The 56,117-nt window shown below is 70.4% G+C and carries 55 protein-coding genes, 1 rRNA gene and 2 riboswitches (1 of these 58 running past the window's edge); of the genes, 37 read left to right on the forward strand and 19 right to left on the reverse strand.

The genetic code is table 11. The features are described 5' to 3' along the window. The 11 genes from rrf to PV682_RS02240 form a co-directional block, all read left to right on the forward strand. Positions 1-92: ribosomal RNA gene (rrf, locus tag PV682_RS02190) — 5S ribosomal RNA — on the forward strand; the annotation flags it as partial. A gap of 110 nt (positions 93-202) precedes the next feature. Continuing rightward, positions 203-811 carry a CDP-alcohol phosphatidyltransferase family protein gene (locus PV682_RS02195; protein WP_010350767.1) on the forward strand — a complete coding sequence of 203 codons (609 nt, stop codon included), beginning with the start codon at positions 203-205 and terminating at the stop codon, positions 809-811. 112 nt (positions 812-923) lie between these two features. Further along, positions 924-3,419 carry a mannose-1-phosphate guanyltransferase gene (locus tag PV682_RS02200; RefSeq protein ID WP_319723368.1) on the forward strand — a complete coding sequence of 832 codons (2,496 nt, stop codon included), beginning with the start codon at positions 924-926 and terminating at the stop codon, positions 3,417-3,419. A 166-nt stretch (positions 3,420-3,585) separates the two neighbouring features. After that, positions 3,586-4,422, forward strand: a complete 837-nt coding sequence (locus PV682_RS02205) for a DUF881 domain-containing protein (RefSeq protein WP_319724172.1) — start codon at positions 3,586-3,588, stop codon at positions 4,420-4,422. Further along, complete coding sequence (locus PV682_RS02210) at positions 4,419-4,751, forward strand: small basic family protein (RefSeq protein ID WP_003977440.1); 333 nt, start codon at positions 4,419-4,421, stop codon at positions 4,749-4,751. Before PV682_RS02205 ends, PV682_RS02210 begins: the two co-directional genes overlap by 4 nt. Before the next feature lie 5 nt (positions 4,752-4,756). Continuing rightward, entirely contained in the window at positions 4,757-5,587 is an 831-nt protein-coding gene (locus tag PV682_RS02215; RefSeq protein ID WP_319723371.1) for a DUF881 domain-containing protein, read from the forward strand. 82 nt (positions 5,588-5,669) lie between these two features. After that, positions 5,670-6,551: an FHA domain-containing protein gene (locus PV682_RS02220; protein ID WP_079056988.1), complete on the forward strand. Its 882-nt coding sequence runs from the start codon at positions 5,670-5,672 to the stop codon at positions 6,549-6,551. A gap of 40 nt (positions 6,552-6,591) precedes the next feature. Next, the gene (ftsR, locus tag PV682_RS02225) at positions 6,592-7,329 is read left to right on the forward strand and encodes a transcriptional regulator FtsR (RefSeq protein ID WP_319723372.1); all 738 of its coding nucleotides are present in this window, start codon (positions 6,592-6,594) and stop codon (positions 7,327-7,329) included. Positions 7,330-7,412: 83 nt separating this feature from the next. Beyond that, positions 7,413-7,886, forward strand: coding sequence for a bifunctional nuclease family protein (locus tag PV682_RS02230; RefSeq protein WP_004934251.1), 474 nt, complete (start codon positions 7,413-7,415; stop codon positions 7,884-7,886). Positions 7,887-8,120: 234 nt separating this feature from the next. After that, positions 8,121-8,768, forward strand: coding sequence for a MerR family transcriptional regulator (locus PV682_RS02235; protein WP_319723373.1), 648 nt, complete (start codon positions 8,121-8,123; stop codon positions 8,766-8,768). 59 nt (positions 8,769-8,827) lie between these two features. Next, positions 8,828-10,183 carry a DNA polymerase IV gene (locus tag PV682_RS02240; protein WP_319723374.1) on the forward strand — a complete coding sequence of 452 codons (1,356 nt, stop codon included), beginning with the start codon at positions 8,828-8,830 and terminating at the stop codon, positions 10,181-10,183. 20 nt (positions 10,184-10,203) lie between these two features. Here PV682_RS02240 and PV682_RS02245 read toward each other — a convergent pair whose 3' ends face one another. Next, complete coding sequence (locus PV682_RS02245; protein ID WP_319723375.1) at positions 10,204-10,578, reverse strand: PRC-barrel domain-containing protein; 375 nt, start codon at positions 10,576-10,578, stop codon at positions 10,204-10,206. A gap of 121 nt (positions 10,579-10,699) precedes the next feature. After that, a riboswitch (glycine riboswitch) is annotated at positions 10,700-10,794 on the forward strand. Further along, positions 10,795-10,908: riboswitch (glycine riboswitch) on the forward strand. It abuts the riboswitch before it with no gap. Between the two features lie 60 nt (positions 10,909-10,968). Between PV682_RS02245 and gcvP the strand changes: the two genes are divergently transcribed. Then, the gene (gene gcvP, locus PV682_RS02250; protein ID WP_319723376.1) at positions 10,969-13,851 is read left to right on the forward strand and encodes an aminomethyl-transferring glycine dehydrogenase; all 2,883 of its coding nucleotides are present in this window, start codon (positions 10,969-10,971) and stop codon (positions 13,849-13,851) included. 8 nt (positions 13,852-13,859) lie between these two features. On the opposite strand, the gene PV682_RS02255 is transcribed toward gcvP, so the two are convergent. The 5 genes from PV682_RS02255 to PV682_RS02275 all read right to left on the reverse strand — a co-directional run bounded on the left by PV682_RS02255 (position 13,860) and on the right by PV682_RS02275 (position 19,472). Beyond that, entirely contained in the window at positions 13,860-14,912 is a 1,053-nt protein-coding gene (locus tag PV682_RS02255) for an ABC transporter ATP-binding protein (RefSeq protein ID WP_319723378.1), read from the reverse strand. A 338-nt stretch (positions 14,913-15,250) separates the two neighbouring features. After that, positions 15,251-16,063: a molybdate ABC transporter permease subunit gene (gene modB, locus PV682_RS02260; RefSeq protein ID WP_319723380.1), complete on the reverse strand. Its 813-nt coding sequence runs from the start codon at positions 16,061-16,063 to the stop codon at positions 15,251-15,253. A 31-nt stretch (positions 16,064-16,094) separates the two neighbouring features. Beyond that, positions 16,095-16,907, reverse strand: coding sequence for a molybdate ABC transporter substrate-binding protein (modA, locus tag PV682_RS02265; protein ID WP_319723382.1), 813 nt, complete (start codon positions 16,905-16,907; stop codon positions 16,095-16,097). Positions 16,908-17,037: 130 nt separating this feature from the next. Then, on the reverse strand, positions 17,038-17,430 hold the full coding sequence (locus PV682_RS02270; RefSeq protein WP_319723385.1) for a TOBE domain-containing protein: 393 nt from the start codon (positions 17,428-17,430) through the stop codon (positions 17,038-17,040). 77 nt (positions 17,431-17,507) lie between these two features. Then, positions 17,508-19,472: an APC family permease gene (locus PV682_RS02275; protein WP_319723386.1), complete on the reverse strand. Its 1,965-nt coding sequence runs from the start codon at positions 19,470-19,472 to the stop codon at positions 17,508-17,510. A gap of 426 nt (positions 19,473-19,898) precedes the next feature. Here PV682_RS02275 and PV682_RS02280 point away from each other — a divergent pair, with 426 nt between their 5' ends. From PV682_RS02280 to PV682_RS02295, 4 genes are read left to right on the forward strand one after another with little or no spacing between them, the layout of a single operon-like run. Continuing rightward, positions 19,899-21,194 (forward strand): extracellular solute-binding protein, encoded by a 1,296-nt coding sequence (locus PV682_RS02280; RefSeq protein WP_319723388.1) that lies wholly within the window; start codon positions 19,899-19,901, stop codon positions 21,192-21,194. Continuing rightward, on the forward strand, positions 21,191-22,177 hold the full coding sequence (locus PV682_RS02285; protein ID WP_319723390.1) for a carbohydrate ABC transporter permease: 987 nt from the start codon (positions 21,191-21,193) through the stop codon (positions 22,175-22,177). The genes PV682_RS02280 and PV682_RS02285 overlap by 4 nt, the downstream gene beginning before the upstream one ends. A gap of 41 nt (positions 22,178-22,218) precedes the next feature. Next, positions 22,219-22,998, forward strand: coding sequence for a carbohydrate ABC transporter permease (locus PV682_RS02290; protein ID WP_055719129.1), 780 nt, complete (start codon positions 22,219-22,221; stop codon positions 22,996-22,998). A 44-nt stretch (positions 22,999-23,042) separates the two neighbouring features. Continuing rightward, complete coding sequence (locus PV682_RS02295; RefSeq protein WP_055719127.1) at positions 23,043-24,095, forward strand: endo-1,4-beta-xylanase; 1,053 nt, start codon at positions 23,043-23,045, stop codon at positions 24,093-24,095. Between the two features lie 7 nt (positions 24,096-24,102). Here the strand turns inward: PV682_RS02295 and PV682_RS02300 are convergent, their stop codons facing one another. From PV682_RS02300 to PV682_RS02310, 3 genes are all read right to left on the reverse strand, one after another. After that, the gene (locus tag PV682_RS02300) at positions 24,103-25,317 is read right to left on the reverse strand and encodes a LacI family DNA-binding transcriptional regulator (protein WP_319723394.1); all 1,215 of its coding nucleotides are present in this window, start codon (positions 25,315-25,317) and stop codon (positions 24,103-24,105) included. A gap of 176 nt (positions 25,318-25,493) precedes the next feature. Then, positions 25,494-25,700 (reverse strand): DUF5999 family protein, encoded by a 207-nt coding sequence (locus PV682_RS02305; RefSeq protein ID WP_055725395.1) that lies wholly within the window; start codon positions 25,698-25,700, stop codon positions 25,494-25,496. Between the two features lie 283 nt (positions 25,701-25,983). Continuing rightward, positions 25,984-26,568 (reverse strand): hypothetical protein, encoded by a 585-nt coding sequence (locus tag PV682_RS02310; protein ID WP_319723396.1) that lies wholly within the window; start codon positions 26,566-26,568, stop codon positions 25,984-25,986. 589 nt (positions 26,569-27,157) lie between these two features. On the opposite strand from PV682_RS02310, the gene PV682_RS02315 reads away from it, so the two are divergent. Both PV682_RS02315 and PV682_RS02320 read left to right on the forward strand, forming a co-directional pair. Next, the gene (locus tag PV682_RS02315; RefSeq protein WP_319723398.1) at positions 27,158-28,675 is read left to right on the forward strand and encodes a glutamate--cysteine ligase; all 1,518 of its coding nucleotides are present in this window, start codon (positions 27,158-27,160) and stop codon (positions 28,673-28,675) included. Between the two features lie 266 nt (positions 28,676-28,941). Further along, on the forward strand, positions 28,942-29,730 hold the full coding sequence (locus tag PV682_RS02320; RefSeq protein ID WP_319724176.1) for a CPBP family intramembrane glutamic endopeptidase: 789 nt from the start codon (positions 28,942-28,944) through the stop codon (positions 29,728-29,730). Between the two features lies 1 nt (position 29,731). Here the strand turns inward: PV682_RS02320 and PV682_RS02325 are convergent, their stop codons facing one another. Beyond that, positions 29,732-30,541 (reverse strand): PhzF family phenazine biosynthesis protein, encoded by an 810-nt coding sequence (locus PV682_RS02325; protein WP_319723400.1) that lies wholly within the window; start codon positions 30,539-30,541, stop codon positions 29,732-29,734. An 80-nt stretch (positions 30,542-30,621) separates the two neighbouring features. Here PV682_RS02325 and PV682_RS02330 point away from each other — a divergent pair, with 80 nt between their 5' ends. Further along, positions 30,622-31,509 (forward strand): NAD-dependent epimerase/dehydratase family protein, encoded by an 888-nt coding sequence (locus tag PV682_RS02330; RefSeq protein ID WP_319723402.1) that lies wholly within the window; start codon positions 30,622-30,624, stop codon positions 31,507-31,509. Between the two features lie 58 nt (positions 31,510-31,567). Here PV682_RS02330 and PV682_RS02335 read toward each other — a convergent pair whose 3' ends face one another. Then, positions 31,568-33,928, reverse strand: coding sequence for an excinuclease ABC subunit UvrA (locus PV682_RS02335; protein WP_319723404.1), 2,361 nt, complete (start codon positions 33,926-33,928; stop codon positions 31,568-31,570). Positions 33,929-34,042: 114 nt separating this feature from the next. Continuing rightward, the gene (locus tag PV682_RS02340) at positions 34,043-34,936 is read right to left on the reverse strand and encodes a class I SAM-dependent methyltransferase (protein ID WP_319723406.1); all 894 of its coding nucleotides are present in this window, start codon (positions 34,934-34,936) and stop codon (positions 34,043-34,045) included. Positions 34,937-35,093: 157 nt separating this feature from the next. On the opposite strand from PV682_RS02340, the gene PV682_RS02345 reads away from it, so the two are divergent. After that, on the forward strand, positions 35,094-35,717 hold the full coding sequence (locus tag PV682_RS02345) for a PadR family transcriptional regulator (RefSeq protein WP_223008838.1): 624 nt from the start codon (positions 35,094-35,096) through the stop codon (positions 35,715-35,717). Positions 35,718-35,827: 110 nt separating this feature from the next. Here the strand turns inward: PV682_RS02345 and PV682_RS02350 are convergent, their stop codons facing one another. Both PV682_RS02350 and PV682_RS02355 read right to left on the reverse strand, forming a co-directional pair. Next, positions 35,828-36,259, reverse strand: a complete 432-nt coding sequence (locus tag PV682_RS02350) for a type II toxin-antitoxin system Rv0910 family toxin (RefSeq protein WP_319723412.1) — start codon at positions 36,257-36,259, stop codon at positions 35,828-35,830. A 95-nt stretch (positions 36,260-36,354) separates the two neighbouring features. Beyond that, a complete protein-coding gene (locus PV682_RS02355; RefSeq protein ID WP_319724178.1) occupies positions 36,355-36,534 on the reverse strand; it encodes a hypothetical protein in 180 nt (59 codons plus the stop codon). Between the two features lie 224 nt (positions 36,535-36,758). Between PV682_RS02355 and PV682_RS02360 the strand changes: the two genes are divergently transcribed. The 3 genes from PV682_RS02360 (at position 36,759) to PV682_RS02370 (ending at position 39,699) form a co-directional block, all read left to right on the forward strand. Next, positions 36,759-37,298, forward strand: a complete 540-nt coding sequence (locus PV682_RS02360) for a Clp protease N-terminal domain-containing protein (protein WP_407705584.1) — start codon at positions 36,759-36,761, stop codon at positions 37,296-37,298. Positions 37,299-37,639: 341 nt separating this feature from the next. After that, entirely contained in the window at positions 37,640-38,611 is a 972-nt protein-coding gene (locus tag PV682_RS02365) for an EamA family transporter (protein ID WP_319723416.1), read from the forward strand. A 182-nt stretch (positions 38,612-38,793) separates the two neighbouring features. Beyond that, positions 38,794-39,699 carry a DMT family transporter gene (locus PV682_RS02370; protein ID WP_319724180.1) on the forward strand — a complete coding sequence of 302 codons (906 nt, stop codon included), beginning with the start codon at positions 38,794-38,796 and terminating at the stop codon, positions 39,697-39,699. A gap of 279 nt (positions 39,700-39,978) precedes the next feature. On the opposite strand, the gene PV682_RS02375 is transcribed toward PV682_RS02370, so the two are convergent. Then, positions 39,979-40,677 carry a pyridoxamine 5'-phosphate oxidase family protein gene (locus PV682_RS02375; protein WP_319723418.1) on the reverse strand — a complete coding sequence of 233 codons (699 nt, stop codon included), beginning with the start codon at positions 40,675-40,677 and terminating at the stop codon, positions 39,979-39,981. 35 nt (positions 40,678-40,712) lie between these two features. Between PV682_RS02375 and PV682_RS02380 the strand changes: the two genes are divergently transcribed. After that, positions 40,713-42,038, forward strand: coding sequence for an aminotransferase class I/II-fold pyridoxal phosphate-dependent enzyme (locus tag PV682_RS02380; RefSeq protein WP_319723420.1), 1,326 nt, complete (start codon positions 40,713-40,715; stop codon positions 42,036-42,038). 485 nt (positions 42,039-42,523) lie between these two features. Here the strand turns inward: PV682_RS02380 and PV682_RS02385 are convergent, their stop codons facing one another. Beyond that, positions 42,524-42,988: a pyridoxamine 5'-phosphate oxidase family protein gene (locus PV682_RS02385; RefSeq protein ID WP_319723422.1), complete on the reverse strand. Its 465-nt coding sequence runs from the start codon at positions 42,986-42,988 to the stop codon at positions 42,524-42,526. Positions 42,989-43,162: 174 nt separating this feature from the next. Between PV682_RS02385 and PV682_RS02390 the strand changes: the two genes are divergently transcribed. Beyond that, positions 43,163-43,783, forward strand: coding sequence for a cysteine hydrolase (locus PV682_RS02390; protein ID WP_319723424.1), 621 nt, complete (start codon positions 43,163-43,165; stop codon positions 43,781-43,783). Here PV682_RS02390 and PV682_RS02395 read toward each other — a convergent pair. Then, entirely contained in the window at positions 43,770-44,270 is a 501-nt protein-coding gene (locus PV682_RS02395; protein ID WP_055722575.1) for a Rieske (2Fe-2S) protein, read from the reverse strand. The genes PV682_RS02390 and PV682_RS02395 overlap by 14 nt on opposite strands. Before the next feature lie 183 nt (positions 44,271-44,453). Here PV682_RS02395 and PV682_RS02400 point away from each other — a divergent pair, with 183 nt between their 5' ends. The 8 genes from PV682_RS02400 (at position 44,454) to PV682_RS02435 (ending at position 50,884) form a co-directional block, all read left to right on the forward strand. Beyond that, positions 44,454-45,212 carry a HipA family kinase gene (locus PV682_RS02400; protein ID WP_319723427.1) on the forward strand — a complete coding sequence of 253 codons (759 nt, stop codon included), beginning with the start codon at positions 44,454-44,456 and terminating at the stop codon, positions 45,210-45,212. 17 nt (positions 45,213-45,229) lie between these two features. Further along, complete coding sequence (locus PV682_RS02405; RefSeq protein WP_079056997.1) at positions 45,230-45,649, forward strand: DUF3037 domain-containing protein; 420 nt, start codon at positions 45,230-45,232, stop codon at positions 45,647-45,649. Positions 45,650-45,811: 162 nt separating this feature from the next. After that, positions 45,812-46,573 (forward strand): 3-oxoacyl-ACP reductase FabG, encoded by a 762-nt coding sequence (gene fabG / locus PV682_RS02410; protein ID WP_319723429.1) that lies wholly within the window; start codon positions 45,812-45,814, stop codon positions 46,571-46,573. A 10-nt stretch (positions 46,574-46,583) separates the two neighbouring features. Next, the gene (locus tag PV682_RS02415; RefSeq protein ID WP_319723431.1) at positions 46,584-47,339 is read left to right on the forward strand and encodes an SDR family oxidoreductase; all 756 of its coding nucleotides are present in this window, start codon (positions 46,584-46,586) and stop codon (positions 47,337-47,339) included. A 192-nt stretch (positions 47,340-47,531) separates the two neighbouring features. Continuing rightward, complete coding sequence (locus PV682_RS02420) at positions 47,532-49,103, forward strand: ABC transporter substrate-binding protein (protein ID WP_407705593.1); 1,572 nt, start codon at positions 47,532-47,534, stop codon at positions 49,101-49,103. A 91-nt stretch (positions 49,104-49,194) separates the two neighbouring features. Next, a complete protein-coding gene (gene ung, locus PV682_RS02425) occupies positions 49,195-49,878 on the forward strand; it encodes a uracil-DNA glycosylase (protein ID WP_109365041.1) in 684 nt (227 codons plus the stop codon). A 168-nt stretch (positions 49,879-50,046) separates the two neighbouring features. Continuing rightward, complete coding sequence (locus tag PV682_RS02430) at positions 50,047-50,532, forward strand: hypothetical protein (protein WP_319723436.1); 486 nt, start codon at positions 50,047-50,049, stop codon at positions 50,530-50,532. A 172-nt stretch (positions 50,533-50,704) separates the two neighbouring features. Next, positions 50,705-50,884 (forward strand): hypothetical protein, encoded by a 180-nt coding sequence (locus tag PV682_RS02435; protein ID WP_319723438.1) that lies wholly within the window; start codon positions 50,705-50,707, stop codon positions 50,882-50,884. Positions 50,885-51,391: 507 nt separating this feature from the next. On the opposite strand, the gene PV682_RS02440 is transcribed toward PV682_RS02435, so the two are convergent. Continuing rightward, positions 51,392-52,129, reverse strand: a complete 738-nt coding sequence (locus PV682_RS02440; RefSeq protein WP_319723440.1) for an SDR family oxidoreductase — start codon at positions 52,127-52,129, stop codon at positions 51,392-51,394. Between the two features lie 117 nt (positions 52,130-52,246). Between PV682_RS02440 and PV682_RS02445 the strand changes: the two genes are divergently transcribed. Then, a complete protein-coding gene (locus PV682_RS02445) occupies positions 52,247-52,783 on the forward strand; it encodes a hypothetical protein (protein WP_319723441.1) in 537 nt (178 codons plus the stop codon). 179 nt (positions 52,784-52,962) lie between these two features. Next, entirely contained in the window at positions 52,963-53,634 is a 672-nt protein-coding gene (locus tag PV682_RS02450) for a hypothetical protein (RefSeq protein ID WP_319723443.1), read from the forward strand. Between the two features lie 9 nt (positions 53,635-53,643). Here PV682_RS02450 and PV682_RS02455 read toward each other — a convergent pair whose 3' ends face one another. Continuing rightward, positions 53,644-54,240 (reverse strand): DUF4291 domain-containing protein, encoded by a 597-nt coding sequence (locus PV682_RS02455; RefSeq protein WP_319723445.1) that lies wholly within the window; start codon positions 54,238-54,240, stop codon positions 53,644-53,646. Between the two features lie 108 nt (positions 54,241-54,348). Here PV682_RS02455 and PV682_RS02460 point away from each other — a divergent pair, with 108 nt between their 5' ends. Beyond that, positions 54,349-54,822, forward strand: coding sequence for a nuclear transport factor 2 family protein (locus PV682_RS02460; protein ID WP_319723447.1), 474 nt, complete (start codon positions 54,349-54,351; stop codon positions 54,820-54,822). Positions 54,823-54,870: 48 nt separating this feature from the next. After that, positions 54,871-56,117, forward strand: partial view of an apolipoprotein N-acyltransferase gene (gene lnt / locus PV682_RS02465; RefSeq protein WP_319723449.1) — the 5' portion only. It continues 358 nt past the right edge of the window; 1,247 of the gene's 1,605 nt are visible here — the first part of the coding sequence; its start codon is at positions 54,871-54,873; the stop codon falls past the right edge of the window.

The following is a 56,117-nucleotide window of genomic DNA, read 5'->3' on the forward strand; positions in this document are numbered from 1 at the left end:
CGCCCGGTTACATTCCGAACCCGGAAGCTAAGCCTTACAGCGCCGATGGTACTGCAGGGGGGACCCTGTGGGAGAGTAGGACGCCGCCGAACAATCTTTAGAGCTCTGGCTCTTGGGCACACAAGCCCAAGAGCCAGAGCTTTTTTGCGTTGAGGTAGGGTCAAGGGGCATCGTTGGCTCATTTTCTACTGGAGGCCCCCGGGTGGAGGTCCAGGAGACCCGTGTCCAGACTGACCGGGTCCTCACCATCCCGAACATCCTCAGCATGGCGCGTCTCGTGGGCGTGCCGATCTTTCTGTGGCTGATTCTCAGGCCCGAGTTCGGGGGGCCGAAGAGCGACGGCTGGGCGTTTCTGGTGCTCGCGTTGAGCGGTATCAGTGACTACCTGGACGGCAAGCTCGCCCGGAAGTGGAACCAGATCAGCAGTCTCGGCCGGCTGCTCGATCCGGCGGCCGACCGGCTGTACATTCTCTCGACGCTCGTCGGCCTCACCTGGCGCGAGATTCTCCCGCTCTGGTTGACGGCTGTACTTCTCGCGCGAGAACTGGTCCTCCTGGTGATGGTGGGCATCCTCAGGCGGCACGGCTATCCGCCGCCGCAGGTGAACTTCCTCGGGAAGGCCGCGACCTTCAACTTGATGTACGCCTTCCCGTTGTTGCTGCTCAGTGACGGAAGCGGCTGGCTCGCGTCACTCGGCGCGATTTTCGGCTGGGCGTTCGCGGGGTGGGGTACAACGCTGTATTGGTGGGCAGGAGTTCTCTACGTGGTACAGGTCCGCCGTCTGATCCGCGCGGACGCCATGGCCGACTGAGCTCGCCGATGAGCGCCAGCAGTGCCTCGATGGCCCGCGGCGGAGAACTGCGGGACAATCTGGACGGGTGAAGTCGGTGGACCGTCGTTTCTTCAAGGAGGACGCTTCCGACATGAAGGCCGTCGTGATGGCCGGAGGCGAGGGCACACGCCTTCGCCCCATGACCTCAAGCATGCCCAAACCGCTCCTGCCGGTGGCCAACAGGCCGATCATGGAGCACGTTCTGCGGCTGCTCAAAAGGCATGGTCTCAACGAGACCGTCGTTACTGTCCAGTTCCTGGCATCGCTGGTCAAGAACTACTTCGGTGACGGCGAGGAGCTCGGAATGGAGCTCAGCTATGCCAACGAGGAGAAGCCACTCGGTACCGCCGGAAGCGTCAAGAACGCCGAAGAGGCGTTGAAGGACGATGCTTTCCTCGTCATCTCCGGCGATGCGCTGACCGACTTCGACCTCACCGACCTCATCGCTTTCCACAAGGAGAAGGGGGCGCTGGTCACGGTCTGTCTGACCAGGGTCCCCAACCCGCTGGAATTCGGTATCACGATCGTCGACGAGGAGGGCAAGGTCGAGCGGTTCCTCGAGAAGCCGACCTGGGGCCAGGTCTTCTCCGACACGGTGAACACCGGGATCTACGTCATGGAGCCCGAGGTCTTCGACTATGTCGAGGCCGATGTGCCGGTGGACTGGTCAGGTGACGTCTTTCCGCAGCTGATGAAGGAAGGCAAGCCGGTCTACGGCTATATCGCCGAGGGCTACTGGGAGGACGTAGGGACGCACGAGAGCTATGTGAAGGCCCAGGCCGACGTCCTCGAAGGCAAGGTCGACGTCGAGATCGACGGGTTCGAGATCTCGCCGGGCGTCTGGGTCGCCGAGGGCGCCGACGTGCATTCCGACGCCGTGCTGCGGGGGCCGCTGTACATCGGGGACTACGCGAAGGTCGAGGCCGGGGCGGAGATCCGGGAGCATACGGTCGTCGGGTCGAACGTCGTCGTCAAGAGCGGGGCGTTTCTGCACAAGGCGGTCGTGCACGACAACGTGTACGTCGGGCAGCAGAGCAATCTGCGGGGCTGTGTCGTCGGGAAGAACACCGACATCATGCGGGCCGCGCGGATCGAGGACGGCGCGGTCATCGGGGACGAGTGCCTGATCGGCGAGGAGTCGATCGTCCAGGGGAACGTACGGGTCTATCCGTTCAAGACGATCGAGGCCGGCGCGTTCGTCAACACCTCGGTGATCTGGGAGTCGCGTGGTCAGGCGCATCTCTTCGGGGCCCGGGGGGTGTCGGGGATCCTGAATGTCGAGATCACCCCGGAGCTGGCCGTACGGCTGGCGGGGGCCTATGCGACGACTCTGAAGAAGGGGGCGACCGTCACCACGGCCCGTGATCACTCGCGCGGCGCGCGGGCGCTCAAGCGGGCGGTGATCTCCGCGTTGCAGGCGAGCGCCATCGACGTACGGGACCTGGAGAACGTACCGCTGCCTGTGGCGCGGCAGCAGACCGCGAGAGGGAGTGCGGGCGGGATCATGATCCGGACCTCGCCCGGGGTGCCGGATTCCGTGGACATCATGTTTTTTGATGGACAGGGTGCCGATCTGTCGCAGGCCAGTCAGCGGAAGCTGGACCGGGTGTTCGCGCGGCAGGAGTACCGGCGGGCGTTCCCCGGGGAGATCGGGGATCTGCACTTTCCGGCGAGTGTGTTCGACTCGTACACGGGGTCGTTGCTGCGGAACGTCGACACGTCCGGGATCGCGGAGTCCGGGCTGAAGGTCGTCGTGGACGCGTCGAACGGGAGCGCCGGGCTGGTGCTGCCGAGTCTGCTCGGGAAGCTCGGGGTGGATTCGCTGACCGTCAATCCGGGGCTCGACGAGGCGCGGCCGACGGAGACGGGGGAGATGCGGCGGGGCGGGCTGGTGCGGCTCGGGGAGATCGTGGCGTCGTCGCGGGCCGCGTTCGGGGTGCGGTTCGACCCGGTCGGTGAGCGGCTGTCGCTCGTCGACGAGAAGGGGCGGATCATCGAGGACGACCGGGCGCTGCTGGTGATGCTCGACCTGGTGGCCGCCGAGCGGCGCAGCGGGCGGGTGGCGCTGCCGGTGACGACGACGCGGATCGCCGAGCAGGTCGCGGCGTACCACGGCACGCAGGTCGAGTGGACGACGACGTCGCCGGACGACCTGACGCGGGTCGGGCGGGACGAGGCGACGATCTTCGGCGGGGACGGCAAGGGCGGGTTCATCGTCCCGGAGTTCAGCGGCGTGTTCGACGGGACCGCGGCCTTCGTACGGCTGATCGGGCTGGTCGCGCGGACGCAGTTGACGTTGAGTCAGATCGACGCGCGGATTCCGCGGGCGCACGTCCTGAAGCGCGATGTGGCGACCCCGTGGGCCGTCAAGGGGCTTGTGATGCGGCGGGTCGTCGAAGAGGCCGGAGAACGCTTCGTGGACACCACGGACGGCGTGCGGGTGGTCGAGACGGACGGGCGCTGGGTGATGGTGCTGCCCGATCCGGCCGAGGCGGTCACCCATCTGTGGGCCGAGGGCCCGGACGACGCCTCCGCGCAGGCCCTGCTGGACGAGTGGTCGTCGGTCGTGGACGGCGCCGGACGCTGAGCCGTACCCACGCGCGCGTGCCGGACAAGTGTCCCCAAGGGGGCCTGTCCGGCACGCCGGTGGGGCCGTTCGGAAGCAGTGCCCGCGACGTGCGACGATGTGCGGCATGCCGCAGCAGCCCCCCGTTCGGAGCACACCCGCGCGCGCGTCGCGTCCGGACGCCTCCATGTCGCTGCTCACCAACGTCATGGACCACAGCCTCGACGAGGGCTACGCCGAGGCCGCCGCGCGCAGACGCGCCGAGGGGACGGGCGGCCTGCCCAAGACGCTGAAGGCCAGACTCGGACTCGCCGGCGGGCTGGTGCTCGCGGCGCTCGTCGTGACCGTGGGCGCGGCGCAGGCGCGGGTGTCGGCCCCGGTGGTGGCCAAGGAGCGCCAGGAGCTGATCGACCGGATCGACCGGGAGACGGAGGCCGCGGACAAGCTGGAGAAGACCGTGGACACCCTCCGGGACGAGGTGAGCGCCCGTCAGCGCCAGGCCCTGGAGAACAGCGGCGGCAGCGGCCGGGCGGACCTGGTGGGCATCCTGTCGGGGGCCGTCGCCGTACACGGTCCTGGTGTCAAGCTCGTCGTGGACGACGCCAAGGAGGCGACCACGGGTGGGGGCGCCGACCCGCGCGAGACGTCCGGTTTCTCGGACACCGGGCGGGTGCGCGACCGGGATCTCCAGCGTGTCGTCAACGGGATGTGGGAGTCCGGCGCTGAGGCCGTCTCCGTCAACGGGCAGCGGCTGACGGCGCTGTCGGCGATCAGAGCCGCCGGGGAGGCGATACTGGTCGACAACAAGCCGCTGGTGCCGCCGTACACGGTGCTCGCCGTGGGGGACGGGGACAAGCTGAGCACCCGGTTCCAGAACAGCGCGGACGGCCTGTATCTGAACGCTCTCCAGGAGAACTACGGCATTCGGACGGCCATCTCCACGGAGAAGGACCTGCGGCTTCCCGCGGCGCCGAGTGTGATCGTCCGAACCGCACAGCCGAGAAGTGAGAAGGGCACATCGTGATCGCCGTACTGGGCCTCGTCGTGGGAGTCGTGGCCGGCCTGTTGGTCCGGCCCGAGGTTCCGGCGGCCGTCGAGCCGTATCTGCCGATCGCCGTGGTGGCGGCGCTGGACGCCGTCTTCGGCGGGCTGCGGGCCATGCTCGACGGCATCTTCGACGACAAGGTCTTCGTGGTGTCGTTCCTGTCGAACGTGGTCGTCGCCGCGCTGATCGTGTTCCTGGGCGACAAGCTGGGTGTGGGCGCCCAGTTGTCGACGGGTGTCGTGGTGGTCCTCGGCATCCGGATCTTCTCGAACGCCGCGGCGATCCGCCGGCACGTCTTCCGGGCGTGACGCCGATGAGCCAAGGAGACCAGGAACCCGGCCACCGGCTGCGCAGGGAACTGCCGCAGGAGATCGAGGCGGCGCCCGCGCGCGAGGCCGGGGAGTCGCCCGCCCGGCCGGAGGTGACCGGCCGTCAGCGCCTCGCGCAGGGGCTGTGGCCGCCCCGGGTGACGCGCGCTCAGCTGATCGTCGCCCTGCTGCTGTTCGGCCTCGGCTTCGGACTCGCCGTCCAGGTTGCCTCCAACAGCGACAGCGACAACGCGCTGCGCGGCGCGCGCCAGGAGGACCTCGTACGGATCCTCGATGAACTGGACGACCGCAGCCGGCGTCTTGAGGACGAGAAGACCGGGCTCGACAAGCAGCGTCAGGAGCTGGAGAACAGCTCCGACCAGGCCGAGGAGGCCCGGAAGCAGACGATCGAGAAGGAGAGGCAACTCGGCATCCTCGCGGGCACGGTGGCGGCCCAGGGGCCGGGTATCACGATGACCATCGACGACACGAAGGGGACGGTCGAGGCGGACATGCTGCTCGACACGATCCAGGAGCTGCGCGCGGCCGGCGCGGAGGCGATCCAGGTGAACGGTGTACGCGTCGTCGCCGGGACGTACTTCACGGACGGCGACAACGGAGTGAGCGTGGACGGGAACCAGATCCGTACTCCGTATCGTTTCCAGGTCATCGGCAAGCCCGAGGATCTGGAACCGGCGCTCAACATCCCGGGAGGTGTGGTGCAGACCCTGGAGAAGGAGCAGGCCACGGTCACCGTGAAGCGATCCGACAAGATCGTCGTGGACGCCTTGCGGGCGGCGAAGCAGCCTGACTACGCTCGGTCGTCGTCCCGGTGAACCGGGGGTGCATGGGGGCCGTCCGGCAGGGGCATGAGGTTGCGGGGGGTCGGCGCACCGATCGGGTGGTCGGTGGTGGAAACTGTCTGGTGGATACGGACGTTGTGAAGGTGTCCGGGTCGGCCGGTGTATTGAGTCAGGGTTCGTCCTGCCCCACGGGCGGGTCTGTTTCGGTCAAGGGGAATCGCCCGTGAAGTTGTTTGCGAAGTTGTTCGGCAAGAGCGCGCGAGGAGAGGGCGGCGAGAACGCCACCGCCCGCCATCGCGCACAGCCAGGCGACGAGGGTCAGCGTCCGCTGTTCCGCGACCAGGTGGCTGGGGGTGACATTCCGGGAGGTCAGGGCGCGGCGTCTGTTGACCCTGCGCAGTCCGGCGACATAGGTTTCGGGCAACCGTCAGCCTCAAGTGCGGGTGGAGGGTTTTCCCCTATGTCGGCCCTGGTGTGTTCGAGGTGCGGTAACCGCAACGCGGAGAACAGCCGCTTCTGTTCCAACTGCGGCGCTCCGCTGCGTCCGGGCGTGACGCCCGAGCGCGCCTCGGAGACGACCTCCACCATCTCCATCTCGGGCCTGGAGGCGTACGACTCCGAGGTCACCGGCCAGACCGCGCTCCCGGCGCTGTCGCCCGAGGCGCAGGCCGCCGTCGAGGCGCTGCCGCTGGGTTCGGCCCTGCTGGTGGTCCGCCGGGGTCCCAACTCGGGCAGCCGCTTCCTGCTGGACGGCGACCTGACGACGGCCGGCCGTCACCCGCAGAGCGACATCTTCCTGGACGACGTGACGGTCTCGCGCCGCCACGTGGAGTTCCGGCGCGGTCCGGACGGCTCGTTCAAGGTCGCTGACGTCGGCAGTCTCAACGGCACCTACGTCAACCGCGAGCGGATCGACGAGGTCGCGCTGAACAACGGCGACGAGGTGCAGATCGGCAAGTACCGCCTGGTCTTCTACGCGAGCCAGCGCGGCTACTGACCCGCCCCGGACTCGTCCGGGGTTCTCCCAGGGAAGGTCCATGCTGAGAACACCGAGGGGCGGTGCCGGAGACGGCACCGCCGCCACGGAGGCCGGGCCGATGAGCATCGGCGCCGTGCTGAACGTGCTGCGGGACGAATTCCCCGAAGTCACCGTCTCCAAGATCCGCTTCCTGGAGTCGGAAGGGCTCGTCGAGCCCGAGCGGACCCCCTCGGGGTACCGCAAGTTCAGTCCGCGGGACGTCGAGCGGCTCGCTCGCATCCTGCGGCTCCAGCGGGACCACTACCTGCCGCTCAAGGTCATCCGGGAGCACCTGGAGGCCCTGGAGCGCGGCGAGGCCGTCCCCCTGCCGACCGTGGGCAGGCAGCGGGACGGCGAACCCGACCCCGGTGACCCCGTCGGTCCCACTGTTGCCCGCATCGGCCGCGCCGAGCTGCTGGCCGCCGCCGGCATCGACGAACGCGAACTCGCCGAGTGGGAGTCCTACGGCCTCGTCGTCCCCCTGGAGGACGGCGTGTACGACGCCGAGGCGGCCACCGTCGCCGCGCTCGTCGTGGAACTCGGGCGCTTCGGGATCGAGCCGCGGCACCTTCGGGTGATGAAGGCGGCGGCGGATCGCGAGGCCGGGCTCGTCGACCAGGTCGTCGCCCCGCTGAAGCTCCACCGCAACCCGCAGACGCGGGCCCTCGCCCAGGCCCGTACCAAGGAGCTCGCCTCTCTCACGGTCCGGCTGCACTCCGCGCTGGTGCAGACCGCGCTCGGGGTGCGGCTGCCCTGACACGGGCGTTCGCCCTGGGCGGATCGGCCGTCCAGCAGGGGCCCGACTACCCAAACGTCCCGGGCACGGCCTAGGGTTGCTGTGTGAACGAGCTCGATGTCGTAGGTGTCCGGGTCGAAATGCCCTCCAACCAACCGATCGTGCTCCTGCGCGAAGTGGGAGGCGACCGCTACCTCCCCATCTGGATCGGACCGGGGGAGGCGACCGCGATCGCCTTCGCCCAGCAGGGCATGGCCCCCGCCCGGCCGCTCACCCACGACCTGTTCAAGGACGTGCTGGAGGCCGTCGGCCAGGAGCTGACCGAAGTGCGCATCACCGACCTCAGGGAAGGCGTCTTCTACGCCGAGCTGGTCTTCGCCAGCGGTGTCGAGGTCAGCGCTCGCCCGTCCGACGCCATAGCGCTCGCCCTGCGCACCGGCACGCCGATCTACGGCAGCGACACGGTGCTCGACGACGCGGGCATCGCCATCCCGGACGAGCAGGAGGACGAGGTGGAGAAGTTCCGCGAGTTCCTCGACCAGATCTCGCCCGAGGACTTCGGCACCAGCAACCAGTGACGCGCGCGCCGGACACCCGTCGGTGACGATGGCGTCTCGGTTCGGCAATTGCCAGCGGCCAGTGAGAGCGTCCTACGGCATCGTCTCAGCGCATTCGGCTAGCCTTTCCCCGCGGTGGGGCACGGGAAACCACTCCCAGGGTGATTATCACTCGGCGTGCCGAGTGTGGCGATCGTTGACGCACCCCAGGTGACTGCCTACCGTCGAGAAGGCAGGTCAAGGACGGAGGTCGGCGTGAGAAGCAGCGGCGACGGTACGGCTGGGGGTGCCCCCGGACGAGGGTTCGGGGGAAATGGCCCGTACCGGCTTCACGGCAGCGCGGCCGATCACGCTCCTCAGCGCCCGGCGGCCGTGCCGAGCAGCAGCAAGGGGGCGGCGGCGATGGCGTCCGAGGAGATCGGCTACCGAGGTCCGACGGCGTGTGCCGCCGCCGGCATCACCTACCGGCAACTGGACTACTGGGCGCGCACCGGGCTCGTCGAGCCCAGCGTGCGGCCCGCCCACGGGTCGGGCACCCAGCGCCTCTACAGCTTCCGGGACGTCGTCGTCCTGAAGATCGTGAAGCGCTTCCTCGACACCGGCGTGTCCCTCCAGAACATCCGCGGCGCGGTGCTGCATCTGAAGGAACAGGGCTTCCGCGACCTGGAGCGCATGACCCTCATGAGCGACGGCGCGACGGTGTACGAGTGCACCTCGCCGGACGAGGTCCACGCGCTGCTCCAGGGCGGCCAGGGCGTCTTCGGGATCGCCGTCGGCGTGGTCTGGCGGGACGTGGAGGGCGCGCTGTCGCAGCTGCACGGCGAGCGCGTCGACACCGGCGAGACCCTGGTCGGGCACAACCCGGCGGACGAGCTGGCGCGGCGGCGGCACAAGGCGGTCTGAGGGCGCTCTCGGGCGCGTGTTCGGGCCCGTTGTCAGTGGCGTGGTGCAGCATCGGAGATGTGAGAAACGCGCCGACCGTCCTGCACCTCGACATGGACGCCTTCTACGCCTCGGTGGAGCAGGCGGCCAAGCCGAGTCTGCGCGGGAAGGCGGTCGTCGTCGGCGGGCTCGGGCCGCGCGGGGTGGTGGCGACCGCGTCGTACGAGGCCCGGGTGTTCGGGGTGCACTCGGCGATGCCCATGGCGCAGGCGCGCAGGCTCGCGCCCAACGCGGCGTACCTCGTGCCGCGGTTCGGGGTCTACCGGGCGATCAGCGAGCAGGTGATGGGGCTGCTGCGGGCGCTGTCGCCGCTGGTGGAGCCGCTCAGCCTGGACGAGGCGTTCGTGGACCTGGAGGCCGAGGGGGCGGCCTGGGACAGCGCGTCGGCGCGGGAGGCGGGCAGCAGGCTGCGGGCGGACATACGGGCCGTCACGGGGCTCACGGGGTCGGTGGGGCTCGCCGCGTCCAAGATGGTCGCGAAGATCGCCTCCGAGCGGGCCAAGCCGGACGGCCTGGTGCTCATCGAGCCGGGCACGGAACGCGCGCTGCTCGGGCCGATGCCGGTGCGGACGCTGCCCGGGGTCGGCCCGGCCACCGGCGACCATCTGCGCCGGGCCGGGATCACCACGGTCGACGAGATCGCGGAGGCCGGCGAGGACGAACTCGTCCGGCTGCTCGGCAAGGCGCACGGCCAGGGGCTGTACGCGATGGCGCTCGCGCGCGACGACCGGGCGGTGGTCGCCGAGCGGGAGACCAAGTCGGTGTCCGTGGAGGACACGTACGACGTGGACATCCACGACCGGCTGCGGGTCGGGTTCGAGGTGCGGCGGCTCGCGGACCGGTGCGTGCGGCGGCTGCGGGAGGCCCGGCTGTCGGGGCGGACCATCGTCCTGAAGGTGCGGCGGTACGACTTCTCGACGCTGACCCGCTCCGAGACCCTGCGCGGGCCCACCGACGATCCGGCGGTCGTGCGTGAGGCCGCGGCGCGGCTGCTGGAGTCCGTGGACACCACCGGCGGGGTGCGGCTGCTCGGGGTCGGGGTGTCGGGGCTCGCCGACTTCACGCAGGAGGACCTGTTCGCGCAGGCCGCGGAGGAGGTGCGGGATGAGGAGGAGGTGCCGGAGACACCGGGGGAGGCGGTGGCCGAGGCGGTGCCTGTCGAGCATCGGTGGCGGCCGGGGCAGGATGTGCGGCACGCCGGGTACGGGCAGGGGTGGGTGCAGGGGAGCGGGGTGGGGCGGGTGACCGTGCGGTTCGAGACGCCGGGGGACGTGGTGCCGGGGCGGGTGCGGACGTTCCGGGTCGACGATCCCGAGTTGGAGCAGGCGGAGGCGTTGCCGCTGGTGGCGGGGGGTGCTTGTGCGCAGGGGGCTTAGGGGGCGCGCGGTTTTGGGCCCTAGGCGGGCGGGTCGTCGCCGGCGATCGTGCCGAAGTCGCGGTCCTCGGGTGGGGTGGGGGCGACCGTGTCCATGCCGTAGTGGTGGTAGAGCTGGAGTTCCTGGGCGGGGGAGAGGTGGCGGCCCACGCCGAAGTCGGGGGCGTCCTTGATCAGGGCCCGGTCGTAGGGGACGCGCAGGGTGCCCTCGACGAGTTCGCTGGTCTCCAGGGGGACGAAGGCGTCGCGGGTGAACAGGCCCGTCCTTATCGCGGCCCACTCCGGGACGCCGGTCGCGTCGTCGAGGTAGACCTCGTCGATCGTGCCGATCTTCGCGCCGTGCCGGTCGTACGCCTTGCGGCCGATCAGGTTGCGCGGATCGATGTCGGTCTGCACGGGCCCTCCACTGGTCGCGGGGCGGCCGAAGCCTTCGTAAGGACTACGAAAGAGCACTTCGGGCCCGGTGGCCACTCGAAGGCTGGGGCGTTGACCTCGCTGGTAAGGTGAAAGTGGCTGTCGACCCTGTGCGGGAGAGTCCTCCGGAACCCTCGGAGGCGCCGAAGGAGCAACTCCTCCCCGGAATCTCTCAGGCTCACGTACCGCATGGGCGAGGTCACTCTGGAAAGCAGGGCGGGTGTCGACGGCGTCCGCTCTCACCGACGGTGAAAGCCGGGCGCTCGCGGGCGGCCGGTGAAGCTCTCAGGTCGAGATGACAGAGGGGGAGGCCGTTCGGGCACCCCGCAGCCGTGGTGCCACCGAAGGTCGTCTCGGCCAGGAGGCCCCCTCATGACCCCTCCCCGTATCCCGCTCAGCGTCCTGGAACAGGGCATTCCCTTCGAACAGCGCCATATCGGGCCCGACCGCGAGGCCCAGGCCAAGATGCTCGCGCAGGTCGGGTACGGCTCGCTGGACGAGCTGACCGCCGCCGCCGTACCGGACGCGATCAAGAACGTCGCCGCGCTGGACCTGCCGGGTGCGCGGACCGAGGCCCAGGTGCTCGCCGAACTGCGGGAACTGGCCGGGCGCAACCAGGTGCTCGGGTCGATGATCGGGCTCGGGTACTACGGGACGTTCACGCCGCCCGTCATCCTGCGGAACGTGATGGAGAACCCCGCCTGGTACACCGCGTACACGCCGTACCAGCCGGAGATCTCTCAAGGGCGCCTCGAAGCGCTGCTGAACTTCCAGACGATGGTCGCGGACCTGACCGGGCTGCCGACGTCCGGGGCCTCGCTGCTGGACGAGGGGACGGCCGCCGCCGAGGCGATGGCGCTGTCGCTGCGGATGGGGAAGAACAAGAAGGGGCTCTTCCTCGTCGACGCGGACGCCTTCCCGCAGACCGTCGCCGTCCTGCGGACGCGGGCCGAACCGGCCGGCGTCGAGGTCGTCGTCGCCGACCTCGGTGACGGGATCCCGGCCGAGGTCGCAGGCCGGGAGATCAACGGGGTGCTGATCCAGTACCCCGGCGCCTCCGGCGTCGTACGGGACATCAAGCCGCTCGTCGAGCAGGCGCACGAGGTGGGGGCGCTCGTCACCGTCGCCGCCGATCTGCTGGCGCTGACCCTGCTGACCTCGCCCGGGGAACTCGGGGCGGACATCGCCGTCGGGACCACACAGCGGTTCGGGGTGCCGATGGGGTTCGGGGGGCCGCACGCCGGATACATGGCCGTGCACGAGAAGTTCGCGCGGAGCCTGCCCGGGCGGCTCGTCGGGGTGTCCGTCGACGCGGACGGCAACCGGGCGTACCGGCTGGCGCTCCAGACGCGCGAGCAGCACATCCGGCGGGAGAAGGCGACCAGCAACATCTGCACGGCGCAGGTGCTGCTCGCCGTCATGGCCGGGATGTACGCCGTCTACCACGGGCCCGACGGGCTGCGGCAGATCGCCTGGAAGACGCACCGGTACGCCACCGTCCTCGCCGAGGGGCTGCGGGCCGGGGGTGTCGAGGTCGTCCACGGGGCCTTCTTCGACACGGTGTCGGCGCGGGTGCCCGGCGGTGCGGCCCGGGTCGTCGAGGCCGCTCGGGACGGCGGGGTGAATCTGCGGCTCGTCGACGCGGACCACGTGTCCGTCGCCTGTGACGAGACCACGACGCGGGAGCAACTCGCCGTCGTGTGGGGGGCGTTCGGGGTTTCCGGGGATGTCGACTCGCTGGACTCTTCGGCCCGGGAAGGGCTGGGCGACGAGGTGCTGCGGCGGGACGAGGTGCTGACGCATCCCGTGTTCCATCAGCACCGGTCCGAGACCGCCATGCTGCGGTACCTGCGGCGGCTTGCCGATCGGGACTACGCGCTCGACCGGGGGATGATCCCGCTCGGGTCCTGCACGATGAAGCTCAACGCGACGACCGAGATGGAGCCGGTCACCTGGCCCGAGTTCGGGCAGCTGCACCCCTTCGCGCCGGTCGAGCAGGCCGAGGGGTACCTCACGCTCATCCGGGAGCTGGAGGAGCGGCTCGCCGAGGTCACCGGGTACGACAAGGTGTCCCTCCAGCCCAACGCCGGGTCGCAGGGGGAGTTGGCGGGGCTGCTCGCCGTACGCGCCTATCACCGGGCCAACGGGGATCTTCAGCGGACCGTGTGTCTCATTCCGTCGTCCGCCCATGGGACCAATGCGGCTAGTGCCGTGATGGCCGGGATGAAGGTCGTCGTCGTCAAGACCTCCGAGGACGGGGAGGTCGACGTCGAGGATCTGCGGGGGAAGATCGGGCAGTACCGGGATGAGCTCGCGGTGCTGATGATCACGTACCCGTCCACGCACGGGGTGTTCGAGGAGCATGTCGGGGAGATCTGCGGGCTTGTCCATGAGGCCGGTGGGCAGGTCTATGTCGACGGGGCCAATCTGAATGCGCTGGTCGGGCTTGCCAAGCCCGGGCATTTCGGTGGGGACGTCTCCCATCTGAATCTGCACAAGACGTTCTGTATTCCTCATGGTGGGGGTGGGCCTGGGGTGGGGCCTGTGGCTGTGCGGGCTCATCTCGCGCCTTATCTGCCGAATCATCCTTTGCAGAGTGAGGCCGGGCCCGCTACCGGGGTCGGGCCTGTTTCCGCTGCGCCCTGGGGGTCTGCCGGGATTCTTCCCATTTCCTGGGCCTATGTGCGGCTCATGGGTGGGGAAGGGCTGAAGCGGGCCACCCAAGTCGCCGTGTTGTCCGCGAATTACATCGCCAAGCGGCTTGAGCCTCACTATCCCGTGCTCTACACCGGGCCCGGGGGGCTGGTCGCGCACGAGTGCATCATCGATCTGCGGCCCCTGACCAAGGCGACCGGGGTGAGCGTCGACGATGTCGCCAAGCGGCTCATCGACTACGGGTTCCATGCGCCGACCATGTCGTTCCCCGTTGCGGGGACGCTGATGATCGAGCCCACGGAGTCGGAGGATCTGGCCGAGCTGGATCGGTTCTGTGCGGCGATGATCGCTATTCGGGGGGAGATCGAGAAGGTGGGGGCCGGGGAGTGGGCGGCGGATGACAATCCGCTGCGGAATGCTCCGCATACCGCTGCCGCGTTGAGCGGGGAGTGGGCTCACTCCTATACGCGGGAAGAGGCCGTGTTCCCCGGTGGGGGGTCCGTTTCCGAGAAGTACTGGCCTCCTGTTCGGCGGATCGATCAGGCTTATGGGGATCGGAACCTCGTGTGTTCCTGCCCTCCGCTCGAGTCTTATCAGTAGGGGTTCCGCTACGCCGGGTACGCGTGTGTCTGGGCCGCCTTCAAGGAGGCCCAGATGTCCGTGCCCGGGTGGAGGCCCAGGTCTGCCGCCGCCGCTGTGGTGAGGTCCGCCGTCAAGGGGAGGTCGCCTTTCAGGTCGGCGCGGATCTGGTCGCCGTGGGATTCCAGGCCCGCGACCTGGCAGTGCCAGAGGTTGCGGGCGCTGGTGTTTTCGGGGCGGGTTCGGTGGAGGGTCACCGCGGACGGGGGGAACGCGACGAATGCGGGGCCCTTCAGGTGTTCCGACGTGGTGATTTGTTGGCCTGTGGGGAGGGTTACCGTCGTGCCTTCCGCCTTGCCCTTGTAGAGGTTCAGGCCCACCAGCTGCGCTATGTAGTCCGTGCGGGGGTGGCGGGCTATGTCTGCGGGGGTGCCCTCCTGGACTATCGATCCCTGTTCTATGACCACCAGGCGGTCTGCCAGGACCATCGCGTCCAGGGGGTCGTGGGTGACGATGACCGCTACCGCTTCGAAGTCTGCTAGGTGGTGGCGGAGTTGGGCTCTCACGTCCAGGCGGGTTCTTGCGTCCAGGGCTGCCAGGGGTTCGTCCAGGAGCAGTAGGCGGGGGTTTGTCGCCAGGGCTCTTGCGAGTGCTACGCGTTGGGCCTGGCCGCCTGAGAGGTTTCGGGGTTTTGTGGTGGCGTGGTTTTCCAGGCCCATACGGGTCAGCCACTCTTTTGCTCGGGTCCGGGATTCGGATTTTGTGGCGCCCTGGCATCTGGGGCCGAAGGCTATGTTGTCCAGGGCTGTGAGGTGGGGGAAGAGGAGGTAGTCCTGGAAGACGACTCCTACCGGGCGGGATTCGGGGGGTGTGTTCTCCAGGGGGTGGCCGTCCAGGTGGAGGTGGCCTGAGGTCAGGGGGAGCAGGCCCGCCAGTGCTCTGAGGGCGGTGGTTTTACCGGCGCCGTTGGGGCCCAGGAGGGCTAGGACTTCGCCGGGGGTGGCTTTGAGCGTGATGTTCAGGTGGAAGGTCGGGGGGTGGGTTACTACGAGGTGGGTGTGCAGGCCGGGGTGGGTGGTCATGGGGGTCCTGGGGTTGGTTTTCCCGCCCGCCCACCCGTGCGGGTTTGGTTGTCGGGTGCGGGTGGTTCTTGTGGGGGGAGCTGTTGAGTGGCGGCTGCGGGGAGGGTGGGTTCGGGTGGGGTGGGGGTGGGTTTTTGTTGAGGGTCGGGTGCGGGTTTGTTGTGGCTGGTCGCGCAGTTCCCCGCGCCCCTGGGGTGGGAGTGGGGGCTGTGGGTTGGGATGTGAGGTGGGTGGGGCTGGCGTGCTCGTGAGGTGGTAGCCGTTTGTTGGTGGGGTTCCGCGCCTTTTGAGGGGGTGGGACTTTGTGGCGGGAGCCGCATGTTCAGGGTTTTTTGCGTTCAGGTTGTTGTCAGCCAGTTTTCTCTCAGGGCCGCCAGGACCGCTATGGAGACGGTCAGGAGGACCAGGCTCAGGGCCATTGCTGATTCCGGGTTGCTTTGCAGGGCCAAGTAGACCGCCAGGGGCATTGTCTGGGTTTTTCCTGGGAAATTGCCTGCGAAGGTGATCGTGGCGCCGAATTCGCCCAGTGCTCTTGCCCAGGCCAGGACCGCTCCTGCGGCTATGCCGGGGGCGATGAGGGGGAGGGTTATTCTGCGGAATGCTGTGAAGCGGGTTGCTCCCAGGGTGGCCGCTGCTTCTTCGTAGCGGGGGTCCGCTGCTCTTAGGGTGCCTTCTACGCTGATCACAAGGAACGGCATGGCTACGAATGCCTCGGCTATCACCACGCCTGTTGTCGTGAAGGGGAGGGTGATGCCGAACCAGCGGTCCAGCCATTGGCCCGCTATGCCGTTTCGGCCCAGGGCCATGAGGAGGGCCACGCCTCCTACCACCGGGGGGAGGACCAGGGGGAGGGTTACCAGGGCTCGCAGGAGCGCTCTGCCTCTGAAGTCCGTTCTTGCCAGGAGCCAGGCCAGGGGGACGCCTATGACCAGGCTTACCGCTGTGGCCGCCGTGGCGCAGAAGAGGGAGAGGCGGAGGGCCTCCCAGACCTCGGGGGTGGTGAGGAGGGAAGGGAGGCTGTTCCAGGGGGCGCGGATCAGGAGGGCCAGGAGGGGGAGCAGGAGGAAGGCGACTCCGAGGAGGGCCGGGAGCAGGAGGGGGAGGGGGACGGGCCTGCGGAGTCTTGCGGGGCGGGGCTTCGGCGCCGGCACTGTGCGTTCTCCCTCGGGGCGTTCGGGCGGGTCACGGCTGGAGGAAACCCGCCTCCGTCAGTATCTTCCGGCCCTCCGGGGACTGCACGAGGGCGATGAACTCCTTGGCCGCCGCCGCGTTGGGGGCGTCCTTGAGGAGGGTGATCGGGTAGTCGTTCACGGCCTGGGAGGACTCGGGGAAGTCGATGCCCTGGACCTTGGTGCCGGCGGCGTGGACGTCGGTCTTGTAGACGAGGGCCGCGTCCGCCTCCTTGAGCTCGACCTTCGTGAGCGCGGACTTGACGTCCTGCTCGTACGACACGGGCGTGACCTCGACCCCCGTCGCGGTGAGGATCTTGTCGGCCGCTGCGCCGCAGGGCACCGTCCTGTCGCACAGGACGACCTTGAGGCCGGGCCTGGTGAGGTCCTTGAGGCCGGTGACCTTGTCGGGGTTGCCCGGCAGGGTGGCGATCTCCAGCTGGTTGCGGACGAAGGTGACCGGCGTCGTGGCGTTGTCCTTCTTGCCGGTGACGATGGCCATGGTCTTGGCGCTGGCCGCGGCGAACACGTCGGCGGGGGCGCCGCCGGTGATGCTCGCGGCGAGGCTGTCGCTGCCGGCGAAGCTGAAGGTGACCTTCGTACCGGGGTGGGCCTTCTCGAACTGTTCGCCGAGCGCGGTGAACGTCTCCTTGAGGGAGGCGGCGGCGAAGACGGTGACCGTGCCGGAGACCTTGCCGGAGGCGGACGGGGGCGTGCCGGGGGCCGGCGTGGAGTCCGAGGAGCACGCGCTCAGCGTCAGCAGCGCGGCGACCCCCGCGCCGGTCACCTGGAGCAGCCGGCGGGGGCGGGGCGCGGGACGGGTCATCACGGGTACTCCTCGGAGACGGATCGGCTGACGGCCGGGATGATGATACTGCCGCATCTGCGAGGTGTAAGTCTCTCTTCGTGCCGCATGAGCTGGGCGGGTGCGTGATTCGGATGGTATCTGCGGTGGGTTACGTCCGGTCGATGTGGACGTTCGTCGACTTCACCCGGGCCGTCGCCTCCATGCCCACTTCGAGGCCCAGTTCCTCCACCGCTTCCCGGGTGAGCAGCGAGACCAGTCGGTGCGGGCCCGCCTGGATCTCGACCTGGGCGGCGACGTCGCCGAGCTTCACGGCCGTGACGATGCCGGGGAAGGCGTTGCGGACGGACGTGTGCGAGGGGGTCTCGTCGCCGTCGGAGCGGGCCAGCTCGACGGAGAACGCGGCCAGGTCGGTGCCGTCGACGAGGCGCCGGCCCGCGTCGTTGCGGTGGGTGGTGAAGCGGCCCGCGTCCGCCCAGCGGCGTGCGGTGTCGGGGCTGACGCCCAGGAGGCGGGCGGCCTGGCCGATGGTGTAGGAGTGCATGCGGTCACGATAGGTCGCCGTACGACGCTCCTGAGCTGGTACGGCGACCCCGGCCCAGGCTGAGCCGCGTACGGATCTCAGCCCGTGTGGACCCTCGGCCTGCGGGCGCGGTCCGGTTCTGCCTCGCGGAGGACCTCGCGGGTCACCGGGGCCACCTCGCCCTGGCCGAAGAGGAAGAAGCGCAGGAAGTTGGTGAAGGGGCCGCCCTCGGTCCACTCGAAGTAGATGTGCGGGGTGCAGCCGGTGGAGTCGCGGATGTGCAGGAGGAGGGCCGCGAGGGCGTTGGGGATGGAGGAGTGCTCCAGGGTCAGGACGCGGTAGCGGCCGTGCAGGACCTCGCCCCGTACGGTGAGGCTCGCCTCGAACTCGGAGGGGTCGGTGACGGTGACCTCGACGAAGACGTAGTCCTCCTGGCCGGGGATGTCGTTGTCCTCGCGGATCTGCTCGATCTTCTCGCGGTACTCGGCGACGTCGCGCCGGTCGGGCTCGTTGGCGATCAGGCGGATCTTGCGGCTCGCCATGTCCCGTACGAAACGTTCCGCCATCGGGTCGAGGGTGACGCTCGTGACGCGCAGCTCGAAGGCGCGGGCGAGGCGGGAGAGCAGGGAGACGAGGATGATGCCGGCGATGAAGCAGGCGCCGATCTTGACGCCGTCGGGGCGTTCGATGACGTTGGCGACCGTCGTGTAGAGGAAGACGGCGGCGATGACGCCGAAGCCGATGGTCCAGTTGCGCTGGCCCGCCTTGTGCGCGGCGATGGTCACGGCGATCGCCGCCGAGCTGATGAGGACGAGCACGCCGGTGGCGTACGCGCCGCCCTGCGCGTCGACGTCGGCGTCGAAGATCCAGGTCACCAGGAAGGCGATCAGCGTGAACACGATGACCATGGGGCGCACGGCGCGGGCCCAGTGCGGGGCCATGCCGTACCGGGGCAGGTAGCGCGGCATCAGGTTGAGCAGGCCCGCCATCGCGGAGGCGCCGGCGAACCAGAGGATGGCGATCGTCGACACGTCGTACACCGTGCCGAAGGCGCTGCCGAGGTAGTCGTGGGCGAGGTAGGCGAGCGCGCGGCCGTTGGCCTCGCCGCCGGTCTTGAACTCCTTCTCGGGGATGAGGAGGGTGGTGATGAAGCTGGTGGCGATGAGGAAGCCGCTCATGATGAGGGCGGCGGTGGTGAGGAGCTTCTTGGTGTCGCGGATGCGGCCCGCGGGGCGTTCCTCGGTGTCGTCCGGGTCGCCCTTGACGTTCGGCATGACGGCGACGCCGGTCTCGAAGCCGGAGAGGCCGAGGGCGAGCTTGGGGAAGACGATCAGGGCGACGCCGATCATCGCAAAAACGTTTCCGTGCTCGGTGGTGAGCGCGTTGGACCAGTCGGTGACCACATGGCCGGCGGTGATGACGTGCCACAGTCCGACGGCCACGACCACGACGTTCAGCGTGAGGTAGGCGCCGACCAGGACGACCGCGACCCCGATCGCCTCCAGGAACCCCTTGAGGAAGACCGCGCCGAGCAGCGCGACCAGGACCAGGGTGATCAGCATCTGCTTGCCGTGCAGGGCGCTGGTGAGGTGCGGGTTCTCCACCAGGTGGGTCGAGGCGTCGGCGGCGGAGAGGGTGATCGTGATGAGGAAGTCGGTCGCGGCGAAGCCCAGCAGGGTGAGGACGAACAGCTTGCCCTGCCAGAAGGAGAGCAGGCGCTCCAGCATCGCGATCGAGCCCTCGCCGTGCGGGCTCTCCTCGGCGACCCTGCGGTAGACGGGGAGCGCGCCCGCGAGGGTGACGATCACGAGGACGATCGTCGCGACCGGGGAGAGGAGACCTGCGGCGAGGGCGGCGATACCGGGCTGGTAGCCGAGGGTGGAGAAGTAGTCGACGCCGGTGAGGCACATGACGCGGTACCAGGGCTGGCCGCGGTGGACCTCGGGCTTCCGCTCGCTCTCGCCCCGGTCCCCCTCGGCCGCCTTGCCCTTGCCCATGTCGGACAGGCCCTCCAGCATCCAGGCCCTGAGGCGGCTGGGTGCTGGTCGTTCGGTCGTGGCCATCGGCGGTGCTCCAGGTGTGCGGCTCGGGCGCGGCTGCGGCCATCACGCGGACGGCGGCTACAGCGTAAGCAGAGAGTGACACGCGGGCCTGGGGTTCGGGGGGTGGGGGGCGTCAAGCTTGCGTTAAGACTGGCCTGGTCGGGGTGGGTGTGAGGCCGTGGAGGTGGACTGGGCCGTACGGGGGAGTGGACACCCAGTGTCATGGTCGGCGGAGGCTGCGATTTCGTAATGTTCGCCGTTCGAGCCGAATGTTTCGAACCGTCTTGGGGTGGATTCCGTGTAACGGGCTGGGGAGCGTTCTCCAACTGGCCTTCGAATTGACCGTGTTCAAGGGGTTGCCTCCGCTCGGAGGCTGTCTCTAGGGTGCGGCAGCAGCGAAGCTTTCTGGATCTGCTACGAAACTTTCGATCAATCGAGGAGAGCACAATGGGCGACCCGGCACTCTCCCGCCGAGGCTTCCTGGGGGCCTCCGCCGCGGCCGGTCTGGGCGTGACGGCGCTGAGCGGCTGCGGCGGCGACTCGGACGGGGGATCGTCCGGGGGCACGACCACCGTCGAGTGGTGGAACATCTCCACGACCCAGCCCGCCAAGGACGTCTGGGCGGCTCTGGCCAAGAAGTTCGAGAGCCAGAACCCGGGCGTCAAGATCAAGATCGTCCAGCTGGAGAACGACGCCTACAAATCCAAGATGACGGCGCAGACCGCCTCCGGCAAGCTCCCCGACATCTTCCACACCTGGGGCGGCGGCGTCCTCAAGCAGCAGGTCGACGCCGGGCTCGTCGAGGACCTCACCGACCGCACCAAGCCCTGGTCCGACGGCCTGCTGCCGGTCGCGAAGGCGCCGTACCTCATCGACGACAAGGTGTACGGCATCCCGTTCGACATCGGCATGATCGGGTTCTGGTACAACAAGGCGCTCTTCAAGAAGGCCGGGATCGCCGCGCCGCCCACCACCTGGTCCGGATTCCTCGACGCCGTACGGAAGCTGAAGGCATCCGGGGTCACCCCGCTCGCGCTCGCCGGCAAGGAGAGCTGGACCGGGATGTACTACTGGGCGTACCTCGCGATGCGTACGGCCGGGCTCGACGCCCTCCAGAAGGCCGACTCCGACAAGGACTTCACCGGCGACGGGTTCGTACAGGCCGGGCAGCACCTCCAGGAGCTGATCGACCTCCAGCCGTTCCAGAAGGGGTTCCTCGGGGCCGCCTACTCCACCCCGACCGGGCAGGCCGCGGCCGTCGGCAACGCCAAGGCGGCGATGGAGCTGATGGGCCAGTGGGCGCCCACCGTCGAGGCCGACGCGGGCAAGGGCATCGGCGCCGGCCTCGGGTTCTTCCCCTTCCCCGCGGTCGACGGCGGCAAGGGCGCGATCACCGAGGTGTTCGGCGGGGGCGGCGGCCACGCGCTGCGCAAGGGCGCGCCCCAGGCGGCCGTGGACTTCCTGAAGTTCTTCGCCTCCGAGGCCACCGACATCGAACTCGTCTCCAAGACCGGGGCGTTGCCGGTCGTGCCCGCCGCCGAGTCCGCGCTCAAGGACCCCAACCTCTCCGCCGTACAAGCCCAGTTGAAGGCCGCCACCGGGTTCCAGCTCTACCTCGACCAGGCCTACGCGCCCGCCGTCGGGCAGCAGGTCAACGACAGCGTGGCCGGGCTCATCGCCGGGTCCAAGTCGCCGAAGCAGGTCACCGAGGCGATCACGAAGACCGCCAAGGAAGAGCAGTGACCTCGACGTTCGTCGAGGAGGAGCGGGGTACGGCGGTGAAGGAGCCGCCCGTCTCCCGGCGTGCGCGCTCCCGGCGGCGGATCGCGCACTGGTTCACCGCCTTCGCGTTCCAGGTGCCCGCGCTCGTGCTGTTCGGCGTGCTGGTGCTGCTGCCGATGCTGTTCGCCGTGTACGCGTCCTTCTTCCGCTGGGGCGGGTTCGGGTGGCCCTCCGAGGCCATCGGGTTCGACAACTACACGCGGCTGCTCCAGGACTCCGTGTTCATCGGGGACCTGGGGCGCGGCGCCGTGATCATCGGGCTCTCCATCGTCGTCCAGCTGCCGTTCGCGCTCGCCCTCGCCGTCGCGCTCAACCAGAAACTGCGCGGGCGGGCCGTCTACCGGATGCTGTTCTTCGCGCCGTACATCCTCTCCGAGGCGATCACCGGCATCCTCTTCAGCATGCTGTTCGCGCCCGACGACGGGTTCGCGGACCAACTCCTCGGCCGGATCGGGCTGGACGGGCTCGGCGGGGAGTGGTTCTCCGATCCCTCGACCGTGCTCGCGACGCTCTTCCTCGTCATGACCTGGAAGTACTTCGGCTTCCACATGATGCTCTACCTCGCCGGACTCCAGTCCATCCCGGCCGAGTTGAAGGAGGCCGCGCTCATCGACGGCGCCGGGCCCTGGCAGCGGTTCCGCTCCATCACGCTGCCGCTGCTCGCGCCGACCCTCAGGATCAGCGTGTTCCTGTCGGTGATCGGTGCGATCCAGCTCTTCGACCTGGTGTGGGTGACCACCGGCGGCGGGCCCGACCACCACTCCGAGACCATGGCCGTGTCGCTGTTCCAGTACGGCTTCAAGCGCTACCAGGTCGGCTACGCCAGCGCGATCAGCGTCGCGATGTTCGTCATCAGTCTCGTCTTCGCCCTCGTCTACCAGCGCTACGTCCTGCGCCGGGACCTGGAGGGGGCCACCACGACCATGCGAGGAGGCGGCGCGTGAAGAGGCGCTGGCGCAGTCTGCCGTTGCACGTCGTCCTGGTCATGGTCGGCGCGATGATGGCCGTACCGCTGCTGTACGCGGTGCTGTCCGGGTTCAAGACCACCGACGAACTCTCCCGCAACCCCGTGGGGCTGCCCGAGAAGTGGATCACCTCCAACTACACCGACATCCTCGGGTCCAGCTCCTTCTGGCGGATGGTCGGGTCCAGCACCTTCATCGCCGTCGCGACGACCGTGGCGGTGGTCGGGGTCTCCGCGCTCGCCGCGTTCTCCTTCGCGCGGTTCTCCTTCCGGGGGCGGGAGGCGCTGTTCACGCTGTTCACCATGGGGCTGATGTTCCCCTTCGCGGTCGTCGCGCTGCCGCTGTTCCTGCTGCTGCGCTCCCTCGACCTGCTGGACAACCCGCTCGGGGTGATCCTGCCGCAGGCCGCGTTCGGGATACCGGTGACCATCGTCATCCTGCGCGGGTTCTTCCGGGAGATCCCGGCGGAGCTGGAGGAGGCGGCGACCCTCGACGGCTGCGGGCCGCTCGGGTTCTTCTGGCGGGTGCTGCTGCCGATGGCCCGCCCGGCCCTCGGGACCGTCTCCGTCCTCGCCGTGGTGGGCAGCTGGAACAACTTCCTGCTGCCGCTGCTCGTCTTCACCGACCCCAGCTGGTGGACGATCCCCATCGGGGTCCAGCAGTTCCAGGGGCAGTACTCCTCGGAGTACGCCCGGGTCTTCGCCTACCTCGTCCTCGCCATGGTGCCCGCCCTGGCGTTCTACTCCGTCGCCGAGCGCCAGCTCGTCGGCGGGCTCACCGCCGGGGCCTCCAAAGGCTGACCGGCCAGCTCATGTACGGCTCACCCCCCTTGAGGAGTCGCAGCATGCTCGTCCGCACCCGTCTCAGACTCGCCGGGGCGCTCGCCGCCGCCCTCGTCGCCGCAGGCGTCGCGAGCGGCCCCGCCGCCCAGGCCGGGGAACAGCACCACAAGGCGACACTCGCCGACCTCGCCCAACGGCATGGGCGTTACTTCGGCAGCGCCACCGACAACCCCGAACTCACCGACGCCCCCTACACGAAGATCCTCGGCCACGAGTTCGACATGATCACGCCGGGCAACGGGATGAAGTGGTACGCCACCGAACCCCAGCAGGGCGTCTTCGACTTCACCGCCGGCGACGAGATCGTGAACCTTGCCCGGGCCAACCACCAGAGGGTGCGCGGCCACACCCTCGTCTGGCACAGCCAGCTCCCGGACTGGCTGACCGGCAAGGAGTGGACGGCGGCCGAGCTGCGGGCCGTCCTCAAGAACCACATCCAGACCGAAGTCCGGCACTACCGGGGCAAGTTGTACGCCTGGGACGTCGTCAACGAGGCGTTCAACGAGGACGGCACCTACCGCGAGACGATCTTCTACAAGACCCTCGGCCCCGGCTACATCGCCGACGCGCTGCGCTGGGCCCGGCAGGCCGACCCGCGCGTCAAGCTGTACCTCAACGACTACAACATCGAGGCCGTCGGCCCCAAGAGCGACGCCTACTACAAGCTCGCCAAGGAGCTGAAGGCACAGGGCGTGCCGCTCGACGGGATCGGCCTCCAGGCGCACCTGGCCCTCCAGTACGGCTATCCGACGACCCTGGAGGACAACCTCCGCCGCTTCTCCCGGCTGGGGCTCGACACCGCGCTCACCGAGGTCGACGTGCGGATGTTCGTGCCCGCGACCGAGGAGAAACTCGCCCAACAGGCCCAGTGGTACGCCGACATGACCGACGCGTGCCTGTCGGTGCGGCGGTGCGTGGGCATCACGATCTGGGACTACACGGACAAGTACTCGTGGATCCCGGCCGTCTTCCCCGGTGAAGGGGCCGCTCTCCCCTGGGATGAGCAACTCAAGCCGAAACCCGCCTACTTCGCGCTCCGGAACGCGCTCAAGTAGGAGGGTTTCAGGGGCGGGCTGGTGGTGCGGTGCTGGACCGCACCACCAGTTCCGTGCCCAACTCGACGCGCGGCGAGTCGGGATGCTCGTCGTGCGCCAGGCGCAGGGCCGTACGGACGGCCAACTTGCCCATGTCGGCGAGGGGTTGGCGGACGGTCGTCAACGGCGGGGCGGACCAGCGGACTTCGGGGAGGTCGTCGAAGCCGACGACACTCATGTCCTGCGGGACGCGCAGGCCCCGCTGGCGCAGCGCCTCCACCGCGCCGAGCGCCATCCGGTCGCTCGTCGCGAACAGGGCCGTCGGCGGGTCCGGGAGGTCCAGGAGGGTGCCCGTGCCCCGGAAGCCCGACGCGGACTGGAAGTCGCCGGGCACGACGAGGGAGTCGTCCACCGGGACGCCCGCCGCCTCCAGCGCCGCGCGGTAGCCGTCGTAGCGGGCGCGGGAGCACAGGAGTCTCGGGGGGCCCGCGATCAGGCCGATCCTGCGGTGGCCCAGGGCCAGCAGGTGCTCCGTCGCGGCGAGGCCGCCGGACCAGTTGGCGGCACCGATCACCGGGACGCCGTCCGCGTACGTGCCCGTCGGGTCGACGACCACCAGGGGGACGCCGAGGATCCTCAACTCCTCGTGCAGCGTGGGTTCCAGGTCCGACGTGACCAGGATGACGCCGCCCGAGGCGCGGGCCCTCAGGTTGCGCATCCACTCGCGGGCGTCGCCGGTGCGGCCGTGGATCGCCGAGACGACCGTGCCGACGCCGGCCGCGTGCGCGACCTCCTCGACGCCGCGGATGATCTCCACCGCCCAGGGGCTGCCGAGGTCGTTGAAGACGAGGTCCAGGAGGGCGGGGCTGCGGGCCGGGGCGGTCGGGGGGCGCTTGCGGTAGCCGTGCAGACGCAGGAGTTCCTCCACGCGGGCCCGGGTGGCGGGGGAGACGTCCGAGCGGCCGTTGACGACGCGGGAGACGGTGGGGACGGAGACGCCTGCGCGGCGGGCGATCTCGGTGATGGTGATTTTGGCGGGGGGTGCGGGGGCGGGGGGTGTGGGAGTGAGGGGCGTGGGGGTGGAGGGGGTGGTGCCGGGGGGCGCGGTGTGGGGTGTCGCGGTGTGGGATGGGGCGGCGGGTTGTGCTGCGGGGGTGTGCCCATCGAAGTCGTGCCCATCGAGGCCGTGCGCTTTGACGCTGTGCGCCTCGGTGTGCTGTGCCTCGGTGTCCTGTGGTGCCATGTGCCCGCCTCTGCTTCCGGTACCCGAGCCGAAACTTCCAGGAGTCTTCCGGAAAAACGGCGGGGAGGGGAGGGGTTTTGGGCGGGGAGGGGCGAGAAGTGGCGGTGGGCATGTGTCAGGGCCGGGACACGGGTGTGTCGCCGGCCCTGGAAGTGCCCTGGTCCGCTGCTCTGTTCTCAGGCCACCGCCACGATTCGGCCCGGGCCCAGCGGGCGGTGCGGGTCGATCACGCTGCCGTCCGGCAGCAGCTCACCGGTGTCCTCGAACAGCAGGACGCCGTTGCACAGCAGGCTCCAGCCTTGTTCCGGGTGGTGCGCCACCAGGCGGGCGCAGTCCCGGGCGGTGGAGTCGGCTGGCGGACACGGTGGCTGGTGCTGGCACATGGAAGGGATCTTTCGCTCTGTCGTGACGGATGAAGTGACCGGTGCGATGTGTGGATCGTGTGTCATGTCGTTCTCGCGGCGCGAAGCGTCGTTCATGGCCGCCCCCGTTGTGATAAGTCGGTCGGAACCCAGTGTTGCTCTACGGGCGTGGATCCGCAGGGATTTCGCGGTACCGCTACTCACAGGTTCATGACGCGTCACTCGCACGGGCGGTTCAGTCCCGCCGCCCGGTCACTTCGGATGGTTCGGGCTGGTCACAACGGGCTAGTCCGACAGGATGACGTCACGCCGGGGAGCTCAACAGGGGCGCCGGCGTGACCCGGTGGGTGAGCGCCGGGAGCAACTCCGCGACCCGGTGCGGGCGGTGGGCCGCGATGCCGGGCGGGGCCGGGGCCAGCGGGATCAGGACGTCCGCCGGGGCGGGGTGCCCGGTCGTGCCGTCGGACGCGCAGTCGCCGTGCAGCCAGAGCGTCAGCATGTACAGGCCGGGGACGGACAACAGGCGTGCCTGGACGGCGAGTTCGGTGGACTCCGCCTGGCGCAGGGCGCGTTCCGTCGAGTCGATGTACGGGCCCTCGAAGAAGTGCGAGAACGTCCAGCCGTCCGCCGTGAGACGGGTCTCCGCCGCGGCCACGGCCCGCTCCTGGCAGCGGATCAGGAACCGCCAGCCGGCCAGCCGGGTCTCGGGCACGCCCTCGGCGCTGATCCGGTCCAGCACGTGCAGCGGGAGCGGGAGTTCGGGTACCGCCTGACCCTCGGCGGTCCTCAGGGACGGGGTACGGGCCTCACGGACGGCCGTCGGGGAGCCGAGGGCGGTGAGGACGGAGCGCAGGGCGGGCGCGGGTGCCGGGGGGACATGCAGCGGCATGGTGGGTCGCCTCTCTCATTCGACAGGCAGGGGTGACGCGAGGGCGGGGGCGGACGGCGCTGTCAGCTCTCGGATTCGGGGCGGTGCGGTCGGAGAGGCGGTGCCGTGGCCGGTGTACCGGGGTGCGTGCGATCTGTCGTCCGCGGCCTGAACGGCAGTTCCTTCGGCCGGGTTCCCGCCTTCTCCGCCTGCCGCGGAGTTTATACGACGGGTGTTCGGAGTGGGTTTCGGCTACCCGATCCCTTTCCCTGTCGCAAGTATCTATTCGGTCGGCGATACGACTGAATCATCCCGATTCAGAGCATCCTCACCGGCGTCCACCTGGGAAAGTCTCCGCCCCGCGGTCGGCGTATTTCCGTCGGTGTTTTTCACGAGCAGCCGAGTTCCGGAAAAAGATTTCCGCGTCACGCTTCGTCGAATGTGTCGGCGGTCACTTATGGGGTGCTTACGAGGGGCTGGGCCCAGCCTAGCGGGCCCCGGACGGCGCCGGGGGCGTTATCGATCGTTCCGCTGGGCATCATCCTTCCTGACCCGGGACGACCCCCGGCGGCCGGGAGACCGGGCCGCCAGCCGAGGAGGGACGCTTCGTATGGGCGAGAAGGTCGTGGCTGGCGCGTTCGACCTGTCCGATCGGCAGCACTACCGCGACAAGCTCCGGCAGTGCCTCGCGGGGCTGGAGCGACTGCTGGCCGAACAGCGCTTCGACCGCCCCAAGAACCTCATGGGGCTGGAGATCGAACTGAATCTCGCGGGTGCCGACGGCGCGCCGAGAATGTTGAACGGGCAGGTACTCGAACGTATCGCGAGCCGTGATTTCCAAACAGAACTCGCCAGGTTCAATCTGGAGGTCAACATAGCTCCACACCGGCTCGGCGGGCGGGTATTCGACCAGCTCGCCGAGGAACTCCGTACCTCCCTGGCATATGCGCACCGTAAGGCCCGGGAAGTCGACGCCGGAATCGTGATGATCGGGATTCTGCCCACCCTCGGGGCCGAGGACCTCGTCTCCGCGAACCTCTCCGAGGTCGACCGGTACGCCCTCCTCAACGATCAGATCGTCGCCGCCCGCGGCGAGGACTTCACCCTCGACATCGACGGCGTCGAGCGGCTCTCCTGCACCGCCAAGTCCATCACCCCCGAGGCCGCCTGCACCTCCGTACAGCTCCATCTCCAGGTCACGCCCGGGCGGTTCGCCGATGTCTGGAACGCCGCGCAGGCCGTCGCCGCCGTCCAGGTCGCCGTCGGGGCCAACTCGCCGTTCCTCTTCGGGCGGGAGCTGTGGCGGGAGTCGCGGCCCCCGCTCTTCCTCCAGTCCACCGACACCCGGCCCCCCGAGCTGCAAGCCCAAGGGGTGCGGCCCCGGACCTGGTTCGGGGAGCGGTGGGTCTCCTCCGCGTACGAGCTGTTCGAGGAGAATCTCCGGTTCTTCCCGGCGCTTCTTCCGATCTGCGACGAGGAGGAGCCGCTCGGGGTCATCGAGGCCGGGGGGACGCCCAAGCTCGCCGAACTCGTCCTGCACAACGGGACCGTCTACCGGTGGAACCGGCCCGTCTACGGGGTCGCCGACGGGGTTCCTCATCTGCGCGTCGAGAACCGGGTACTGCCCGCCGGGCCCACCATCACCGATGTGCTGGCCAACGCCGCGTTCTACTACGGCGTCGTGCGGGCCCTCGCCGAGGAGTCCCGGCCCGTGTGGACGCGGCTGCCTTTCGAGGCCGCCGCCGCGAACTTCGACGCCGCGTGCCGGTACGGGATCGAGGCGCGGGTGCTGTGGCCTCGGCGGGGGCGGCTCGGTGGGGTGGGGGAGGTGGACGTGGTGAGCCTTGTGCGGGACGAGTTGTTGCCGTTGGCCGCGGCTGGGCTCGACGCGTGGGGGGTGGAGGCCGTGGACCGGGACTTCTACCTCGGGGTGATCGAGGAGCGGTGCCGGCTGCGGGTCAATGGGGCTACGTGGCAGGTGGATACGTTTCATCGGGCGCTGGAGGCGGGGGTGTCGCGGGGGGAGGCGTTGGCGGCCACCACCCGGCGGTACGGGGAGTTGATGCGGGCGGGGGAGCCTGTGCATCTGTGGCCTGTGGGGGTGGGGGAGGTCGCGGCGTTGGGGTGACGTGAGGTTTTTCGCCCCCGCCGCCCCTACCCATCCCATCCTGAAGGGGCTCCGCCCCTTCGACCCCAGCCGGGGGCTCCGCCCCCTGGCCCCCAGGGGTTCGTGGTCTGGTGCGGGTGCTTCGTGGTTGCTCGCGCAGTTCCTCGCGCCCCTAAAAGCGTCTGGTGTGGGCGCGTCATGACATCTGTCCCCGCGTTCCTCGCGCGCGGAGGCCTGTTCCGGCTGGGGGAGGATGTAGGTCCGGACAGGAAGTGGGTGGGTGCGTGGTGTCTTCTGTGGCTGAGGAGCAGCCTTGGGGGCGGGGGTCTCGGCGCGGGCTGCGGGATGAGACCTTGTTGGTGCTGGGGGTTTCCCTGGGGGCCAGTGGGGTTTCTGCGTTGATCAGTTTTGTGGGGTCTGTCACCAAGCCTGGGGGGCTCAAGGATCAGACGGCGACGCTTAACGGGTCTGCTGCTCCTGGGCGGCCCTGGCTGGATCTCGCCTGGCAGTTGTTCGGGATCGGGACGGCGCTGGTGCCTGTGGCGCTGGTGGCTCATTTTCTGGTGCGGGAGCGGGTCTCCTTGCGGGCGCTCGGGTTCGATCGGACTCGGCCCTGGCCGGATCTGGGGCGGGGGGCTGCCATTGCCGCTGTGATCGGGAGCAGTGGGATCGCGTTCTATCTGGCGGCTCGGGGGCTGGGGTTCAATCTGACCGTCGTGCCCGAGGCGTTGCCCGACGTGTGGTGGAAGTATCCGGTTCTGGTGCTGTCCGCTCTTCAGAACGCGATCCTCGAAGAGGTCATCGTCGTGGGGTATCTGCTGCGGCGGCTGGGGCAGTTGGGGTGGAGTCCGGTTGCGGCGCTCGTCGGCAGTTCTGTGTTGCGGGGGTCCTATCACCTCTATCAGGGGATCGGGGGATTCATCGGGAACATGGTGATGGGGGTGGTGTTCGTCTATCTGTACCGGCGGTGGGGGCGGGTGGGGCCGCTCGTCGTCGCGCATTCGCTGCTCGATATCGGCGCTTTCGTGGGGTACGCCCTCCTCGCCGGGAAAGTCGGCTGGTTGCCGACCGCCTGAGTCAGGCGAGGAGTTCGCCCTCGATGACCGTGACCGCGCGGCCGGTCAGGAGGGTGCGGTTGCCGCGCAGGGAGGTGCGGACCCGGCCGGAGCGCGGGGACGCCTGGAGGCCGGTGAGGTCGGGGGTGCCGAGGCGCTGGGACCAGAAGGGGGCCAGCGCGGTGTGGGCGCTGCCCGTCACCGGGTCCTCGTCGATGCCGACGTTGGGGAAGAAGCAGCGGGAGACGAAGTCGTAGCCGAGGGCGGGGTCCTCGGCGCGGGCGGTGGCGATGACGCCGCGCGCGGAGTAGGCGGCGAGGGCCTTGAGGTCGGGGCGCAGGGCGTGGACGGTCTTCTCGTCGGGCAGCTCCACGAGCAGGTCGCCCACGTTCTCACCCGTGTCGTACGCGGACAGCGGCTGCGCGCCGAGCGCCTCCGCGACGCCGTCCGGGAGGTCGACCTGCGTCAGCGGGGCCGTCGGGAAGTCGAGGGTGATCGAGCCGTCGGCGGCGGGGGTGGCGGTGAGGATGCCGCTGAGGGTCCTGAAGCGTACGAGGCCCTCGTGGGCGCCGGTCGTGTGCAGAACGTGCGCGGTCGCCAGGGTGGCGTGGCCGCACATCGCGACCTCCGTGGCGGGGGTGAACCAGCGCAGGGCCCAGTCCGCCTCGGGGTCGTCCGGCGTCGGGTGGGTGAACGCCGTCTCCGCGTGGTTGACCTCCAGGGCGATGTTCTGGAGGCGGTCGTCGTCGGGGTAGGAGTCCAGGAGCAGGACGCCCGCCGGGTTCCCGGAGAACGGGCGGTCGGTGAAGGCGTCCACGATTCTGATCCGCATGGACGTGACAGTAGGGGGTGGCGGAGACGGGGCGCCAAGGCCAATCCGGGAAAATTGGACGGGTGCGAGGGAACTGGCGTATGGGGTCGGACGTTGTCGTGGTCACAGGGGCCGGCGGGTTCGTCGGGACGGCGGCCGTGCGGGAGTTGCTGGCTCGGGGAGCGCGGGTCCGGGCGGTGGTGAGACGGGTTCCGGAGGAGGTGGTGGAGGGCGTCGAGTGGGTGACCGGTGATCTGACCGAGCCCGGTGCGGTGTCGGGAGTGTGCGAGGGCGCGCGGGCCGTCGTCCATCTCGCCTCGTACATCGGGGGCGACGAGGCGATGTGCCGGGCCGTGAACGTCGACGGGACCCGGGCCGTGATGGCCGAGGCCCGGCGGGGCGGGGTGCGGCGGGTGGTGCATCTGTCGACCGCCGCCGTGTACGGGGCCGGGCCGCACAGCGGGATCGAGGTCGGCGAGGTCGTCGCCGAGCCGGTGTCGGCGGTGAGCCGGAGCCGGCTGGCCGGGGAGGGGTTCGCGTTGGAGGCGGGAGGTGTGGTGCTGCGGCCGGGGCTGGTGCTGGGGGAGGGGGACCGGTGGGTGGTGCCGGGGCTGCGGGAGCTGGTGGCCCGGGTGCCGGGGGTGTGGGACGGGGGCAGGGCCCTGCTGTCCGTCGTCGACGTGGCCGACCTCGGGCGGCTGATCGCCTCGCTGGCGCTGGCGGAGGGTGCGGTGCCCGGTGGGGTGTACCACGCGAGCCATCCCGTGCCGGTGCGGATCGGGGAGCTGATCGCCGGGCTCGTGGCGCGCGGGGAGCTGCCGCCGGTGCCCGAGGTGGAGTGGAGCTGGGAGGAGTGTCTGGAGCGGTTCAGGGCGAGTGAAGGGCGGGCCAGTGAGCGGCAGTTCGCGCTCGTGGGGCGGGACCACTGGTATGTGAGCGAGGAGGTGTGGCGGATTGCCGGGTGCGAGCCGAGGGGGCGGGGGTGGTGATGTGAGGGCCCTGATCCTCGTACGTGGTGCTGCTCGGCGTACGGGGATCAGGGGGTGCTCAGGCGCTGACGTACTCCGCGAGGTGTTCGGCCGTCAGGGTCGTGCGGGCGGTGATCAGGGCGGACGGGGTGCCCTCGAAGACGATCGTGCCGCCGTCGTGGCCGGCGCCGGGGCCGAGGTCGATGATCCAGTCGGCGTGGGCCATGACGGCCTGGTGGTGCTCGATGACGATGACGGACTTGCCGGAGTCGACCAGGCGGTCGAGGAGGGCGAGGAGCTGTTCGACGTCGGCGAGGTGGAGGCCGGCCGTCGGCTCGTCGAGGACGTAGACGCCGCCCTTGTCGGACATGTGGGTGGCCAGCTTGAGGCGCTGGCGTTCGCCGCCCGAGAGGGTGGTGAGGGGCTGGCCGAGGGTGAGGTAGCCGAGGCCGACGTCCGCGAGGTGGCCCAGGATGCGGCTCGCGGCGGGAGTCTTCGCCTCGCCCGTCGAGAAGAACTCCGCCGCCTCGGCGACCGGCATCGCCAGGACCTCGCTGATGTCCTTGCCGCCGAGGTGGTAGTCGAGGACGGCCGGCTGGAACCGCTTGCCCTCGCAGTCGTCGCAGGGCGTGGCGACGCCCGCCATCATCGCGAGGTCGGTGTAGACGACGCCCGCGCCGTTGCAGGTCGGGCAGGCGCCCTCCGAGTTGGCGCTGAACAGGGCCGGTTTGACGCCGTTGGCCTTGGCGAACGCCTTGCGGACGGGCTCCAGGAGGCCCGTGTACGTCGCCGGGTTGCTGCGGCGGGAGCCCTTGATCGGGGTCTGGTCGACCGAGACGACGCCGGCCGCGCGCGGGATGGAGCCGTGGATCAGGGAGCTCTTGCCGGAGCCCGCGACGCCGGTGACGACCGTCAGGACGCCGAGGGGGACGTCCACGTCGACGTTGCGCAGGTTGTGCCGCGTCGCGCCCCGGATCTCCAGCTTGCCGGTGGGCTCGCGGACCTCGTCCTTCAGCTTCGCCCGGTCGTCCAGGTGGCGGCCCGTGAGGGTGTCCGTCGCGCGCAGGCCCTCGACCGTGCCCTCGTAGCAGACCGTGCCGCCCGCCGTGCCGGCGCCCGGGCCGAGGTCCACGACGTGGTCGGCGATCGCGATGACCTCCGGCTTGTGCTCCACCACCAGCACCGTGTTGCCCTTGTCGCGCAGGCGCAGCAGGAGGTCGTTCATCCGGCGGATGTCGTGCGGGTGCAGGCCCGTCGTCGGCTCGTCGAAGACGTACGTCACGTCCGTGAGCGACGAGCCCAGGTGGCGGATCATCTTCACGCGCTGGGCCTCGCCGCCGGACAGTGTGCCCGAGGGGCGGTCCAGGGAGAGGTAGCCGAGGCCGATCTCGTTGAACGAGTCCAGAGTCTGGCCGAGCGCGGCCAGGAGCGGGGCCACGGAGGGGTCGTCCAGCTTGCGGACCCACTCCGCGAGGTCGCTGATCTGCATCTGGCAGGCGTCCGCGATGCTGATGCCGCCGATCTTCGAGGAGCGGGCCGCCTCCGTCAGGCGGGTGCCCTCGCAGTCCGGGCAGGTCGTGAACGTGATCGCGCGGTCCACGAACTCCCTGATGTGCGGCTGCATCGCCTCGCGGTCCTTCGCGAGCATCGACTTCTGGATCCGGGGGACCAGGCCCTCGTACGTCATGTTGATGCCCGCGATCTTCATGCGGGTCGGCTCCAGGTACAGGAACGCGTGCCGTTCCTTCTTCGTGAAGCGCTTGATCGGCTTGCCCGCGTCGTACAGGCCCGACTCCGCGTACAGGCGGTGGCCCCAGCCGCCCGTCTTGTAGCCGGGGACCAGGAGCGCGCCGTCGTCGAGGGACTTCTCCTCGTCGAAGAGCTGCGTCAGGTCGAAGTCCGTGACCGAGCCCCGGCCCTCGCAGCGGGGGCACATGCCGCCCTGGATGCTGAACGAGCGGCGCTCCTTCACGGTCTGGCCGCCCCGCTCGATCGTCACCGCGCCCGCGCCGCTGATCGAGGCGACGTTGAACGAGAACGCCTTCGCCGGGCCGATGTGCGGGGTGCCGAGGCGGCTGAAGAGGATCCTCAGCATCGCGTTGACGTCCGTGACCGTGCCCACGGTCGATCTCGGGTCCGCGCCCAGGCGCTGCTGGTCGACGATGATCGCCGTGGTCAGGCCCTCCAGGACGTCCACGTCGGGGCGGGCGTTGTTGGGCATGAAGCCCTGGACGAACGCGCTGTACGTCTCGTTGATCAGCCGCTGCGACTCCGCCGCCACCGTCCCGAACACCAGCGAGCTCTTCCCCGAGCCCGAGACGCCGGTGAACACCGTCAGCCTCCGCTTCGGGATCTCCACGCTGACGTCCCGCAGGTTGTTCACCCGCGCGCCGTGCACCCGGATCAGGTCGTGGCTGTCGGCGGCGTGCGGCTTCGTCATCGCGGCTCCTCGTGTGGGCGGGGTTGAGGCCAGGCTAGGTGGGGGAAGGGGGTGCGCGCTTCTCGATTCCTGACCGGTGGGGAGCGGGGTCGGCCGGCTTATGGGAACCGGTGCTCAGCTCGTTCCGGCTTCGAGCCGGAAGTGCCAGACGACCGCCAGCGGGGAGCCGTTCAGGGCTGTGGTGGCGGCTTGCGGGGTCCAGTCGAGGAGGTCCCAGGTCATGTGGGTGGGGAGTGGGGGCGCGGTCGGGGGGAGGGGGCGGTGCGGGCGGGCGGGCTCTTCGCAGTGGTGGGGGTGGAGGCCCAGGGGGAGGGCCGCGGTGAGGTAGGCGCTCAGGGAGCGGTGGTGTTCCTTCAGGAGGGACGGCGGGGCGGTGGGGGTGGTGTGGCGGGGGAGGGTGGGGCTCAGGTACGGGACCAGGGGGTGGGCGTCCGAGAGGATCAGGTGGCCGCCGGGGCGCAGGACGCGGGTGAACTCCGTCAGGACGGGGGTCAGGTCGGGGACGTGGGTCAGGGCCAGGGCGCAGACGACCGTGTCGATCGTGTCGTCGGCGATCGGGAGGCGGTGCAGGTCGGCCTGGTGGAAGGTGACGTCCGGCAGGCGTTCTCGGGCCAGGGCGAGCATCTCCGGTGAGGCGTCGACGCCCGTCACCTCGTGGCCCAGCTCGTGCAGGTAGGCGGTGTGGCGGCCGGTGCCGCAGGCCGCGTCCAGGGCCGTGCCGACGGGGAGGGCGTCCAGGAGACGCCGGACGACGGGCTGTTCGACCTCGATCATCTGGTTGCCGGGAGCGTCGTAGTGCGGCGCCCAGGAGCGGTACACGTCGGCCGTGCTGATCGCGTCGTCCGCCGCTGTCACGCCCTCGGCGAGGGCGGGGGTGTCCAGCAGGGTGCGGATCTCGGCGATGCGGGCCTCGACGAATTCCCGGTCGGCGGTTCGCTCGCGCAGAGCGCGCAGGAGGGCGGCGCCTTCTATGCCCAGCAGGTAGGCCAGGGGGCTCAGGTAGGTCACCTCTGGGACGGTACGGACAGGGGTGCGGGGGCTCCAGCGGGTTTTCGCGAGCGGATTTCCGGGCGAGGGTTGTCAGGCGATCGGTTCCGATATATCGTTGGCGTATCGCGATCGGTTGAAGAAGATCGCCGGTCCGGAATGGGATGGAGTGAGTCGGATGCGTATGCATGGATTCGAGCGTGGACATGGTCAGGACCCGCGGGAGCGTGGCGGGCGTGGTGGGTTCGAGGGGCGGCGGGCCGCCTTCGGGCCGTTCGGGCCGGGAGGGGGCGGGTTCGGGCCCGGGCCTGGGTTCGGGGGCGGGCCCTGGGGCGGGCGCGGGCGCGGTGGGCCACGGGGGAGGGCCCGGCGAGGGGATGTGCGGGCGTCGATTCTTGCCCTGCTCAAGGAACGGGGGATGCACGGCTACGAGATGATCCAGGAGATCGCCGAGCGCAGTGGCGGGGCCTGGAAGCCGAGCCCGGGGTCCGTCTATCCGACGCTTCAGCTGTTGGAGGACGAAGGGCTCATCAGCAGTGAGAGCGAGGGCGGCAAGAAGCTGTTCTCCCTCACCGAGGCCGGGCGCGCGGCTGCCGAGGACGTCGCCGAGACGCCCTGGGAGGAGGCCACGCGCGGGGTCGACTGGGAGTCACTGCACGAGATCAGGCAGGCCGGGTCCGGACTCTTCGAGGCGTTCGGGCAGGTCTGGCGGACCGGGAACAAGGAGCAGCGTGAGAAGGCTCTGGCTGTTGTCAACGATGCTCGTAAGAAGCTGTATCTGATCCTCGCCGACGAGGACTGAGTCGACGAGTGCTGAGCTGACGAGTACTGGGCCGACGGGGAGCGATCGTCGTACGGCCGGGCAGGCGCCCCGCGGATTCCGTGGGGCGCCTGCCCGTGTCCGGCGTGCTCTCAGGCCACCAGCGTCGACAGCTTCCGCAGCGACTCGTTGAGGGCCGCCGTCGCCGAGTCCTTCAGCTTGCCCGCCATGAGGGACACCGCCGCGCCCGTGAACTCGCCGTCGATGCGGACGTTCGTCGCCGAAGGGCCGTCGGGCGTGAGGGTGTAGCGCGTCAGGAGGGCGACCGCCATCGGGCCCTTGCCGGTGATCGTGAAGGTGCGCGCGGGGGTCAGCTCGCCGATCGTCCACTCGACCTCCGCCGGGAACCCCATCAGCTTCATGTTCTCCTGGAACGTCGCCCCGGTCTCCAGCGAAGCCGGCCCGCCCTGGGGGAAGTCGGTGTGCGTCGCGTTCCACTCGCCGTACGCCGGCCAGTCCGTCAGCCGGGTCCAGATCTTCTCCGCCGATGCCTCGATGCGTGCCTCGGCGCTCACTTCGGCCATGCGACCACCTCTTCGAATCGGCCAGGGTGCGCGGAACGTAGCTCCGGGGCCCGCAACTTGCAAGACACGCGAACTCGCGGGAAACGGGCCGCCGTTCACCGCAGGCGCTGTATCACCGCCGCGTCGAAGACGTCCCACGCGCGCGGGTGCGGGCCCTCGTCGTGGCAGTGCCAGGCCGCCCAGAACAGGTCGGCGGGGAGGGCGTCCTCGGGGGCGTAGACGCGGTACACGTACTGGAGGCCGTCGACCGACGGGAGCGCCACCAGCCAGCTCACGGTCATCAAGCGGAACCCCCTCTCTCACTACTGTGACGTGAGCGCCCACCTCGTGGTTGCGTACAGGGCGTGCGGGGGTGTGATGTGCGCCCCCATAGATGGGGGCTCGCCTGATGTCATCCGTAAGGAGGAGATTGCGGGGTGCCTCGTCCCCTTTGCGTGGGAGGCGGAAATGCTTCGCACCGAGGATGACCGGGGGCGTCCGGGACTGATGGGGTGAGGGGGTGCAACCCCGTATTCCCCGGCAAACGGTCCATGAATCCGTACCGCCCACCGTGGACGACGTCGCCGGGTTCGGCGCGGAGCTCGTGGCGGCGGTCGCCGGTGCGCGCCGCAGGGCCGTACGGGGCGCCGACCGGCAGATCGACAGCGCGCATCTGCTGCACTCGCTGCTGGAGTCCGACCCCGGGGTGCGGGGGGCGTTCGGTGAGGAGGCGCGGGTCGCGCGGGTCCTCGGGTATCTCGTCCAGCGCAGCATCGGGTACGGGCTGCGGTGGCAGGGCGGCGTCGAGGACTCCGGTCAGCTGCCGGTCGTCGCCGTCGCCGAGGGGTTCTCGCCCGTCGCGGCCGTCGCGCTGGAGGCGGCTCGGGCGCGGGCCCGGCGGCGGGGGGTGACGCTGGCCGAAGGGGTCGACCTGCTGGCGGCGGTGCTGGCGGATCCCCGGTCCAGGGCGGTGGAGGTGCTGGCGCGGGCGGGCGTCGACGCGGGGGAGGTGCTGGACCGGGTGGAGAAGGGGGAGGCCGGGGAGACGGGGTGGGGGTGAGGTGGCGGGGGTGGACGTGGGGGCATGATCGCTGGGATGGCTTGCTGACGGCCCGCCGGGGTGGCCGGGCGGGGGACTGTTGGGACAGGTGGCTGGGAGAGCTCTGGGGCGGGCGGGGCGGGAGGCAGTTGGGGTGGCTCGCGGGGAGCCCGCCGGGGCGGCTGGGCCGGGTATCGCTGGGGCGGGCTGCTGGAAGATCGTCATGGGAGTCGGCCGGGAGGCTGTTGGGGTCGTTGTCGGAATGTCGGCGGGGTCGCTCGTTGGCGGGCTCCCCCTGTTCACAGGGCGAGACAGGTGCTTGGTGGGGTGACGGTGCTGTCTGCTGGTGTCATCATGTCGGCGTGGCTAAGGCGAATGGTGTGGGGCTGGGACTGGCGGCGGTGTCCGCTGTGGCGTTCGGGGGGTCCGGGGTCGCGGCGAAGCCGTTGATCGAGGGCGGGCTCGAACCGCTGCACGTGGTGTGGCTGAGGGTGGGGCTCGCCGCGCTGGTGATGGTGCCGGTGGCCTGGCGGCACCGGGATCTCGTACGGCGCAGGCCCGGACTCCTCGCCGGGTTCGGGCTGCTCGGCGTCGCCGGAGTGCAGGCGTTCTACTTCGGGTCGATCTCGCGGCTGCCCGTCGGGGTCGCGCTGCTGCTGGAGTACCTGGCGCCCGCGCTGGTGCTGGGCTGGGTGCGGTTCGTGCAGCGGCGTGCGGTGAGCCGGCGGGCCGTGGCCGGCGTCGTCCTGGCCGTCGGCGGGCTCGCCTGCGTCGTCGAGGTGTGGGCCGGGATGCGGTTCGACGCGCTCGGGGTGCTGCTCGCGCTGGGCGCCGCCTGCTGCCAGGTCGGGTACTTCGTGCTGTCCGACCGAGGGGGCACCGGCAAGGACGCGCCGGACCCGTTCGGGGTGATCGCGTACGGGCTGCTGGTCGGCGCCGCCGTCCTCACGGTCGTCGCGCGCCCCTGGGACCTCGACTGGGCCGTGCTCGGGCGCGGCGCCGACATGAACGGGGCCGGCGTGCCCGCGTGGCTGCTGCTCGGGTGGATCGTGCTGGTGGCGACCGTCGTGGCGTACACGACCGGCGTCGTCTCCGTGCGGCGGCTGTCGCCGCAGGTCGCGACCGTCGTGTCGTGTTCGGAGGCGGTCATCGCGACCGTCCTCGCGTGGGTGCTGCTCGGGGAGCACCTCGGCGCGGCGCAGCTCGCGGGCGGGGCGGTCGTGCTGCTGGGCGCGTTCGTCGCGCAGTCGGCGACGCCCGCGAAGGTGTCCGGGGAGCCGGTGGCGGGCGGGCGTCCGGAATCCGGCCTGGCCGCGCGCGAGACCGCCGTATAGGGTCCTGACCATGCCTTCGACGCTCGTTCTTCCGCCTCCGGCCGCCTGAGGCGGGCCTCCGGAGTGACTGGCCCGGCGCGGCTGTGATGCCGCCGGGCTGAACGGTGTTGCCCGCAGACGAAGTCCACTCTTCGGATCTCGTGTGCTTCTGCGGAGAACGCGTGTCTACTTTTTCCCTGCCCATGTCGCCGGTCGGCCGTGGGCTCTTCTACCTGATCGTCGCCGGGGTCGCCTGGGGGACCGCCGGGGCCGCCGCCTCGCTGGTCTTCCGGGTCAGTGACCTCGGCGCGGTGTCGCTGTCCTTCTGGCGCTGCGTCGTCGGGCTGGCCCTGCTGCTGGCCGCGCAGGCGGTACGTACGGTACGGCGCCGGCCCGGCCGTCGCTCGCGGGGTGCCCGGTGGTGGGCGCTGACGCTGGCCAGTGGGGGCGCGCTCGCCGTGTTCCAGACGGCGTACTTCGCGGCCGTGTCCGCGACCGGCCTCGCCGTCGGGACCGTCGTCACCCTCGGCGCCGGGCCCGTGTTCATCGCGCTCGGCGCGCGGCTGACGCTGGGCGAGCGGCTCGGGCGGGGCGGCGTCCTCGCCGTCGCCGGGGCGCTCGCCGGGCTCGGCGTGCTGTTCGCGGGCGGCGGGGGCGGGGTCGTACGGCCCTGGGGCGTGCTGCTCGGGCTGGTCTCCGCCGCCGGGTACTGCGCGCTGACGCTGATCACCCGGCGGTGGGGGAGCGCGGAGGACGCCTCCGGCACGACCGTCGGCGCGTTCGCGGTGACCGCGCTGTGTCTGCTGCCGTTCGCGGTGGGGGAGGGGCTGGTGCCGCACACCGCCGACCCGGGGCAGGTGGTGTGGCTCGTCGGCTACATCGCCGCCGTCCCCACGGCCCTCGCCTACGCCCTGTACTTCGCCGGCGCGGCCGTCGTCCGTGCGGCGACCGTGTCCGTGGTGATGCTCCTCGAACCGGTCAGCGCGGCCGTGCTGGCGGTCGCGGTGCTGGGGGAGCGGGTCACCGGGGCGACGGTGGTGGGGACGGTGCTGATGCTGGGGTCGGTGGCGGGGCTGGCGGTGGCGGAGGCTCGGGGAGGGGGTGAGTAGGGCGGGGCGGGGCGGGCTCGGCGGCTGGGGTGGGGGGCTCGTGCGGGTCGCGCGCCGGCCGGGGCCTCGGCCGTGTGAGCTGTGCGCGTCGGGGCCCGGCCGTGGGGTCTGAGCGTCGGCTGGGCCCCGGCTGTGTGTGCCGCGCCTCGGCGGCCGGGCCTGGGGCGTGCGGGCTGTGCGTCGCGGCCGGGGCCCGGCCGTGGGGGCCGCGTGCCGGCCGGGCCTCCGGTGGTGCGGGGACGCGTATCGGTGGTACGGCTCCCCCAAGGTGCATCGGGATCACAACTCCCCGAGATACGCGGGGAGTTCCGTGTCGGGTGCCAGGGCCGGGTCCGGGAGTGGGGTGCCGTAGGTGCGGTGTACGGGGATGACGCCGGCCCAGTGCGGGAGGGGCAGGTCCTCGGGCTCCTCGTTCACGCCGCCCGTGCGGGTCTTCGCCGAGACCTCCGTCAGGTCCAGGCGGATCACGGCCGTCGCCGCCAGCTCCTTCTTGTTCGCCGGGCGGGAGTCGGCGGCGCGGCCGGGGATCGCGTGGTTCACCAGGGCGTCCAGGGCCGCGCGCTTCTCGGCGGGGTCCGTGACGTCGTGGGCGAGGCCGTGGATCACCACCGAGCGGTAGTTGATCGAGTGGTGGAAGGCGGAGCGGGCGAGGACCAGGCCGTCGACGTGGGTCACGGTCACGCAGACCGGGAGGCCCTCGGCGGCCCGGCCGGTCATGCGCAGGGGGCGGGAGCCGGTGGAGCCGTGGATATAGAGGCGCTCGCCGACGCGGCCGAAGAGGGTGGGCAGGACGACGGGGGCGCCGTCCCGGACGAAGCCGAGGTGGCAGACGTACGCCTCGTCGAGTATCGCGTGGACCACGTCCCTGTCGTACGAGGCTCGTTGGGGGGAGCGGGTGGGGATCGTGCGGTCGGTCCTGGCGTAGGGAGCGGGGGGCGTGTCCGGGGTGGCCGGCTGCTGTGCGGTGGTTCCCTGCATGGCGTTCTCCATTGCACTAGTGCATACTGTTGTTTGTGCTAGAAGAGTATCCGATCCAAGGTCGTCGTGCGGCCGACATTTCCGCGAGCATCGAGCGCGCGGTGCGTGAAGGGGCGTTGGAGCCAGGTCAACTGCTGCCGCCCATGCGGGAGTTGGCCGTCACGCTCGGGGTGAATCCCAATACCGTCGCCGCCGCGTACCGCGTCCTGCGGGAGCGGGGCGTCATCGAGACGCAGGGGCGGCGGGGGAGCAGGGTACGGGCGCGGCCCGCTACGACCGGGAGGGAGCGGGCGGTCGTCTCCGTGCCGGTGGGGGTGCGGAACCTCGCCTCCGGGAACCCCGATCCGGCGTTGCTGCCCGCGCTCGGGCCCGCGTTCGTCGCGGCGACGAACGGTCGGGCGCCGGTGCTGTACGGGGAGGCGCCCGTCGACGCCGAGCTGGGGCGGTCGGCTCGGCGCGCGTTCGACGCGGACGGGGTGCCCGCGGGGGAACTCGTCGTCGCGTCAGGGGCGTTGGACGCGGTCGAGCGGGTGCTGGGGGCTCATCTGAAGCCCGGCGACTCCGTCGCTGTCGAGGACCCCGGGTGGAACCGGGTGCTCGATCTGGTGGCGGCTCTCGGGCTTCGGGTCGTTCCGGTCGCCGTCGACGACGAAGGGCCCGTCGTCGCGGAGTTGCGGGGCGCTCTGGAATCCGGGGTGCGGGCCGTCGTGATCACCGACCGGGCGCAGAATCCCACCGGGGCCGCCGTGAGCCCCGGGCGCGCCCGGGAACTGCGCCAGGCTCTGGGGGAACATCCCGAGGTTCTGGTCATCGAGGACGATCACGGGCACGGGATCGTGGATCTGCCGCTCTGCCCGCTGGGCGGGGTCACCCGGCACTGGGCCTTCGTGCGGTCCGTCGCCAAGGCTTACGGGCCCGATCTGCGGGTCGCCGTGATGACCGGGGACGCGGTGACCGTGGACCGGGTCCGGGGCCGGCAGCGCCTGGGGGCGGGGTGGGTGAGCCTGGTGGTGCAGCGGGCTGTGGTGTGGCTGTGGGAGCACGGAGGTGTCGATCCGGCCGCGGTGGGCGGGGTCTACCGGGGCCGCCGGGAGACACTGATCGACGCTTTGCGGGAACGAGGAGTCGAGGCTCGGGGGCGGAGCGGGCTGGGCGTGTGGATTCCCGTCGAGGACGAGACGGGTGTGGTGGCTCGGCTGCTGCGGGAAGGGTGGGCCGTGGCCGCCGGTGGGAGGTTCCGGGTGAACTCCGGTCCCGGTATCCGGGTGACGGTCTCCACTCTGCGGGAGGAGGAGACGGAGGAATTCGCTCGGGCCGTCGCCGAGGCTGTGAAGGGTTCTTCCGATTGGGGAGTGGTATAGGTCGTTCGTTTTCCGGGCGCGGGTTCAATGCGGTTGCTTCGCCACTGGAGTTGCGCGCCGGTCGCGGAGAGGGCCGACTCCGTGCGGGCGCCCCGGGGGAGGAGTTCGCGCTTTGCGGCGAGCATGGACGGCGGGGTGCCGCTCGCCGAGGGTGGGTGGTGATGTGGGCCGAGGGCGAGTTCTGCCACGAGTGGCTGAAGTTCACGCTGAGGGCGCGGGGCAGCGAGCCGCTGACGGTTCATCAGGGCAACGAGACGCACCCCTGACCAGGGCTCGTCCAGGCCGGGTTCGCGCCTCTGCTGGGCCGCAACCCGGTGCCCGAGGGCGTGGTGACCGTGCCGCTGCGGCGGGGGTGCGCCGGCACGTGTACGTGGTCCGGGCGGGCCGGCGCCGACCGCCGCCCGTCGGTCAGGGCGGCGGTGGAGGCGCTCAAGTCGGCGTCGGAGAGGGGCTCGTGAGCGGGTGTCAGGTCCCCTGAACGGACCTCACGCCCCCAGCTTCCGGAAGTCCCACGACACCACCTTCTCCGGTGTCAGGCGTATCCACGCGTGCCTCCCGTCGTGCGGCATGGAGTCCAGCCGGAAGTTCTTGCGGGCGAACCGGGTCTCCACGGCGTCGAGTTCGGCGCACAGCTCTCCGGTGCGGGGGATCTCGCCGATGAACTCGACGGTTCCGGACAGCTCGACGCCCCGCAGCTGGTCGTACTCCTCGCCCGTGTCGACGACGATGGCGACGCGCGGGTCCCGGCGCAGGTGGGTCCACCGCTTGCTGCGCACGACCGAGTAGAGCCAGAGCGAGGTGCCGTCCCAGAGGAACCACAGCGCGCTGACGTGCGGAGCGCCGTCCGCCGACACCGTGGCCACCCGGCAGGTGCGTTGGGTGTCGAGGAACTCGTCCAGTTCCCCCGGCGTCATCATGATCTTGCGGCCCCGACGCTGAGTGACAGTCATGCGGCCCCCTTTTCTGTTGGCTCGTTCCGTCTTTCCTTACGTCCGGCCCCGCCGGGTTTCCTCACAGGACACCGAAAGATCCTCTGACGGATCGTCAGAAATCAGCATGGTCCGCCTTCCGGGCCGACGCAATGGCGGCTACCCTCTCGGGCGACCCGGAAGCCAGGGGGAGATGTGATTCTCGACACCGAGAATGCGGTTCTACTCACGGTGGAGTGTCAGGAGGGGGTCGTCGGAGAGGACGCCGCCCTGCCCCAACTCGCCGCCGAGGCAAGGAAGTCGGGCGTGCTGGACAATGTCGCCCGGCTGGTCGCCGCCGCGCACGAGGCGGGCGTACAGGTCGTCCACGCGGTCGCGGAACGCCGGCCCGACGGGAAGGGCGCGAGCCGCAACGCGCGGTTGTTCCGGGCCGCCGAGCGGCTGCCCGTCCAGCAGCTCGCCGGTTCGCGCGCGGTGCGGGTCGCGGCGCCGATCGAGGTCGACGAGCGCGACATCGTCGTACCGAGACTGCACGGGCTGTCGCCGCTGCACGGGACCGAGGTAGACGCGCTGCTGCGGAACCTGGGGTGCCGGACGCTGGTCGTCGTCGGGGTGTCGGCGAACGTCGCGATCCCCAACTCGGTGTTCGACGCGGTGAATTCGGGCTACACGGTGGTCGTCGCGTCGGACGCGATCGCGGGGGTGCCGCCGGAGTACACCCCCGCGATGGTCCGCCACACACTCGCGTTGGTCGCCACGGTCGCGACCACGGACGAGGTGCTGGCGGGGTTCGACTCCCCTGCTACGCCAGGGTGATGTTGTTGCCGCTGACCGTGATGTTCACCGACGGGAGCGGCTTCTGGGCCGGGCCGCTCTTCACGCTGCCGTCCTCGATGGAGAAGTTGCTCTGGTGGCACGGGCAGTTGATGACGCCGTCCGCCACGCTCTTGACCGCACAGCCCTGGTGGGTGCAGACGGCGGAGAACGCCTTGTAGGTGCCCGCCGTCGGCTGGGTGACGACGACCTTCTCCGAGGCGAAGACCTTGCCGCCGCCCTCGGGGATGTCGGCGGTGGTGGCGAGCGCGGCGCCGCCGGCCGAGCCGCCGGTCGTCGTGGACGGGGACGACCCGGTCGAACCGGTCGAGCCCGTGGTGCCGTTGTCGTTCGAACCGGTCGCCGCCGACGAGTCGTCGTCGGAGCTTCCGCACGCGGTCAGCGCCACGGCGAGCCCCGCCGCTCCGGCCGCCGTCACGACGGTACGACGGGCGGGGCCTGCGAGGGGTTTGAGCGGTCCGCTGGTCATGCTGAGGTTTCCCTTCGGGGGGTGGGATTCTCGGGATACGCACACGGGTACGGCTGCGGGCCGTGAACCGTTCAGCGCGGCCCCGATCCGGGGAGGTCCCGCGATCCTCGCGCGCGGGCGGTCGGGCGGGCGTAAGCCAGAGCTGTCGTCGAGCTGTCGGCCCGCCCTCGGTAACCTGGGCGGATGCTCAAGGACGTCACCGCCACCCGCTACATCACGCCCCTGCGGGAGGGCGGTTCGCTGCCCGGTCTGGTCGAGGCCGACGACTTCGGGACCTACGTCCTGAAGTTCACCGGCGCGGGCCAGGGCCGCAAGACGCTGGTCGCCGAGGTCGTCTGCGGCGAGCTGGCCCGGCGGCTCGGATTCCGCATGCCGCGCCTGGTCACCGTACAGCTCGACCCGGTCCTCGGACTCGCCGAGCCCGACCAGCAGGTGCAGGACCTGATCCGCTCCAGCGGCGGCACCAACCTCGGGATGGACTTCCTCTCCGGGGCGCTCGGCTTCGACCCGCTGGCCTTCGAGGTGAGCGCCGAGGACGCCGGGCGGATCGTCTGGTTCGACGCGCTGATCAACAACGTCGACCGCTCCTGGCGCAACCCCAACCTGCTGATGCACCGCGACGAGCTCTGGCTCATCGACCACGGCGCGACGATGATCTGGCACCACAACTGGCCGACCGCCGAGACCTCCGCCGCCCGTCCCTACGACGCCTCCGACCACGCCCTCGCGGCCTTCGCGCCCGACGTCGCGGGCGCCGCCGCCGACCTCGCCCCGCAGGTCACCGGGGAACTCCTCGCCGAGGTCACCGCCGAGATCCCGGACGAGTGGCTCACCGGCGAGGCCGGCTTCGACGACCCCGACGCGCTGCGCCGGGCGTACGCGGCGCCGCTGCTGGCCCGGGCGGCCGACATCCACACCCGCGTGAAGGGGATCAGCGCATGACCGAGCACCTCACCCACATGGCCGGACAGCTCACCGAGCGGCACATCACCCGGGACGGGCGCAGCGCCGCCGGGGACGTCTACGAGTACGCGCTGCTGCGCGTCGTCCCGCGCGTGGAGCGCGGTGAGTGCGTCAACGCGGGCGTGCTGGTGTACTGCCGCGCCAAGGGGTACGTGGGGGCCCGTACGCATCTCGACGAGGCGCGGCTGCTGGCCCTCGACCCCCGGGCGGACGTCGAGGGCGTGCGGGCGGCGCTGGGGGCCGTGGAGCGGGTCTGCGAGGCCGCCGGGCAGAGCGCCGGGGACGATCCCGGGAAGCGGTTCAGGTGGCTCGTCGCGCCCCGGTCGGCCGTCGTGCAGCCGGGGCCCGTGCACACCGGGCTGACCGGGGATCCGGCGGCCGAGGCGGAACGGTTGCTGGATCTGCTGGTGAGGTGACCGGCGGGGTTTCGATCACAGTGGCCGGGTGGCCCGTTGACACGGAGTGCCGGGGCTTCTAGCGTCACGGGTGGCGAAGGTACTAAGCGGTTGCTCACCGCACAGCGAGGGCCAGCCGGCGTTCTTCAAGAGGGTTTTCTCAAGGGCGAGGAGAAGCAGCACATGTCCACCACAGAACAGCGCGTCGCGATCGTCACCGGCGCGGCACGCGGCATCGGCGCCGCCACCGCCGTACGGCTGGCCGCCGAGGGCCGCGCGGTCGCCGTGATCGACCTGGACGAGGCCGCCTGCAAGGACACCGTCGAGAAGATCACCGCGGCCGGCGGCAAGGCCATCGCCGTCGGCGCGGACGTCTCCGACGAGGCGCAGGTGGAGGCCGCCGTCGCGCGCGTCGCCGCCGAACTGGGCGCCCCGACGATCCTCGTCAACAACGCGGGTGTCCTGCGCGACAACCTGCTGTTCAAGATGAGCGCGTCCGACTGGGACACCGTCCTCAACGTGCACCTGCGCGGCTCGTTCCTGATGACCCGCGCGGTCCAGAAGCACATGGTCGACGCCGGGTTCGGCCGGGTCGTCAACCTCTCCTCCTCCTCGGCGCTCGGCAACCGCGGCCAGGTCAACTACTCCGCCGCCAAGGCCGGGTTGCAGGGCTTCACCAAGACCCTCGCCATCGAGCTCGGCAAGTTCGGCATCACCGCCAACTCCGTCGCGCCCGGCTTCATCGCCACCGAGATGACCAAGGCCACCGCCGACCGGGTCAACATGGACTTCGAGGACTTCAAGAAGGCCGCCGCGACCCAGATCCCCGTCCAGCGCGTCGGCGAGCCCGAGGACATCGCCAACGCCATCGCCTTCTTCACCGGCGAGGCGGCCGGATTCGTCTCCGGCCAGGTCCTGTACGTCGCCGGCGGCCCGGTCAACTAGGAAGCACCCCATGACTGTGGAACTCTCCGGCAAGGTCGCGCTGGTCACCGGCGCCAGCCGAGGCATCGGGTACGGCGTCGCCGAGGCGCTCGTCGCGCGCGGCGACCGCGTGTGCATCACCGGACGCAACGAGGACGCCCTCAAGGAAGCCGTCGACAGGCTCGGCGCCGACCGCGTCATCGGCGTCGCCGGCAAGGCGCACGACCTCGACCACCAGGCCGAGGCCGTCGACCGCGTGATGGAAGCCTTCGGGCGCGTCGACTTCCTCGTCAACAACGCCGGAACCAACCCGGTGTTCGGACCGCTCGCCGACCTCGACCTGAACGTCGCCCGCAAGGTCTACGAGACCAACGTCATCTCCGCGCTCGGCTTCGCGCAGAAGACCTGGCACGCCTGGCAGAAGGACAACGGCGGCGCCATCGTCAACATCGCGTCCGTGTCCGGGATCGCGCCCTCGCCGTTCATCGCCGCGTACGGCATGAGCAAGGCCGCGATGATCAACCTCACCCAGCAGCTCGCGCACGAGTTCGCGCCCAAGGTGCGGGTCAACGCCATCGCGCCGGCCGTCGTGAAGACGAAGTTCGCCGAGGCGCTGTACGAGGGGCGCGAGGCGGAGGCGGCTGCCGCGTACCCGCTCGGGCGGCTCGGCGTGCCGTCCGACATCGGGGGGACGGCGGCCTTCCTGACGTCCGACCAGTCCGACTGGATCACCGGGCAGACACTCGTCGTCGACGGGGGGATCTTCCTCAACGCGGCTGTGGGATAAGCACGGTCGCACCTTCGCGAAGGCGTCGCTCCTGACCTGGGGCGGCGCCTTCGGCGCTTTGGGCGGCGCCTGAGGCGTACTCCTCCTCGTACGAATACGTGTACGAGGAACCGGTTCACGCCGCCCCGCGCTGCGGTAGGGTCTCGCGCCAACCCCCCTTGGTACGGCCGATCGAGGAGCGTGCGCGTGTTCATGAAGCGAAGCCTGCGGGGTGTGGCGGTGATCGCCTCCCTAGGGATGGTCGCGGGCTGCGGCTACCTCTCCGACAGCGGCTCCGGGGACAAGGGGCCCATCGTCGTGGGCACCACCAGCGCGCCCAGCACCCTCGACCCGGCCGGTGCCTGGGACGGCTCCTGGGAGCTGTTCCGCAACGTCTACCAGACGCTGCTCTCCTACCCCAACGGCGCGACCTCGCCCGAGCCGGACGCCGCCCAGAGCTGCACCTTCAGCGCCGATCACCGCGTCTACAGCTGCGAGCTGAGACCCGGGCTGAAGTTCTCCAACGGCGACAAGCTCGACGCCGCCGCCGTCAAGCACTCCGTCGACCGCATCCGCGCGATCAACGCGCAGACCGGTCCCGCCGGGCTCCTCGGCTCCCTCGACAAGGTCGAGACCGAGGGCGAGCGCGGTGTCGTCTTCCGGCTCAACAAGCCCGACGCGACCTTCCCGTTCGTCCTCGCCACCCCCGCGCTCTCCCTCGTGCCCGCCGTCGCCTACCCCGACAACTCGCTGCGCAAGGACTCCCGGGTCATCGGCTCGGGGCCGTACCGGCTCGACGCCTACGACCAGGGCAAAGAGGCCGTCCTCGTGCGCAACCCGACGTACAAGGGGTTCGCCGCCCGCAAGAACGACGCCGTCACCATCCGCTACTTCCCGGACTCCGCGAGCATGGTCAAGTCCCTGCGCGACGGCGGGATCGACATCACCTACCAGGGGCTCGCCGCCGACGACGTCGTCTCCCTGGAGAGCAAGAGCGACGAGAACAAGGGACTCGAACTGCACGAGGGCGCCGGGAGCGCCATCAACTACCTCGTCTTCAACCCCAAGGACACGGCCGCGAACGACATCGCCGTACGCAAGGCCGTCGCCCAGACCATCGACCGGGGCGCCATCGCCCACAAGGTCTACCAGGACACCGTCGAGCCCCTGTACTCCATGATCCCGCAGGGCCTCACCGGGCACACGACGCCCTACTTCGACGTCTTCGGCGAACCCGACGCCGGCAAGGCGCGCGCGATCCTCGACAAGGCCGACGTCACCACGCCCGTACCGCTCACCCTCTGGTACACCACCGACCGGTACGGCTCCGACACCCGGCTCGAATTCAACGAGATCAAGGCCCAGTTGGACGCGTCCGGGCTGTTCAGGGTGACCCTCAAGAGCCGGCCCTGGAACACGTACGTCCTCGGCTACCAGAAGGGCGAGTACCCGGTCTTCGGGCGCGGGTGGCAGCCCGACTTCCCCGACCCCGACAACTTCATCGCGCCGTTCGTGGGCCGCCAGAACGCGCTCGGCACGCCCTACGACATCAAGCGGATCACCGACGTCCTGCTGCCGCGCTCCCGCCGGCAGAGCGACCGCGCCGACGTCGTCAAGGACTTCCAGGAGGCCCAGCAACTCCTCGTCGAGGACGTGCGGCTGCTGCCGCTGTGGCAGGGGAAGCAGTACCTCGCCGCGAGCGAGGACATCGCCGGCGCGGAGCGGTCCCTCGACCCGGCGACGATCATGATGGTGTGGGAGCTGTCCCGGAAGACGAGCTGGTGAGAGGGGCCGCGGGGCCGATTGTCAGTGGGCGGCGGTAAGTTCTGGAAGTGTTCCGGAAGTGGAAGACACCGCACGATCGAAGGACGATGACGTGACCGACACCGCCATGCTGCCCGAGTCCTGGCGCGGGGTCCTGGGGGACGAACTTCAGCAGCCCTACTTCAAGGAGCTGACCGAGTTCGTGGAGGAGGAGCGGGCGAAGGGTCCCGTCTACCCGCCGCGCGAAGAGGTCTTCGCGGCGCTGGAGGCCACGCCGTACGACCAGGTCAAGGTGCTGATCCTCGGTCAGGACCCGTACCACGGTGAGGGGCAGGGGCACGGGCTCTGCTTCTCCGTCCGGCCCGGTGTGCGGATTCCGCCGTCCCTGCGCAACATCTACAAGGAGATGAACTCCGAGCTGGGGACGCCGATTCCGGACAACGGATATCTGATGCCGTGGGCCCAGCAAGGGGTGCTGCTGCTCAACGCCGTGCTGACCGTTCGTGCCGGTGAGGCCAACTCCCACAAGAACAAGGGGTGGGAGAAGTTCACGGACGCGGTGATCAAGGCGGTGGCCTCCCGGCCCGATCCCGCCGTGTTCGTGCTGTGGGGGGCCTACGCGCAGAAGAAGGCCCGGCTCATCGACGAGCGGCATGTCGTGGTGCAGGGGGTGCATCCTTCGCCGCTGTCCGCGAAGGGGGGGTTCTTCGGGTCCCGGCCGTTCACGCAGATCAACGAGGCGGTGGCTGCGCAGGGGCATGCGGCCATCGACTGGACGGTTCCGAATCTGAAGTGAGGGCGGGGGGCCTTCGGCTTCGGTCGGCCGGCGTTGTGAGGGGGCGCGCGTCGGCCGGTCACGTCGGGTGGGTTGTGGTGTCTGGTCTCTGGTGTCGCCGACCGGGATCGTCGGTCCCTGCGGTTAACGTCCTGGGTGGCATGGACGACCTGGCACGGAGGGCGCGCGGTGGCGGAGCAGCGGGAGCAGGAGGCCGTGGACGCGTTGTTGACGCGGATCGGGCAGGTCGTGATGTTGCATCACGGAGGTGACCGGGAAGAGGCGCGGGACCGGTTGCTGGAGATGTGGGGGGAGGTGGGGGAGGACGGTGAGGCGGTGCATCGCTGCACGCTCGCGCACTACCTCGCGGACACGCAGGACGACCCCTCCGACGAGCTGGCCTGGGACCTCCGTGCGCTGACCGCCGCCGACGAGACGCCGTCCGCCGTACGCTCGCTCTATCCCTCCCTGCACCTCAACCTCGCCGCCGACTACGAGAAGCTGGGGCGTCCCGACGCGGCCCGTACGCATCTGCGGGCGGCTCGGGTGGCGGCGCGAGGGCTGGGGGAGGACGGGTACAGCTCGGGGGTACGGGAGGCCATCGAGCGGCTTGCGGGGAGGCTGGGGGAAGGGGAGGGGGAGGCGTGGGGGTTCTGGGGGGTGAGTGGGCGGTGAGTCTCGCCGGGCGCCGGATCTCGGGGCGTGCGGGTGGGGTGCGGCGTACGGCGTCGGGCGTCAAAGCTCCTGCGCCGTACGGGCGTTGATCCACAAGGCCGTGACCAACCCCATACAGTTCGGGTAGCCGGGCGGTAGCGGACCGTCAGCGCTTGCCCCTAGGCTTGTCCGCATGTCCCCCGATCCTGGTGCCCCTGGTTCCGTGCGGTCCGCTACTGAATTGAACGAGCGGATCAGGTCGCTGTGGCTGCGCGCGGGCGGGTCGCTGTCGGCGCACGAGCGCGCGGAGTACGAACTGCTGGTCGTGGAGTGGGCCGAGGCGATACGCGGCGAGGTCGTCGAGGCGGCGTAGCGCTCCGCGGGGGAGCCGCGAGGGCGTTCGCCGTGCCGGCGTGAGTGTTCGCGCCGGGTCCGCGGTGCACGGCGGAGGCGGCTCTGCCGGTCGGCGCCGTTCCTCCTCGACGACGCCCTCCGTGAACCGGCGCGGGCGTCACCGCGAGCGGCTCGCGATCAGAGGCGTACCCTGCGGAGCGCCGCCGCCGCAGAACAGCCGCCAAGGCGTTGCCCACCGGGGCTCCCCGCAACCACATGCCCACCATCCGCGGCACCACGCGCTCACTTCCCGCCCCCAGCGCTACCTCGTACGCGGTCAGCAGGGCGCCGTACGCGGCGAGCGCGCCCCTCTGCGCACTTCCCGCCCCCAGCACCGCCTCCTCAGCCCCCTGCACCGCGCCCTCCAGCGTGCCCCTCCGCTCACCTTCCGCCCGCCCCCAGCACCGCGCCCCCAGCGCGCCCCTCCTGCCCGCCATCCACGGCACCACCCCCTCCGTGTCCGCCCGCCCCCAGCGCGCCCCTCCGCTCACCTCCCGCCCGCCACCCGCAGCACCGCCCCCGTCGTGTACGCCGCCTCCCCCGACAGCAGCCAGGCCACGGCCCCCGCGATCTCCTCGGCCCGCCCCGGTCTCCCCAGCGGGATCGCCGAGGCCGCCCGGTGTGCCCGGTCCGGGTCCCCCATCGCTGCGTGCATCTCCGTGTCGATCATCCCGGGCGCGACCGCGTTGACACGGATGCCGTCGGGCCCCAGTTCCTGGGACAGCCCGACGGTCAGCGCGTCGACGGCCGCTTTGCTCGCGGCGTAGTGCACATAGTCCCCGGCGCTGCCGAGCGTCGCCGCGGCGGACGAGATGTTGACGATCGCCCCGGCGCCCCGAGGGGCCATCAGCTGCGCCGCCCGGCGTGAACACAGCAGTACGCCAAGGAGGTTGACGTCCACGACGCGCCGCAGATCCACGGGGTCGGCGTCCGCGAGGCGGCCCAGCGGGCCGGTCACCCCCGCGTTGTTCACGAGGCCGGTCACCGCGCCGAGCTGCCCCTCGGCGACCTCGAACAGCCGCTCCACGTCGGCCTCGACGGACGTATCGACCCGCACGACGACGGCACGAGCGCCGGCGTCCCGCACCGCCCCGGCCACCCCCTCCGCCGCGCCGGCGTCCCGGACGTACCCGATCGCCACGTCGTGCCCCTCGGCCGCGAGCCGGCGGCAGATCGCCGCGCCGATGCCCCGGCTCCCGCCGGTGACGACAGTGACAGGGGACATGGGGCCTCCGGGGTGTGCGACAGCGAACCTCACGGTACGTCCACAGCCTGGCACACCGCGTCGGGCGCGAAATGGGCTCGTTCGTTCGGCAAGGGCGAGAGCCGGCAGGTGATGGCCATGGACCTCTGGCCGTTGTACGACCAGGCCGACTACGCGGCCTTCGGCAGTCTCTTCGGAGTGCGCAACCACGCGGGCTTTCACCCGCTCGCACCGGACCGCGGTCTTCCCGTCGATCTGTCGAGTGGGCTGCGCTCGCAGCTTGAGTCCTGGGTCGCGGCGGGAGACATGTACGGTGCGAGCTGGGTCAGTTGGGCGGAGCTCGCCTCACTGGATCCCGCGGCCACGCCGGGGCACTTCGTCGGCCGGCTGACCTGGCACGCGAAGTCACTGCCCTCCGTCCTGCACCAACAGCTCGTGCCCGACCCATGGCCGCCGGAAGCCCTGGCCGTGGTAGGCACGCCGACCCCGGGCCCGCACAGCACGATGGGACCCGTCGAATGGACCACCGGCGAACTGATGTGCAGATACGAGCCGTTGACCGTCGGCGCTGTCCTGGGCCCTGAGACCCACTGGCCCCATGTCTTCGCCGTGATGAAGGCTCTGGCAGGGCGCTTCGGCGACGACGGCGTCCGCCTCGTGGTGGCGTTCGACTGACAGCCCCCGGGAGGAGCCGCCCGGAGCTTCAAAAACCCATGTCTCTCCCCAGCGGACGACCTACTGTGTTGCCCACTGTCTTGGGCCGGGCCGGTGGGCTCGCGTCGCGGAATCAAACGGGTGGGGAAACAGTGGTTCGTCAGGCACGTGTCGGCATGATGGTTGCCATGCTCATGACCTTGGTGGTGCTCGCCGGGTGTGGAACCGGACAGGACTCCCGGGCGGGTGCGACGGCGGAGCCGACAGGGACGTCCGGTGCACAGGACAAGCCGTTGGGCGAGGCGGACCTGGAGCGGGCGACGATCGCCGGCACGGATCTCGCCGGCTACGAAGTGCGCCGGGAAACCGCTGCCACTTTCGCGTCCCGCAAGACGGCGGACCCTACCGAATGCGCGCCTGTCATGCAGGCGGTGGGCGGCAGCAGCGGTTTCGCGGCCATCGCGCGCACCGCCCGGCTCGTTTCTCCGAAGGAGAGCGGAGCCAGTGCGCACATGACCCTCGCGTCGCACAGCCCGGGAGAGGCCAGGCAGGTGATCGACGAGTTGCGGACGGCCGCCGAGCGGTGCGAGACCTTCAGGGACATTCTGGTGCGCTACGACTACGACGCGGTCCAGCTCCGACCCGACCCCGGCTACGGCGACGAATCCGTGTCCATCCGGCTCACGCAGCTGGTGTCGGACGGCGAGGACGACGAACCGGTCCGGGTGCCTCACGCGGTGGTGGCAGTTCGACAAGGGGCCACGGTCGTCATGTTCACCACCTTGAGCCGCCCCGGCGGACCACGCGGCAAGGAGCCGGCCAGTGTGCCGAAAGCGGTCATCGAGGCACAGCTGGACAAGCTCAGGGGCTGAGGGGCCCGTTCAGCCCCTGCGCAGATGTGCGAGCGCCGCCTCGTCGATCCCGTACGGCCGTTCCTCCGGCAACAGCGAGGCCGCCGCGTCCAGTTCACCCGCCCGCACGTGCGCGTGGACCTTCTTCGCCAGCCCGGTGACGTCCTCGATGCCCACGATCCAGTCGTCGGCGTACCGTTCTGTCGCCTCCCCCGCCAGGCCCAGCTGAAGAGACCGGTGGGGCAGGGGGGCCAGCAGCAGATTCCGCTCCGGATCCCACTGCACCCGGGCCGGTGCCCGCTTCAACTCGCGTTTCCAGTCGGCGAGTTCCCCGTGCAGTTCCGGCACGTGATGGGAGAGGCAGGCGTTGCGCAGGGCCCACTCGAAGCCCTCCCGTTTGATCTCGATGGCCAGGACCGTCTCCTGGCCCTCCTTCTCCGCCCACCCGCAGCGGTACATCATCCACAGGAACGACGGCTTGATCCAGGTCATGCGCGTGCGGCTCCAGGTGGACGGAAAGCGGCCGTCGCGGGCGGCGGGGAGGCCGATCTCGGGGCGGTATGCCTGGTAGACGGTGAGGGTGGTGCCGGTGTGCCGGGCTCGGATCTGATACTTCGGATGTTCCACGCCGCAAGCCTCGCCGCAGGAGCGGGGGCGGGGCCACCGAATATCAACTCAAGGACGGTTTGCCACGGCCTCTTGGCTCCGCCCCCGTGATCCCCAAGACTCGGTCGTATGACCCAGCGTGTGGAACTTGCCACCGTGATGGACCGGTTGGCCGTCGACGAGCTGATCACCGACTATGCGAGGGCCGTGGACGACGCCGATTGGGGGGCGTACGAGGCACTGTTCGTGGGGGAGGGGCGGGCCGACTACACGTCGGCCGGGGGGATCGAGGGGGGTGTGCGGGAGGTCGTCGCATGGCTGGCGGAGAGCATGCCGCTGTTCGTGATGCGGCAGCATCTGATCGTCAATCGGCGGGTCGTGTTCGAGCAGTTGGAGCAGGACCTCGGGGACACCGCCCGCGTACGGGCGGACTTCGTCAACCCGATGCGGTTCGCGAACGGGGAGACGCCCGGCACGGTCCCTGATTTCATCGCCGGCGGGCGGTACGCGTTCACGCTCGTGCGGACGTACGACGGATGGCGGTTCACGGAGGTCGTCGTCGAGGAGAAATGGCGCCGACTGGCCGAGCCTCCCCTGTCGTAGATCGCGGACGCCGCGCACACTGGACGCACATCGACAGGGAGGCGCCGTATGACAACCCGCTGGTCGACCTCCCCCCGCCGCCGTACGGCGCTCGCCGCGCTCGCCGGCGCGCTGCCGGTGCTCGCGTTCCCCGCGCCGGGGCTGTGGTGGTGGGCGTGGGCGGCGCTGGTGCCGTGGCTGCTCCTCGTCCGGAGCGCGCCGACCGGGAGGCGCGCGGTGTACGAGGGGTGGGCCGGGGGGTTCGGGTTCATGCTGGCGATGCACCACTGGCTGCTGCCGAGCCTGAACGTGTTCACGTTCGTGATCGCGGGGTTGCTGGGGGCGTTGTGGGGGCCGTGGGGGTGGTTGGTACGGAGGCTGCTGGGTACGGGGCCCGAAAGCGGCGGGTCGGATGATCGCACCGGGCGGGGGTTCGACGAGCCCGGCCGAGCCCTGTCCCCCCGGTCACCCACCCCGAAACAGACCGTGACCGCCCTCCTCGTCCTCCCCTCCGCCTGGCTCCTCGTCGAACTCGTCCGCTCCTGGCAAGGGCTCGGCGGCCCCTGGGGCATGCTCGGCGCGAGCCAATGGCAGGTCGAACCGGCGCTGCGGCTCGCCTCCGTCGGCGGCGTGTGGCTGCTCAGCTTCCTCGTCGTCGCCGTCAACACGGCCCTCGCGATCCTGATCGCCGTACCCGCCGCCCGTACGCCCGCCCTGGCCGCGCTTCTCGCGACGGCGACGGCGGCCGGTGCCGCGCACCTGGGGGCGCCGCGCCCCGAGACCACCGGCCGGACCAGGATCGCCGTCGTCCAGGCCGGCGTGGTCGACGGCCCCGACCGCCGGTTCGACCGCGAGGAGCAGCTCACCCGGCAGCTCGTCGGACAGGACGTCGATCTGATCGTGTGGGGCGAGAGCAGTGTCGGATACGACCTGAAGGACCGCCCCGACCTGGCCCGGCGCCTCGCCGCGCTGTCGGGCGCGACCGGCGCGGACATCCTCGTGAACGTCGACGCGCGCCGCTCCGACCGCCCCGGCATCTACAAGAGCTCGATCCTGGTGGGCCCGGACGGCCCGACCGGCGACCGGTACGACAAGATGCGGCTGGTGCCGTTCGGGGAGTACGTCCCGGCACGCTCGCTGCTCGGCTGGGCGACGTCCGTCGGGAAGGCGGCCGGCGAGGACCGCAAGCGCGGCACCCACCAGGTCGTCATGGACGTGGGCGACGATCTGCGGATCGGCCCGATGGTCTGCTTCGAGACCGCGTTCCCCGACATGAGCCGCAGCCTCGCCCGCAAGGGCGCCGACATCCTCGTCGC

This window comes from Streptomyces niveiscabiei (genome assembly GCF_033794345.1).
Taxonomy (GTDB): domain Bacteria; phylum Actinomycetota; class Actinomycetes; order Streptomycetales; family Streptomycetaceae; genus Streptomyces; species Streptomyces niveiscabiei.

Coding starts and splice junctions, on each gene's coding strand:
- PV682_RS02270 (WP_319723385.1), bottom strand. CDS start 17,430: ATGCACTCCTACACCATCGGCCAGGCCGCCCGCCTCCTGGGCGTCAGC.
- PV682_RS02300 (WP_319723394.1), bottom strand. CDS start 25,317: ATGGCACCACAGGACACCGAGGCACAGCACACCGAGGCGCACAGCGTC.
- PV682_RS02415 (WP_319723431.1), top strand. CDS start 46,584: ATGACTGTGGAACTCTCCGGCAAGGTCGCGCTGGTCACCGGCGCCAGC.
- PV682_RS02385 (WP_319723422.1), bottom strand. CDS start 42,988: ATGACTGTCACTCAGCGTCGGGGCCGCAAGATCATGATGACGCCGGGG.
- PV682_RS02400 (WP_319723427.1), top strand. CDS start 44,454: ATGCTCAAGGACGTCACCGCCACCCGCTACATCACGCCCCTGCGGGAG.
- PV682_RS02345 (WP_223008838.1), top strand. CDS start 35,094: ATGCGTATGCATGGATTCGAGCGTGGACATGGTCAGGACCCGCGGGAG.
- PV682_RS02310 (WP_319723396.1), bottom strand. CDS start 26,568: ATGCCGCTGCATGTCCCCCCGGCACCCGCGCCCGCCCTGCGCTCCGTC.
- ftsR (WP_319723372.1), top strand. CDS start 6,592: ATGCTGAGAACACCGAGGGGCGGTGCCGGAGACGGCACCGCCGCCACG.
- fabG (WP_319723429.1), top strand. CDS start 45,812: ATGTCCACCACAGAACAGCGCGTCGCGATCGTCACCGGCGCGGCACGC.
- PV682_RS02350 (WP_319723412.1), bottom strand. CDS start 36,259: ATGGCCGAAGTGAGCGCCGAGGCACGCATCGAGGCATCGGCGGAGAAG.
- PV682_RS02445 (WP_319723441.1), top strand. CDS start 52,247: ATGGACCTCTGGCCGTTGTACGACCAGGCCGACTACGCGGCCTTCGGC.
- PV682_RS02370 (WP_319724180.1), top strand. CDS start 38,794: ATGTCGCCGGTCGGCCGTGGGCTCTTCTACCTGATCGTCGCCGGGGTC.
- PV682_RS02215 (WP_319723371.1), top strand. CDS start 4,757: ATGAGCCAAGGAGACCAGGAACCCGGCCACCGGCTGCGCAGGGAACTG.
- PV682_RS02330 (WP_319723402.1), top strand. CDS start 30,622: ATGGGGTCGGACGTTGTCGTGGTCACAGGGGCCGGCGGGTTCGTCGGG.
- PV682_RS02315 (WP_319723398.1), top strand. CDS start 27,158: ATGGGCGAGAAGGTCGTGGCTGGCGCGTTCGACCTGTCCGATCGGCAG.
- PV682_RS02205 (WP_319724172.1), top strand. CDS start 3,586: ATGTCGCTGCTCACCAACGTCATGGACCACAGCCTCGACGAGGGCTAC.
- PV682_RS02405 (WP_079056997.1), top strand. CDS start 45,230: ATGGCCGGACAGCTCACCGAGCGGCACATCACCCGGGACGGGCGCAGC.
- PV682_RS02275 (WP_319723386.1), bottom strand. CDS start 19,472: ATGGCCACGACCGAACGACCAGCACCCAGCCGCCTCAGGGCCTGGATG.
- PV682_RS02280 (WP_319723388.1), top strand. CDS start 19,899: ATGGGCGACCCGGCACTCTCCCGCCGAGGCTTCCTGGGGGCCTCCGCC.
- PV682_RS02200 (WP_319723368.1), top strand. CDS start 924: ATGAAGGCCGTCGTGATGGCCGGAGGCGAGGGCACACGCCTTCGCCCC.
- PV682_RS02255 (WP_319723378.1), bottom strand. CDS start 14,912: ATGACCACCCACCCCGGCCTGCACACCCACCTCGTAGTAACCCACCCC.
- PV682_RS02325 (WP_319723400.1), bottom strand. CDS start 30,541: ATGCGGATCAGAATCGTGGACGCCTTCACCGACCGCCCGTTCTCCGGG.
- PV682_RS02460 (WP_319723447.1), top strand. CDS start 54,349: ATGACCCAGCGTGTGGAACTTGCCACCGTGATGGACCGGTTGGCCGTC.
- PV682_RS02375 (WP_319723418.1), bottom strand. CDS start 40,677: ATGCAGGGAACCACCGCACAGCAGCCGGCCACCCCGGACACGCCCCCC.
- PV682_RS02440 (WP_319723440.1), bottom strand. CDS start 52,129: ATGTCCCCTGTCACTGTCGTCACCGGCGGGAGCCGGGGCATCGGCGCG.
- gcvP (WP_319723376.1), top strand. CDS start 10,969: ATGACCCCTCCCCGTATCCCGCTCAGCGTCCTGGAACAGGGCATTCCC.
- PV682_RS02435 (WP_319723438.1), top strand. CDS start 50,705: ATGTCCCCCGATCCTGGTGCCCCTGGTTCCGTGCGGTCCGCTACTGAA.
- PV682_RS02420 (WP_407705593.1), top strand. CDS start 47,532: ATGAAGCGAAGCCTGCGGGGTGTGGCGGTGATCGCCTCCCTAGGGATG.
- PV682_RS02305 (WP_055725395.1), bottom strand. CDS start 25,700: ATGTGCCAGCACCAGCCACCGTGTCCGCCAGCCGACTCCACCGCCCGG.
- PV682_RS02335 (WP_319723404.1), bottom strand. CDS start 33,928: ATGACGAAGCCGCACGCCGCCGACAGCCACGACCTGATCCGGGTGCAC.
- PV682_RS02395 (WP_055722575.1), bottom strand. CDS start 44,270: ATGACCAGCGGACCGCTCAAACCCCTCGCAGGCCCCGCCCGTCGTACC.
- PV682_RS02295 (WP_055719127.1), top strand. CDS start 23,043: ATGCTCGTCCGCACCCGTCTCAGACTCGCCGGGGCGCTCGCCGCCGCC.
- modA (WP_319723382.1), bottom strand. CDS start 16,907: ATGACCCGTCCCGCGCCCCGCCCCCGCCGGCTGCTCCAGGTGACCGGC.
- PV682_RS02290 (WP_055719129.1), top strand. CDS start 22,219: ATGGTCGGCGCGATGATGGCCGTACCGCTGCTGTACGCGGTGCTGTCC.